Source organism: Flavobacterium filum DSM 17961 (assembly GCF_000425465.1).
In the GTDB taxonomy this organism is placed as follows: Bacteria; Bacteroidota; Bacteroidia; order Flavobacteriales; family Flavobacteriaceae; genus Flavobacterium; species Flavobacterium filum.
Genome location: NZ_KE384381.1, coordinates 1 through 57,671, shown reverse-complemented (window position 1 = coordinate 57,671; position 57,671 = coordinate 1). Strand labels below are relative to the sequence as shown.

At 33.9% G+C, this 57,671-nt stretch carries 44 protein-coding genes and 1 tRNA gene (1 of these 45 running past the window's edge); 23 read left to right on the top strand and 22 right to left on the bottom strand.

Features of this window, described 5'->3' with window-relative positions; translation table 11 throughout:
- The 4 genes in view from H601_RS0113200 to H601_RS0113185 are tightly spaced (at most 14 nt apart) and all read left to right on the top strand, a layout consistent with a single transcriptional unit that may run on beyond the window.
- Positions 1-1,723, top strand: partial view of a YbcC family protein gene (locus H601_RS0113200; RefSeq protein WP_026711926.1) — the 3' portion only. It extends 782 nt beyond the left edge of the window; the window shows 1,723 of its 2,505 coding nt (coding positions 783-2,505); its start codon lies off the left edge, out of view; the stop codon is at positions 1,721-1,723.
- On the top strand, positions 1,716-3,584 hold the full coding sequence (locus H601_RS0113195; protein ID WP_026711925.1) for a proton-conducting transporter transmembrane domain-containing protein: 1,869 nt from the start codon (positions 1,716-1,718) through the stop codon (positions 3,582-3,584). Before H601_RS0113200 ends, H601_RS0113195 begins: the two co-directional genes overlap by 8 nt.
- Before the next feature lie 14 nt (positions 3,585-3,598).
- Complete coding sequence (locus H601_RS0113190; protein ID WP_026711924.1) at positions 3,599-5,230, top strand: SulP family inorganic anion transporter; 1,632 nt, start codon at positions 3,599-3,601, stop codon at positions 5,228-5,230.
- On the top strand, positions 5,205-5,963 hold the full coding sequence (locus H601_RS0113185; protein WP_035656046.1) for a DUF2490 domain-containing protein: 759 nt from the start codon (positions 5,205-5,207) through the stop codon (positions 5,961-5,963). The genes H601_RS0113190 and H601_RS0113185 overlap by 26 nt, the downstream gene beginning before the upstream one ends.
- A gap of 109 nt (positions 5,964-6,072) precedes the next feature.
- Here H601_RS0113185 and groL read toward each other — a convergent pair whose 3' ends face one another.
- The 8 genes from groL to miaB all read right to left on the bottom strand — a co-directional run bounded on the left by groL (position 6,073) and on the right by miaB (position 13,354).
- Positions 6,073-7,704 (bottom strand): chaperonin GroEL, encoded by a 1,632-nt coding sequence (groL, locus tag H601_RS0113180; RefSeq protein ID WP_026711922.1) that lies wholly within the window; start codon positions 7,702-7,704, stop codon positions 6,073-6,075.
- A gap of 39 nt (positions 7,705-7,743) precedes the next feature.
- Positions 7,744-8,019: a co-chaperone GroES gene (locus H601_RS0113175; RefSeq protein WP_026711921.1), complete on the bottom strand. Its 276-nt coding sequence runs from the start codon at positions 8,017-8,019 to the stop codon at positions 7,744-7,746.
- Between the two features lie 138 nt (positions 8,020-8,157).
- Positions 8,158-8,514 (bottom strand): preprotein translocase subunit SecG, encoded by a 357-nt coding sequence (gene secG / locus H601_RS15850; protein WP_051220763.1) that lies wholly within the window; start codon positions 8,512-8,514, stop codon positions 8,158-8,160.
- Position 8,515: 1 nt separating this feature from the next.
- Positions 8,516-9,598, bottom strand: coding sequence for a tetratricopeptide repeat protein (locus tag H601_RS0113165; protein WP_026711920.1), 1,083 nt, complete (start codon positions 9,596-9,598; stop codon positions 8,516-8,518).
- 62 nt (positions 9,599-9,660) lie between these two features.
- A complete protein-coding gene (locus tag H601_RS0113160) occupies positions 9,661-10,167 on the bottom strand; it encodes an LptE family protein (protein ID WP_026711919.1) in 507 nt (168 codons plus the stop codon).
- A 3-nt stretch (positions 10,168-10,170) separates the two neighbouring features.
- Entirely contained in the window at positions 10,171-11,433 is a 1,263-nt protein-coding gene (locus H601_RS0113155; protein WP_026711918.1) for a sigma-54 interaction domain-containing protein, read from the bottom strand.
- Between the two features lie 41 nt (positions 11,434-11,474).
- Positions 11,475-11,846 carry a GxxExxY protein gene (locus tag H601_RS0113150; protein ID WP_026711917.1) on the bottom strand — a complete coding sequence of 124 codons (372 nt, stop codon included), beginning with the start codon at positions 11,844-11,846 and terminating at the stop codon, positions 11,475-11,477.
- Between the two features lie 59 nt (positions 11,847-11,905).
- Positions 11,906-13,354 carry a tRNA (N6-isopentenyl adenosine(37)-C2)-methylthiotransferase MiaB gene (gene miaB / locus H601_RS0113145; RefSeq protein WP_026711916.1) on the bottom strand — a complete coding sequence of 483 codons (1,449 nt, stop codon included), beginning with the start codon at positions 13,352-13,354 and terminating at the stop codon, positions 11,906-11,908.
- Between the two features lie 177 nt (positions 13,355-13,531).
- On the opposite strand from miaB, the gene topA reads away from it, so the two are divergent.
- The 7 genes from topA (at position 13,532) to H601_RS0113105 (ending at position 23,241) form a co-directional block, all read left to right on the top strand.
- Entirely contained in the window at positions 13,532-16,045 is a 2,514-nt protein-coding gene (gene topA, locus H601_RS0113135; RefSeq protein ID WP_026711915.1) for a type I DNA topoisomerase, read from the top strand.
- A 3-nt stretch (positions 16,046-16,048) separates the two neighbouring features.
- Positions 16,049-17,200: a formimidoylglutamase gene (locus H601_RS0113130; RefSeq protein ID WP_026711914.1), complete on the top strand. Its 1,152-nt coding sequence runs from the start codon at positions 16,049-16,051 to the stop codon at positions 17,198-17,200.
- A 205-nt stretch (positions 17,201-17,405) separates the two neighbouring features.
- A complete protein-coding gene (gene porK / locus H601_RS0113125) occupies positions 17,406-18,821 on the top strand; it encodes a T9SS ring complex lipoprotein PorK/GldK (protein ID WP_026711913.1) in 1,416 nt (471 codons plus the stop codon).
- A gap of 64 nt (positions 18,822-18,885) precedes the next feature.
- Positions 18,886-19,515, top strand: a complete 630-nt coding sequence (gene porL, locus H601_RS0113120) for a type IX secretion system motor protein PorL/GldL (RefSeq protein WP_156900413.1) — start codon at positions 18,886-18,888, stop codon at positions 19,513-19,515.
- Between the two features lie 45 nt (positions 19,516-19,560).
- Complete coding sequence (gene porM, locus H601_RS0113115) at positions 19,561-21,102, top strand: type IX secretion system motor protein PorM/GldM (RefSeq protein ID WP_026711911.1); 1,542 nt, start codon at positions 19,561-19,563, stop codon at positions 21,100-21,102.
- 52 nt (positions 21,103-21,154) lie between these two features.
- Positions 21,155-22,126 (top strand): type IX secretion system ring subunit PorN/GldN, encoded by a 972-nt coding sequence (gene porN / locus H601_RS0113110; protein WP_026711910.1) that lies wholly within the window; start codon positions 21,155-21,157, stop codon positions 22,124-22,126.
- A 62-nt stretch (positions 22,127-22,188) separates the two neighbouring features.
- Positions 22,189-23,241 carry an NAD(P)/FAD-dependent oxidoreductase gene (locus H601_RS0113105; protein WP_026711909.1) on the top strand — a complete coding sequence of 351 codons (1,053 nt, stop codon included), beginning with the start codon at positions 22,189-22,191 and terminating at the stop codon, positions 23,239-23,241.
- Here H601_RS0113105 and H601_RS0113100 read toward each other — a convergent pair.
- Positions 23,238-23,627: a DUF983 domain-containing protein gene (locus H601_RS0113100; protein ID WP_026711908.1), complete on the bottom strand. Its 390-nt coding sequence runs from the start codon at positions 23,625-23,627 to the stop codon at positions 23,238-23,240. The two genes, H601_RS0113105 and H601_RS0113100, sit on opposite strands and share 4 nt — an antisense overlap.
- A gap of 66 nt (positions 23,628-23,693) precedes the next feature.
- Between H601_RS0113100 and H601_RS0113095 the strand changes: the two genes are divergently transcribed.
- Both H601_RS0113095 and H601_RS0113090 read left to right on the top strand, forming a co-directional pair.
- Positions 23,694-25,601 carry an ABC-F family ATP-binding cassette domain-containing protein gene (locus H601_RS0113095; protein WP_026711907.1) on the top strand — a complete coding sequence of 636 codons (1,908 nt, stop codon included), beginning with the start codon at positions 23,694-23,696 and terminating at the stop codon, positions 25,599-25,601.
- Positions 25,602-25,612: 11 nt separating this feature from the next.
- Entirely contained in the window at positions 25,613-25,999 is a 387-nt protein-coding gene (locus tag H601_RS0113090) for a DUF4345 domain-containing protein (protein ID WP_026711906.1), read from the top strand.
- Here H601_RS0113090 and H601_RS0113085 read toward each other — a convergent pair.
- Entirely contained in the window at positions 25,992-27,140 is a 1,149-nt protein-coding gene (locus H601_RS0113085; protein ID WP_026711905.1) for a peptidogalycan biosysnthesis protein, read from the bottom strand. The genes H601_RS0113090 and H601_RS0113085 overlap by 8 nt on opposite strands.
- A gap of 89 nt (positions 27,141-27,229) precedes the next feature.
- On the opposite strand from H601_RS0113085, the gene H601_RS0113080 reads away from it, so the two are divergent.
- The gene (locus H601_RS0113080) at positions 27,230-27,508 is read left to right on the top strand and encodes a 4a-hydroxytetrahydrobiopterin dehydratase (RefSeq protein WP_026711904.1); all 279 of its coding nucleotides are present in this window, start codon (positions 27,230-27,232) and stop codon (positions 27,506-27,508) included.
- Here H601_RS0113080 and H601_RS0113075 read toward each other — a convergent pair.
- The 4 genes from H601_RS0113075 to H601_RS0113060 all read right to left on the bottom strand — a co-directional run bounded on the left by H601_RS0113075 (position 27,505) and on the right by H601_RS0113060 (position 33,517).
- Positions 27,505-27,984 carry a DUF1761 domain-containing protein gene (locus tag H601_RS0113075; RefSeq protein WP_342663362.1) on the bottom strand — a complete coding sequence of 160 codons (480 nt, stop codon included), beginning with the start codon at positions 27,982-27,984 and terminating at the stop codon, positions 27,505-27,507. The genes H601_RS0113080 and H601_RS0113075 overlap by 4 nt on opposite strands.
- A 67-nt stretch (positions 27,985-28,051) precedes the next feature.
- Complete coding sequence (locus tag H601_RS0113070; protein ID WP_026711902.1) at positions 28,052-29,356, bottom strand: TolC family protein; 1,305 nt, start codon at positions 29,354-29,356, stop codon at positions 28,052-28,054.
- 11 nt (positions 29,357-29,367) lie between these two features.
- Positions 29,368-32,439: an efflux RND transporter permease subunit gene (locus H601_RS0113065; protein WP_026711901.1), complete on the bottom strand. Its 3,072-nt coding sequence runs from the start codon at positions 32,437-32,439 to the stop codon at positions 29,368-29,370.
- Positions 32,440-32,449: 10 nt separating this feature from the next.
- Positions 32,450-33,517, bottom strand: coding sequence for an efflux RND transporter periplasmic adaptor subunit (locus tag H601_RS0113060; RefSeq protein ID WP_026711900.1), 1,068 nt, complete (start codon positions 33,515-33,517; stop codon positions 32,450-32,452).
- Between the two features lie 300 nt (positions 33,518-33,817).
- On the opposite strand from H601_RS0113060, the gene H601_RS15845 reads away from it, so the two are divergent.
- The gene (locus tag H601_RS15845) at positions 33,818-34,672 is read left to right on the top strand and encodes a leucine-rich repeat domain-containing protein (protein WP_051220761.1); all 855 of its coding nucleotides are present in this window, start codon (positions 33,818-33,820) and stop codon (positions 34,670-34,672) included.
- Between the two features lie 448 nt (positions 34,673-35,120).
- On the opposite strand, the gene H601_RS0113050 is transcribed toward H601_RS15845, so the two are convergent.
- From H601_RS0113050 to H601_RS0113020, 7 genes are all read right to left on the bottom strand, one after another.
- A complete protein-coding gene (locus tag H601_RS0113050) occupies positions 35,121-36,782 on the bottom strand; it encodes a sodium/sugar symporter (protein ID WP_026711899.1) in 1,662 nt (553 codons plus the stop codon).
- Between the two features lie 14 nt (positions 36,783-36,796).
- Complete coding sequence (locus H601_RS0113045) at positions 36,797-37,846, bottom strand: UDP-glucose--hexose-1-phosphate uridylyltransferase (RefSeq protein WP_026711898.1); 1,050 nt, start codon at positions 37,844-37,846, stop codon at positions 36,797-36,799.
- A 149-nt stretch (positions 37,847-37,995) separates the two neighbouring features.
- A complete protein-coding gene (galK, locus tag H601_RS0113040) occupies positions 37,996-39,177 on the bottom strand; it encodes a galactokinase (RefSeq protein ID WP_026711897.1) in 1,182 nt (393 codons plus the stop codon).
- Between the two features lie 10 nt (positions 39,178-39,187).
- A complete protein-coding gene (gene galA / locus H601_RS0113035) occupies positions 39,188-41,590 on the bottom strand; it encodes a beta-galactosidase GalA (RefSeq protein ID WP_026711896.1) in 2,403 nt (800 codons plus the stop codon).
- A gap of 5 nt (positions 41,591-41,595) precedes the next feature.
- Positions 41,596-42,600: a glycoside hydrolase family 53 protein gene (locus tag H601_RS15840; protein ID WP_084139989.1), complete on the bottom strand. Its 1,005-nt coding sequence runs from the start codon at positions 42,598-42,600 to the stop codon at positions 41,596-41,598.
- The gene (locus H601_RS0113025; protein ID WP_026711895.1) at positions 42,600-43,691 is read right to left on the bottom strand and encodes a glycoside hydrolase family 53 protein; all 1,092 of its coding nucleotides are present in this window, start codon (positions 43,689-43,691) and stop codon (positions 42,600-42,602) included. The genes H601_RS15840 and H601_RS0113025 overlap by 1 nt, the downstream gene beginning before the upstream one ends.
- 10 nt (positions 43,692-43,701) lie before the next feature.
- Positions 43,702-44,757, bottom strand: a complete 1,056-nt coding sequence (locus tag H601_RS0113020; RefSeq protein WP_051220760.1) for an aldose epimerase family protein — start codon at positions 44,755-44,757, stop codon at positions 43,702-43,704.
- Between the two features lie 103 nt (positions 44,758-44,860).
- Here H601_RS0113020 and H601_RS0113015 point away from each other — a divergent pair, with 103 nt between their 5' ends.
- The 8 genes from H601_RS0113015 to H601_RS0112980 all read left to right on the top strand — a co-directional run bounded on the left by H601_RS0113015 (position 44,861) and on the right by H601_RS0112980 (position 55,220).
- The gene (locus tag H601_RS0113015; protein ID WP_026711893.1) at positions 44,861-45,859 is read left to right on the top strand and encodes a GntR family transcriptional regulator; all 999 of its coding nucleotides are present in this window, start codon (positions 44,861-44,863) and stop codon (positions 45,857-45,859) included.
- Between the two features lie 158 nt (positions 45,860-46,017).
- Positions 46,018-47,784, top strand: coding sequence for a sensor histidine kinase (locus H601_RS0113010; RefSeq protein ID WP_026711892.1), 1,767 nt, complete (start codon positions 46,018-46,020; stop codon positions 47,782-47,784).
- Positions 47,785-47,787: 3 nt separating this feature from the next.
- Entirely contained in the window at positions 47,788-48,438 is a 651-nt protein-coding gene (locus H601_RS0113005; protein ID WP_026711891.1) for a response regulator, read from the top strand.
- A 342-nt stretch (positions 48,439-48,780) separates the two neighbouring features.
- Positions 48,781-48,853 (top strand) — tRNA-Met (locus H601_RS0113000).
- A 235-nt stretch (positions 48,854-49,088) separates the two neighbouring features.
- The gene (locus H601_RS0112995) at positions 49,089-50,294 is read left to right on the top strand and encodes a site-specific integrase (protein WP_026711890.1); all 1,206 of its coding nucleotides are present in this window, start codon (positions 49,089-49,091) and stop codon (positions 50,292-50,294) included.
- A 53-nt stretch (positions 50,295-50,347) separates the two neighbouring features.
- On the top strand, positions 50,348-52,849 hold the full coding sequence (locus H601_RS15835; protein WP_051220759.1) for a DEAD/DEAH box helicase family protein: 2,502 nt from the start codon (positions 50,348-50,350) through the stop codon (positions 52,847-52,849).
- Between the two features lie 177 nt (positions 52,850-53,026).
- Entirely contained in the window at positions 53,027-54,094 is a 1,068-nt protein-coding gene (locus tag H601_RS0112985) for an AAA family ATPase (RefSeq protein ID WP_342663361.1), read from the top strand.
- Complete coding sequence (locus H601_RS0112980) at positions 54,072-55,220, top strand: DUF3871 family protein (RefSeq protein WP_026711888.1); 1,149 nt, start codon at positions 54,072-54,074, stop codon at positions 55,218-55,220. Before H601_RS0112985 ends, H601_RS0112980 begins: the two co-directional genes overlap by 23 nt.
- 15 nt (positions 55,221-55,235) lie before the next feature.
- Here the strand turns inward: H601_RS0112980 and H601_RS0112975 are convergent, their stop codons facing one another.
- Positions 55,236-57,251: a hypothetical protein gene (locus H601_RS0112975; protein WP_026711887.1), complete on the bottom strand. Its 2,016-nt coding sequence runs from the start codon at positions 57,249-57,251 to the stop codon at positions 55,236-55,238.
- Between the last annotated feature and the right edge of the window lie 420 nt (positions 57,252-57,671).

Genomic DNA, 57,671 nt, shown 5'->3' with positions numbered 1-57,671 from the left:
TGATATTTGGGCTCCACTCGGATTTAAAGTTGAAAATCAATCGTTTACATTATTTGATAGGATTGCTTACAATGAATTGTTTGAGGTGTTATCTCTTTGGCAACAAGCTTTAGAATGGACCTTTTATGATTCGGTTTTAGCTAATTTAAAAGACGTTGAGGAAGAACTTACAACAGCAATATCAAGTTTTCAAGGTTTGTTTTGTATGGACGACAGAGAATGTTCTTTCCGAAGACACATTGAGCATTTGGATGCTAAAGCTGCAACTTTTGGAACGGCCGCTTTTTTTAATTTTGAGTTTTTTTACCAACCGGTCAATGGAAAATTTTATACCAAATTGTGTCCGGCTCCGGTAACTCCAAAATTTTTAGTAAAAGAAGAACATAGAAAGAAAAAGCAAGCCAAAGATTTGCATTATCACAAGCAATCGCACTCGTTGTTTTTTGGTTGGATTATCAGCCAAACTCTTGGGTTTTCTTCTGCATGGAAATTGTTTTTAAACATTTTTAAACCTTCCATGTCACCCGCCACTACGGCTTCTTTTAAACATCTACATAAAAAATCGAAGTTAGTGATTGAAAACACCGATACTTCTCACAAAGAAGGCGATTTACAAGTTGGTTTTACCATTGATGAAATGGCTAATCGAGTAGAAGGTCTTTTGAAAAGTATCGGTTTGGTTTCTAATTTTTCATCAATGGTTTATGTCGTGGGTCATGGTGCAACCAGTGTAAACAATACGCATTATGCGGGTTACGATTGTGGAGCTTGCTCGGGCAGACCTAGTTCTGTAAATGCAAAAGTGGCCAGTTTTGCGGCAAATCATCCCAAAGTGAGAGGCATTCTGAAAGATCGTGGAATTGATATTCCGGATGCAACACAATTTTTGCCGGCTCTGCATGATACTACTCGTGACGAAATTGCCTTTTATGATGAAGATACTCTCACAGAGGAAAATCAATCATTACATCAGCAAAATAAAATCACGTTTGCAAAAGCATTGCAGAACAATGCCAAAGAGCGTTCCAGACGATTTGATACCATTGATACCAATGCATCGCTAGAAAAAGTGCATGAAAAAGTAAAATTACGCTCGGTTTCCTTGTTTGAACCTCGTCCGGAGTTAAATCATGCTACAAATGCGATGTGCATTGTAGGGAGGAGAAATTTGTCAAAACAGCTTTTTTTAGACCGTCGTTCGTTTTTGAATTCTTATGATTATCAAGTCGATCCATCGGGGGATTATTTAGCCGTGATACTAGGTGCTGTTGCTCCGGTAGGAGGTGGCATCAATTTGGAATATTATTTTTCAAGGGTAGACAACCAAAAGTTAGGAGCTGGCTCTAAATTACCACATAATGTGATGGGATTAATTGGGGTTGCCAACGGAATTGATGGCGATTTACGTCCCGGTTTGCCCAGTCAAATGATTGAAGTGCATGACCCGTTGCGGTTATTAGTGATAGCCGAACATTTTCCGGAAAAAGTAATGTATGCTATTACCAAAAATCCGGCCACGTATGAGTGGTTTCAAAACGATTGGGTAAAATTGGTGGCAGTTCATCCGGAAACCAAAAAATCGTATGTGTTTATAAATGAAAAATTTGAGTTGTATGAACCCATTCAGCGACCCCATTTCATTGTTGACGAATTAAAACTGGCAGAATCCACCAAAGAAAATCTTCCGGTAAGTATCCTTTCTAATGTTTTGAGCCATGAATGAGTTTTTGCAATTTTTTATTTTATTTCCGTTTTTGGGTTTTATCATCAGTTTGTTTTTACCCGAAGCCAAAGAAAAAACCATCTCTTGGACCGCCTTTGGCACTGTTTTTTTACAGCTAATCGGAATTACCGCATTTATCATTTGGTGGTTGTTTGAGGGTGCTCCCGATTTGAATTTGGTTGAGCTTTCCGTTTTGAAAACAGCTCATTATGAGTTTTTTATCGATTTTTATTTTGATAAAGTTTCGGCCGTTTATTTGTTTATCGGAGCTTTACTAACTTCAATGATAACCACTTATAGTCGGTATTATTTGCATCGCGAAAAAGGTTACAAACGTTTTTTTAATACCGTTTTGTTTTTCTTTTTCGGTTATAATTTGGCGATATTATCCGGAAACTTTGAAACGTTATTCATAGGTTGGGAAATTATCGGAATTTCTTCCTTTTTATTAATCGCTTTTTATAGAGAACGTTATCTTCCGGTTAAAAACGCCTTTAAAGTATTTTCGATTTATCGGATTGGTGATGTAGGTTTGTTGCTGGCCATGTGGGCAAGTCACCATCTGTTTCATGAAAACATCACCTTCATGAAATTGAATAATTATGAAATGGTGAGCGAGCATTTGCAAAATCATTCCATCATTGGGATTTTTATTGCACTTTGTTTGGCTTGTGCTGCGGCTGCAAAATCGGCTCAAATCCCTTTTTCATCGTGGTTACCTCGAGCTATGGAAGGGCCAACGCCTTCGAGTGCCATTTTTTATGGTTCATTGTCTGTTCATTTAGGTGTTTTTCTCATGTTGCGAACATTTCCGTTTTGGGAACATCAAACAGCCATTCGAATAGCAATTGGTTTGATGGGCTTAACCACAAGTTTGATGGCTTCATTAATGGCTCGTGTTCAATCATCCGTAAAAAGTCAAGTAGCGTATAGTTCTATCGGACAAATCGGAATAATTTTTATTGAAATCGCTTTAGGTTTTGAAACATTAGCTTTGATTCACTTTGCCGGAAATGCATTTTTACGCACCTATCAATTATTGGTTTCTCCTTCTGTGGTAAGTTATTTGATTCGCGATCAGTTTTATCATTATAAACCTAAAGAAAAGGCTATTGAGGATTCGTATCCCAAAAAAATAGAATATACCTTATATATTTTGGCTTTGAAAGAATTCAATTTAGAAGGATTTTTGAACATGGTGCTTTGGCGACCATTGAAGATTATTGGCAAATCGTTAGATTTTTTAAATATCAAGCGTATCTATTTATTCTTTATTCCGCTTTATTTGATTGGATTTTTGACCTATAAATTCAGAGTGGAGTTACCTAGTCAAATAGCCAACATTTTACCGGAAGTATTTGCATTCATCGGATTGGTCTTTGTTTTCAAATCATTTTCCGAACGCAGAAGTCCATTTTTAGCTTGGATATTGATTGTGCTCAATCATTTTTGGATTGCTTTGGCCATCGTATTTAATGATAAAGTGAGTGTAAGCGAAATTGTTTATTATTTGGCGGGTGTTGTAGTTACCGGAATCATTGGATATGTAGCATTAATTCAACTAAGTAAATTAGAAAGAAGAATCTTGATAAGTCAATATTTGGGTCATGTGTATGAACATCCAAAATTTGCTTTTTTCTTTTTAGTAGCAACACTTGGCATTACCGGATTTCCAATTACATCCACATTTATAGGCGAAGATTTGATTTTTAGTCATATTGATAGCCATCAGCTTTTCTTAGCCTTTTTTGCCGCTTCTAGTTTCGTTGTTTCCGGTATTGCCGGCATCCGAATCTATGCTCGCTTATTCCTAGGCCCACACATAAAAACGTATCATGAATTACCTTATCGTTCCTCTTAAATTATTTTAAAAAAATGAAATCAACTCAAAATAAATATGTTCCTGCTGATGGATTGGCAGGATTTAAAGAAAATTTTAAAACCGACGCTATTTCCGGTTTTATTGTGTTTTTATTGGCTTTACCTTTAAGTTTAGGTATTGCTAAAGCTTCTGATTTTCCTCCTATAATGGGTTTAATTACAGCCATAATTGGTGGCATCGTTGTGTCTTTTTTTATGGGATCACGTTTGACTATCAAAGGTCCTGCAGCCGGTTTAATTGTAATTGTTGCCGGAGCTGTTGCCGAATTTGGTCAAGGAGACAGCCAACTAGGTTGGAAACTAGCTTTGGGTGCCATGGTGGTAGCCGGTGTAATTCAAATTTTATTCGGAATATTAAAATTGGGAAAACTAGCCGACTTTTTTCCGCTTTCAGCCATTCATGGTATGTTAGCAGCTATTGGAATTATCATTATTACCAAACAAATTCCGGTTTTACTGAATGATAATCCGGCTTTAGCAAAAGGATTAGGTCCAATTGAATTGTTGATGAATATTCCAAAATTTGTATTGAATCTTGATGCAAAAGCTTCTATCATTGGAGTAGTGAGTTTGGTAATTATGATGGGATGGCCATATATTAAAAACAAAACCATCAAAATGATTCCGGCACCATTGGTTGTACTTTTATTTGCCATTCCGTGTGAATTGTTTATGGATTTTGCTCATACCGAACCGCCTTATGCTTTAGTAAAAATTGGCAGTTTGGTTGATAGTTTAAATATTAATGCCAGTTTTGCCGGTTTTTCGCAAACCGGATTGTTTATAAAATATGTCATTATGTTTGCTTTGGTTGGTACATTGGAGTCTTTACTCACTGTAAAAGCAATAGATTTAATGGATCCATATAAACGAAAATCAAACATGAACAAAGATTTGATTGCTGTTGGAATTGGAAATACAATAGCTGCATTTCTTGGTGGTCTGCCAATGATTTCAGAAGTGGCACGTTCGTCATCCAATGTAAATAACGGAGCAAAAACCCGTTGGGCTAACTTTTTTCACGGTTTTTTCATCTTACTATTTGTTTTGTTGGCAACACCAATATTAGAAATGATTCCCAATGCAGCTTTGGCCGCCATGTTAATTACAGTTGGAATTAAATTAGCACATCCGAAAGAATTCATTCACACGTTTAAAATAGGAAAAGAACAATTAGCTATTTTCCTAGTGACCATTTTCTTTACCTTATTTGAAGATTTATTAGTAGGAATTGCTGCCGGTATGGCATTAAAAATTATTATTCACTTGATAAACGGAACGCCAATTTCATCCTTGTTTAAAGCTCCAACCATTGTTTCATTTGAAGGGGATAATTATTTGGTTGAAATAAATAAAGCCGCTATTTTTACTAACTTTTTGGGGGTAAAAAGCAAATTAGAAGCCATTCCGTATGGTTTTAATGTAACAATTGACCTTAAAAAGACTAAATTAGTAGATCATTCTGTGATGGAAAATTTAGAGCATTTCAAACATGATTATGAAGCGAATGGTGGAATGGTAGTAATTAAAGGATTAGATAATCACAAATCACTATCTAGTCATCCGTTGTCATCCAGAAAAAACAAAATGGTCATTCAGCATGAAACAGAGAAAATTAGTATTTAAGGGTATTTTGCTCCTTTTCGGATTTTTACACACAACAAGTTATGCACAAGTAAAAACATCCAATGAAAATGTATGGTTACATTATTTTGGGAAAAATAAGTTGTCTGAAAAATTATCCTTTTCATTTGAAGGAACCATGCGTTATGCCAATGGATTTTCTGAAAAGCAACAATATTTTATTCGCCCTTCTTTTGATTATCAAATTACGAAAAGCTTCTCCGGAAGTGTCGGGTATAGTCATTACAACACGTATGTATATGGAAATCCTTCGTTAAATAGAATAAATATACCAGAGGATCATTTTTGGATTCAAGGAACGTTTGTTCATCAAAACGGAAACCTTAAAATTACACATCGTTTACGTGATGAATTTCGCTATGTTGGCATTGCAAAACAACAAACGAATGGAGATTTTGAAATAGATCATTACGAATACCGCAACCGATTACGGTATATGCTTTTATTCAATTATCCATTAATAAAGAAAGCAAATGAAACCCAATTGTTTGGGATTTTAGGGGATGAGGTTTTTTTGAATTTAGGTTCAAATGCTGGTAAAACACTTTTAAATCAAAATCGAATTATAGCTGGTTTTGGGTATAATTTTGATAAAAATCATCAACTACAACTTTGCTATATTCAGCAGCATATTTGGAATTTTGCCAATACGCTTCAAGAAGATAATCCGACTGTTCGATTGAGTTATGTAACTAATTTTGATTGGCGAAAATAAATTCGTTTCCATTATTAAAAACAAAATCCGTCAAGAATTGCTTCAAGACGGATTTTTTATTTTGAGATTAGACTAATCACTAATTACTAGTAACTAATCACTAACTTAATTACATCATCCCCGGCATTCCACCACCCATTGGCATTCCACCTCCGGCATTTTCTTCTTTGATTTCAACCAAAGCACATTCTGTAGTTAAAATCATTCCGGCAACTGAAGCCGCGTTTTCCAAAGCAACACGGGTTACTTTTTTCGGGTCAATAATTCCTGCTTTTAGCATATCAACATATTCATCCGATTTGGCATTGTAACCAAAATCACCTTTACCTTCAGCAACTTTTGCAACAACAACAGATCCTTCTAATCCGGCATTTTCAACAATGGTTCGCAATGGAGCTTCAACCGCACGAGAAACAATTTGAATTCCGGTTGCCTCATCAGCATTATCAGCTTTTAAGTTGGCTAAAACGGCTTTTGCTCTTAGTAATGCTACACCACCACCGGCAACAATTCCTTCTTCAACAGCAGCTCTGGTTGCGTGTAAAGCATCATCCACACGGTCTTTTTTCTCTTTCATTTCTACTTCAGAAGCAGCACCTACATAGAGAACCGCAACACCTCCGGCTAATTTAGCCAAACGCTCTTGTAATTTTTCACGGTCATAATCTGACGTAGTGGTTTCCATTTGAGCTTTAATTTGGTTCACTCGATTTTTAATCAAATCACCATTTCCGGCTCCGTTTACGATGGTTGTATTGTCTTTATCGATAGCTACTTTTTCTGCTGTTCCCAACATTTGTAAAGTAGCATTTTCTAATGTATAACCACTCTCTTCTGCAATTACAGTTCCTCCGGTTAAGATGGCAATATCTTCTAACATCGCTTTTCTTCTGTCACCAAAACCAGGAGCTTTCACTGCAGCAATTTTTAAGGCTCCACGTAATTTGTTAACTACTAAAGTAGAAAGAGCTTCACCATCCACATCTTCAGCAATGATTAATAATGGCTTTCCGGATTGAGCTACCGGTTCTAAAACTGGTAATAACTCTTTTAAAGAAGAGACTTTTTTGTCATATAATAAAATGAATGGATTTTCTAATTCTACATTCATTTTTTCAGGATTGGTAACAAAGTAAGGGGATAAATACCCTCTGTCAAATTGCATTCCTTCTACCACATCTACGTATGTATCCGTTCCTTTTGCTTCTTCCACAGTGATTACACCTTCTTTACCAACTTTTCCGAAAGCTGTGGCAATTAATTCGCCAATCACTTCATCATTATTAGCAGAAATAGAAGCTACTTGTTTAATTTTTTCAGTAGAACTTCCTACTTCTTTGGCTTGTTTACCTAATTCAGCAACAATAGCTTCAACGGATTTATCGATTCCTCTTTTTAAATCCATTGGATTAGCACCGGCAGCAACGTTTTTCAAACCTTCTTTCACGATGGCTTGAGCTAAAACTGTTGCAGTTGTTGTTCCGTCTCCGGCTAAATCATTGGTTTTTGAAGCAACTTCTTTTACCATTTGAGCTCCCATATTTTCAAGAGCATCTTTCAATTCAACTTCTTTAGCAACTGTTACACCGTCTTTGGTCACAGTTGGTCCCCCAAATGATTTACTGATAGTTACATTACGACCTTTTGGTCCTAAGGTTACTTTTACTGCGTTCGCTAATGCATCAACTCCACGTTTTAAACCATCACGTGCTTCAATGTCGAATTTAATATCTTTTGCCATTTTTTTAAATTTTAAATAATTTGAATATTCAGTTAGTCATTATACGATAGCTAAAATATCGTCTTCTCTCATGATAAGGTAATCTTTGCCGTCTAATTTTAATTCGGTTCCGGCATATTTTCCGTATAAAACTGTGTCACCTACTTTTACGGTCATGGTGTGGTCTTTTTTTCCGTTACCAACGGCAACAACGGTTCCTCTTTGTGGTTTTTCTTTAGCCGTATCAGGGATAATGATTCCTGATGCTGTAGTAGTTTCGGCAGGAGCCGGCTCTACTAAAACGCGGTCTGAAAGGGGTTTAATGTTTACTGACATAATTATTTTGTTTTATTAAATTAAGTTTGACGTTTTCGATTAGTCAGAAATTATGCCAATCGAAAGAAACTGACATTTTTTCAGTTGAGTCAAAAAAAAAATCCCGATTGCTCGGGATTTCTTTTATAAAATGTATTATTATTTTTGTTCTTCTGTATTTGGAGCTGTTTCAGCTGGTTTTTCAGTAGCCGGAGCTTCCATTGCTGGAACCGTAACTTCTGTTTTTGCTGGAGCAGCATCACCTTTCTCGATGGTGATTGCTTCCGATTTTCCATTGAAAGCTAATGATGATAACATGATTAAAGCAATCAAAATGATCCCTAAAGTCCATGTACTTTTATCTAAAAAGTCTGTTGTTTTTTGCACGCCACCAATTTGTTGAGAGTTTCCAAACGTAGAAGATAAACCTCCACCTTTAGGGTTTTGAACCATGATTACGACGATAAGTAAAAAACAAACAATTGTTATTAATACTAAAAAAACTGAAAATCCCATGCTATTGATTATTTTGTTGTAAAATTTTAATGTCCTTAATTCGGTCTGCAAAGAAAATACTTTTTTCCGGATATTTCAAAATTAATATTTCATAAGCTTGAATTGCTTTACTATATTTTTTTTGTTCCAAATAAACTCTGGCTAAAGTTTCAGTCATTAAATGGGAAGTATCGCCTATTTCAAAGGGTTTTGAAGGGGTTTCAACAAGATCTTTAGCCGGTGTAATTTTTGGATTTGTCTCAATAAATTTATCAATAATGGCTAGTTTTTTTAATTTTTCTGGTGCCGCTTTGATTTCATTTTGAACTTTTTCAGTTGTAGTTTCAAAGTCATTTGTCTCTTCAATTCGATTAATCGGCTTAAAAGAAGTCAATTGTAACCATTCCTGAAACGAATGTTTTTCGTTAACCGCAAACGAAATGGGTTTTCCTATTTCAAGTTTTTCTTCAATTTCAACTTTAGTTTCTTCTTTTTCAATTTCAATTTGTTCAATAGGTTGTTCTACCTCAATTACTTCATTAACTTCAAGTTCATCACCTACATTTATTTTTTCAATGAGTTCTTCATTACTTATTGAAACGTCAAAGGATTCATTATACTCCGAAATTACTTCTTCTATGTTTGTAATTGGTTCAACTTCATTCGATGAAGTTGTTTCCTCTATGTCTTTTTCAATTTTTACAAAATCAACATCAATTGTTTCAAATTCTACAGTAGGTTTAACGGAAATAGCACAAATTTCTTCAATTTTTTCTGTTTTTTCACCTTCAACATGTTCCATTTCAATAACTTCCATTTCCAATAATTGAGCTAGTTTTTGTTCATAATGGTCTTTTTCCAAAACAACAAATTCAGAGGAAGTGATAAAATCAAACAACACGCTTCTGTCTGTTGTGAAAGCAGCGGTCTTTTTTAAAGCAAAATTGTATTTGTAGCTATCTTGGTTGTATAATCCTTTAAGATATAAAGCTCTAGCACTCTGAAAATAGGGAAAATTTTCAACTACTTTCTCCAATTCCTGAGCTTGCTTTTCGTTGAAAGCATTTGGATTGTTTAATAAGAAAGTATATTCGGATAGATTCAAAATGGTAATTGAATTGATTTATCAAATGTAATAAAAATAATAGTTATGAAAAAAGGTTTAAATTACCATTTAGCTAATGAAGCATTAAAAATATCTTGTGTAATTCGCTCAAAAATTTCCAATTTCGCTAAATTGAGTGTTTCTCCTACCAATTGACGGTCGGCCGGATAATCATAAAAAAATGAAAATGATTTTTCAAAATTGTCTTCTTCCTTTTTATTATTGATAAAACGAACATTTACGGTAAATGTCAATCGGTTTTGAGCTGTACGTTGATCTGCAGTTGCAGTCATTGGAGAAATTCGGAATCCGGTAATTTCGCCTTCATAAATCAAATCGCCACCAGAATTTGTTAGGTTTAGATTGGTTTGATTTTGAATTAAATCTTGAAGAGCTAACGTAAAATCACGTTCAATTCCGGGTTCTATTAATTCGGCATTATTCTGAAAATAATTCACCTGAAATGTTTTTGCATCAATTTTTCCGGTTCCGGTAAAATTATAGTATTTGCAACTATTTAAGAGAAATGTTGTTGCTAGAATTAAAGTAAATATTAAGATTCTCTTCATGGTTTACAAATCAAATTGTTTAATTTTTCGATATAATGTACGCTCCGAAATACCTAACTCATCGGCGGCAGCTTTTCGTTTTCCTTTGTTGCGTTCCAATGCTTTTTTGATGAGTTCAATTTCTTTGGCATCCAAACGCAAGGTTTCTTCTTCTTCCACTGTTTCCGCAAAAAGATAGTCTTGATCATCGTCATCATCTTCAAATTCTTCTTGATCCGGAATTGGTTGTACCGGAATGACGTTCATTCGAGGTTCCTCAAACGGAATTTCGGTTTCCTCTTTGCTGCCGTAAATTTTTTGAATTAAATTTTTGTTCGTCTCTTGTACTTTGGCACTTCCGTTTTGCATTAATTCTAATGTGAGTTTCTTCAAATCATTCAAATCACTTTTCATGTCAAAAAGCACTTTGTACAAGATTTCTCGTTCGTTACTAAAATCGCTTTCCGCTTTTTTATCTTTAATAACTGCCGGAAGATTCGAACCTTCTTGTGGCAAATAACTATATAAGGTTTGGTACGAAATGTTTCGATGCGTTTCTAAAACCGAAATTTGTTCGGCAATGTTTCGCAATTGACGAATATTTCCGCTCCAGCGATATTTCAGCAATAAATCCACCGCATTATCCTCTAATTTGATGGGCGGCATTTTGTATTTCTGACTAAAATCGGCGGCAAATTTTCTAAATAACAAATGAATATCCTCTTTACGGTCTCTTAATGGAGGAAGCGTAATCTCAACGGTACTCAATCGATAGTACAAATCTTCACGGAATTTTCCTTTTTCAATCGCATCAAACATATTTACGTTGGTAGCCGCCACAATACGAACATTCGTTTTTTGTACTTGCGATGAACCTACTTTAATAAATTCGCCATTTTCCAATACACGAAGTAAACGAACTTGAGTGGTTAAAGGTAATTCACCCACTTCATCCAAAAAAATAGTTCCGCCATCGGCTACTTCAAAATAACCATCACGAGCTCCGGTTGCACCTGTAAATGCTCCTTTTTCGTGACCAAACAGTTCACTGTCAATGGTTCCCTCAGGAATGGCTCCACAGTTTACAGCGATATATTTTCCGTGCTTTCGGTGTGAAAGCGAATGAATAATCTTTGGAATACTTTCTTTTCCCACACCACTTTCACCGGTTACCAAAACCGAAATGTCGGTAGGAGCAACCTGAATGGCTTTTTCTATCGCACGATTGAGTTTCGGATCATTTCCGATGATTTCAAATCGTTGTTTTATGTTTTGAACGCTTTCCATGTTTTACTTAGCCACGAATTTCACGAATTTCACGAATTTTTTTATGACACTAATCTTTTGTGTTGAAGTGATTTAATATTAAAATTTGCAATTATACCTAATCCGCTTTTAGTTATGTTCATATAATTTAAAGTTTGAGCAACATTTTCATCTACAATCATTTTTGATGCTTTGTTTTCAAGAATAATCTCATCATAAACAATAAAATCTGCAATAAATCTTTTTTTAAGTTTATGACCTTTGTAATCAATTATAAATTCTTTTTCTCTTTCGTATGGTATATTATGAATTTTTAATTCTATTTCAATTGCTTCTTTATATATAATTTCAAGCAATCCACCACCTAAAGTCCGATGAACTTCCATACAAATTCCAATAATTTTATAATATTCTTCCTGCTTATATAAATTCATTTTTTTGGCTTTTAATTACTATTTGAAAAATTCGTGAAATTCGTGAAATTCGTGGCGAATTATTGCATTATTTCTGAATAACCAACTGCTTCTCCAATTAATGTGGCAGCAGTACAATCGTTGATTTTTACCATCACAAAATCACCTACTTTGTAATTTTCTTTTGGGAAAACCACAACAGTGTTTTGCGAATTTCTTCCGCTCCAATGTTCGTTGGAACGTTTCGACTCTTTTTCAATTAAAACTTCAACTTCTTGTCCAACAAAACGTTTGGTTCTTTCTAAACCTAATTTTTGTTGCAAGTCGATAATCTCGTTTAAACGTCTTTTCTTTACTTCTTCCGGCACATCATCAACCATTTTTCGGGCAGCTAATGTTCCGGGACGCTCTGAATAGGCAAACATAAATCCGAAATCGTATTTCACATATTCCATCAAACTTAATGTGTCTTGATGGTCTTCTTCTGTTTCTGTAGGGAAACCTGAAATCATATCTTGTGAAAGTGAAATATCCGGAATAATTTCATAAATTTTGTCCACCAACGCCATATATTCTTCACGAGTGTGTTGACGGTTCATTTCTTTTAAAATTCGTGTGCTACCACTTTGAACCGGCAAGTGAATGTAGTTGCAAATGTTATGGTATTTGGCCATAATTTGAATTACTTCAACATGCATGTCTTGCGGATTGGAAGTAGAAAAACGAAAACGCATTTTCGGAAATTGCACCGCACACATTTCTAATAACTGAGCAAAATCTACTGCGGTTGCTTTTTGCATTTCGGTGGCTTTGTCAAAATCTTTTTTCAAACCTCCACCATACCATAAATAGCTATCTACGTTTTGACCTAAAAGTGTTACTTCTTTAAAACCTCTATCGTATAAATCTTTTATTTCTTCCAAAATACTTTGTGGCTCTCGACTTCTTTCGCGACCGCGTGTGAACGGAACTACGCAAAATGTACACATATTGTCGCAACCACGTGTGATGGAAACAAATGCATTCACACCATTGCTATTCAATCGAACCGGAGAAATATCGCCATAGGTTTCTTCTTTAGATAAAATAACGTTGATGGCATCTCTGCCTTCTTCCACCTCTTTTAAAAGGTTTGGAATATCTTTGTAGGCATCGGGACCAACCACCATATCCACAATTTTTTCTTCTTCCAAAAATTGACTTTTCAAACGCTCGGCCATACAGCCCAAAACGCCCACTTTCATTGATGGGTTAATTTTTTTAACCGCATTATATTTTTCCAAACGCTTGCGAACAGTTTGCTCGGCTTTGTCACGAATAGAACAAGTGTTCACCAAGACCAAATCGGCTTCCTCCAAGTTTTGTGTGGTGTTGTAACCTTGTTCATGCAAAATGGAAGCTACGATTTCACTGTCCGAAAAATTCATCTGACAGCCGTAACTTTCTATAAATAGCTTTTTTGTATTGCCTTCTTTTTGTTCTAAAACTAAGCTGGTTCCTTGCTTGTTTTCTTCTATTATCTTCTCCATAATCGATTTTATCTGAAATCAGTCTGCAAAGATAATACTAAAATTGAAAATATGACAAGATGGCAGTAGTTGTTTAACAAAATATTGATTCAAAACAATGCTTATTTTTTTGAATTTAGTTTCCAAAAATCAAAAATTAAAAAAAAACCATACTTTTGTTGCCAAACAAAAACTTACATGGCAAAGAATTTAGTTATCGTTGAGTCACCGGCAAAAGCAAAAACCATCGAAAAATTTTTAGGAAGCGATTATCAAGTAGAGTCCAGTTATGGACACATTGCCGACTTACCTTCCAAGGAAATAGGGGTGGATGTAGAAAGAGATTTTAAACCTAAATATGAAGTTTCTGCAGATAAAAAAGCTTTGGTGAGTAAACTTAAAACGTTATCTAAAAATGCCGAAACGGTTTGGTTAGCCAGTGATGAGGATCGTGAAGGGGAAGCTATTTCATGGCATTTGGCAGAAGAATTAAAATTAGATCCGAAAAAAACCAAGCGTATCGTTTTTCATGAAATCACTAAATCGGCCATTCAAAAAGCCATTGAAAATCCGCGAGGTATCGATTATAATTTAGTTAATGCACAACAAGCCCGAAGAGTTTTAGATCGTTTGGTGGGTTATGAATTGTCGCCCGTTTTGTGGAAAAAAGTCAAGGGCGGACTTTCAGCCGGACGTGTGCAATCGGTTTCTGTTCGATTGATTGTAGAAAGAGAACGCGAAATTCAGGATTTTAAAGCACAAGCTTCTTATTCGGTAACAGCAGAATTTTCAAATGAAGCCGGAAAAACATTCAAAGCTAAATTGCCAAAGAATTTTTCAACCCAAAAAGAAGCAGAAGATTTTCTGCAACAGAATATCGGTTCTATATATAAGGTAGCCGATTTAGAAACGAAACCAACCAAAAAATCGCCTGCCGCTCCGTTTACAACTTCAACTTTACAACAAGAGGCAGCTCGAAAATTATATCTTCCGGTAGGAATTACGATGCAAATTGCTCAGCGTTTGTATGAAGCCGGATATATTACTTATATGAGAACGGATAGCGTGAATCTTTCGCAAGAAGCCATGGCGGCTGCACAAGCCGAAATCACTCGTTCATATGGGAAAGAATTTAGTAAGCCCAGAACTTTTACCAGCAAAGCCAAAGGAGCACAAGAAGCTCACGAAGCCATACGCCCAACAGAAATGTCAAAGCATACCTTAAATATTGATAGAGATCAAGCTCGATTGTATGATTTAATTTGGAAAAGAACGTTGGCGTCGCAAATGAGTGATGCGGAATTAGAGCGAACCAATGTAAAAATTGAAGCCAACAATCACAAGGAATATTTTTCGGCAACCGGAGAAGTAATCAAATTTGAAGGTTTTCTCAAAGTTTACTTAGAAGGGAATGATGACGATGAAGAAGAACAAGAAGGAATGTTACCAGCCATGAAAGTAAACGAAAGATTGCTTAATAATTACATCACCGCAACTGAACGTTTCTCCAGACCGGCAAGTAGATATACCGAAGCTTCTTTAGTGAAGAAATTAGAAGAATTAGGTATCGGAAGACCTTCAACCTATGCTCCAACTATTTCAACTATTATCAACAGAAATTATGTTGAAAAAGGAAGTTTTGACGGACAAGAGCGAAAATACAATCAATTGACGTTAAAAGGAAATGATATTAAATCAGTTGTCTTGACTGAAAATGCCGGTTCTGATAAAGGAAAATTGGTACCAACTGATATCGGAATAATTGTAAATGACTTTTTGGTAAAAAACTTTTCTACCATTTTAGATTACAACTTTACAGCCAAGGTAGAACAAGACTTTGATGAAATTGCTGAAGGAAACGAAGATTGGACTAAAATGATGCGTGATTTTTACAATCATTTTCATCCGGTGGTAAAAAATGTGGAAGAGAATGCCGATAGAGAAAGTGGTGAACGTATTTTAGGAAAAGACCCTAAAACCGGGAAGCCGGTTTCAGTACGTTTAGGGAAATTTGGACCCATGGCTCAAATTGGGGATATTGATGATGACAATAAACAGTTTGCGAGTCTTGGAACCGATCAAAATATTGGGACCATAACTTTAGAAGAAGCACTAAACTTGTTTTTATTACCTAAAAATTTGGGTACCTATAAAGGAGAAGAAGTAGAAGTGAACAATGGCCGTTTTGGTCCGTATGTTCGTTATGGGAAAACTTTTATTTCGTTGCCAAAAGGTGAAGATCCGTTGGATGTTTCTATGGAAAGAGCTCAAGAATTGATTGATGAAAAAAACCAAGCCGATGCTCCTATCGGGACTTATGACGGATTGCCTATTCAAAAAGGAGTAGGGCGATTTGGTCCTTTTATCAAATGGAATGGCATGTTTATCAATGTAAGTAAGAAATATAACTTTGATAAACTTTCACAATCGGATTTAAATGAGTTGATTGAGGAAAAACAACAAAAAGAAATCGATAAAGTTATTCATGATTGGAAAGCAGAAGGCATTCGTGTAGAAAAAGCCAGATGGGGAAGAGCGGTTATTTTTAAAGGAAAGTTAAAGATTGAATTGAATAAAGATGTAGATGCTGAAAAATTAACTTTAGCTCAGGTACAAGAACTTATTGAGAAAAAAACTCCTGCAAAAAAAGCACCAGCAAAAAAAGCAACCACAAAATCAACAACCAGAAAAACACCTGCAAAAAAGAAATAAGCTATGGCATTTGATTTTTTAACTCCTGTTAGCGATGAGGTTATAGCATTTGTTGACCAACTTAACGTTCAAACGTTGGGAAAAAAAGTGGCTTTTCATTCACAAGTTGATTTTCCTGATTTAAATAAAATTACTATTGCAATTATTGGTGTTTTAGATTCAAGAGGAAATAAATATCTTCCCACTGAAGTTAGTTTAGATGAATTAAGAAAACAATTATATCAATTATTTCCGGGCAATTGGGTCTCAAGTATAGCTGACTTAGGTGATATAGAACAAGGAGCTACACAGGAAGATACTTACTATGCAGTATCAAAAATAAATGCTGAATTAATTAAAAAAGGAATTATTCCTATTATTATAGGTGGATCTCAAGATATAACGTATGCGATGTATAGAGCATATGATAAGCTTGATCAAATGGTTAATTTAGTTTCTGTTGATTATAAATTTGATTTTGGTAAAGATGAATCACAACATACAGTTGATTCTTATTTGTCTAAAATGATTATAAATGAACCCAATAATTTATTCAATTATAGTAATATTGGTTATCAAACGTATTTTAATTCGCAAGAAGAAATTGATTTAATAGAGAAATTATATTTTGATGCTTATCGATTGGGTGATATTTCTGCAGATATTTCTATATCTGAACCTGTTTTTAGAGATGCGGATATTGTTTCTGTAGATTTAGGTGCTGTAAAGTCATCGGATTCTAATTGTTTATTGCCTTTTATGCCTAATGGTTTTAATGGGAAAGAAATTTGTGCATTATCACGTTATTCCGGTATTAGTGATAAAGTTACTTCTTATGGTATTTTCAATCATTCCAATGAAAAAGGAGAATTTGTATTGATGGCTCAAATGATATGGTATTTTATCGAAGGTTTTAATTACAGGTCAAAAGAGTATCCTATAATTGATAAATCGGGATTCATGAAATATATTGTACCGGTTGATGATATTGAACTTTTATTTTATAAGAGTTCTATTTCCCAAAGATGGTGGGTAGAATTACCTTTTTTTAATAATGTTAATAATAAATTAATAAAAAATACGTTATTGCCATGTACGCATGAAGATTATTTACGAGCTTGCGACCAAGAAATACCAGAAAGATGGTGGAAGGCACAAAGAAAAGATATAGTATAATTGTTAAAAAAATCTTACAAAAATAAAAAAAATAAGCATTTCGTCGACAAAATGTGTATTTAATCGATGTTTTTCTTTTTTTGTATTTGTGTTTTGATTAGTTTTGACACAGAAAATAAATTTTACATCAAATAATTGCTTTTTTGAAAAATAATAAATAGGTTTACGGCCTTAAAAATTCGAGTACATGATAACCCAAATTTATATGAAGAAGTTTATCGCATTATCAACAATTTTAATCACTTTAGTTGGATGTGGATCCAGTGAGAAAGGTGAGCTTGTAGGTGTTCAAGGTAGAAAATGGCATCCTGAGAAGCCATATGGTATGACACTTATTCCTGGTGGAGCCTTTATTATGGGTAAATCAGACGATGATCCTGCTAATATGCAAGATGCTCCAACTAAAACAGTAACTGTTCGTTCGTTCTACATGGATGAAACGGAAATTACAAATAGTGAGTATAGACAATTTATCGAATGGGTAAAAGACTCGACTATGCGTATGCGTTTGGCTATCCTTGCTGATGAGTTAGGCCAGTCTGCCGGTACAGGTGGTGGAAGTGGTAAAAAAGGAGGTGGAAGTATAGGTGATTATGCTTTCAAAGATGCTGATCCTGAAAAAATGACTCCTTATGACAAATATATGTATGAGAACTATTACAGCATTGGAACAGAAGATGATCCGTTTGCAGGTAGAAGACTGAATAGAAAAGTAAAATTAATCACTGATACATCTAAATATCCAGACGAGCACTACGTTGAAGTTATGGATTCATTGTATCTTCCTGCTGCTGAATCGTTCAATGGTTTAAGAACTATTAATGTTGATAAATTAGAGTTCAGTTATACTTGGATGGATATTCAGGCAGCTGCTAAAGCAAAAACTGGAAAACGTTCTGATTTTATCAGAAAAGAAAAAGTAAAAGTGTATCCTGATACAACTTCTTGGATTAAAGATTTTGCTTATTCATACAATGAACCAATGCACAATGATTATTTTTGGCATCAAGCTTATAGTGACTATCCAGTTGTTGGGGTTTCTTGGAAACAAGCTAAAGCATTTTGTGCTTGGAGAACACTTAACAAAAATGCGTACATTAAATCTAAAAAGAAGAAAAGAGATTTAATCAATTCATTCCGTCTTCCAACGGAGGCTGAATGGGAATATGCTGCTCGCGGTGGTCTTGAATCTGCAACTTATCCATGGGGAAGTCATTATGCTAAAAACGACAGAGCATGTTATTTAGCAAACTTTAAACCAAATCGTGGAGATTATGCTGCTGATGGAGCTCTTTACACTGTAGAAGCAAAATCATATGAGCCTAACAATTATAACTTGTACAACATGGCTGGTAACGTTTCTGAGTGGACAGATTCTTCTTATGATGCAGCGGCTTACGAATATGTATCCACAATGAACCCAACTGTAGGAGATTTGAAAAACAAGCGTAAAGTGATACGTGGTGGTTCTTGGAAAGATGTTGCATATTTCTTGCAAGTAAGTACAAGAGACTATGAATATGCCGATTCTGCTAGAAGTTACATAGGTTTTAGAACAGTACAAGATTACATGGGTACTCAAGTAACCGGAAATGCAAACAGCAAAGGACGAGCAAAATAATTTTTAACATTGAAATTTTTAACCAACTTTATATTAATTAACTTAACTAACTAAAATTTTTATTATTATGGCACTACCAAAAAAAGTAATGAACATGGCCTACGGTCTTGGAGCAGCAGTTGTAATCATCGGAGCATTATTCAAATTGATGCACTGGCCAGGAGCAAGTGCGATGCTTATTGCAGGTTTAGGAACTGAAGCATTCATTTTTGCACTTTCTGCTTTTGAACCTGTTGATCACGAATTAGATTGGTCATTGGTTTATCCTGAATTAGCAGGTGGTCAAGCAAAAGAAAAGAAAAAAGAAGAACCTAAAGATGCTCAAGGTCTTTTATCTCAAAAATTAGACGCAATGCTTAAAGAAGCTAAAGTTGATGGAGAATTAATGGCTAGCTTAGGAAATAGTATCAAAAATTTCGAATCTGCAGCTAAAGGAATTGCTCCAACAGTTGATTCAATTGCAGGTCAGAAAAAATATAGCGAAGAATTATCTATGGCTGCCGCTCAAATGGAGTCGTTAAACAGCTTATACAAAGTTCAATTAGAAAGTGCTGCAAGAAATGCAGAAGCTAATAAAGAAATTGCGGATAACGCAGCTAAATTAAAAGAACAAATGCAAGCTATGACTTCTAACATCGCATCATTAAACAATGTTTACGGTGGTATGTTGTCTGCAATGGGAAATAGAGGATAATTAGTTTTATCAAATCATAAATCAATTTAAAAAAACTAATTAGAAATGGCAGGAGGAAAATTAACCCCTAGACAGAAGATGATTAACCTGATGTACTTGGTTTTCATCGCAATGTTGGCATTAAATATGTCAAAAGAAGTATTATCTGCATTTGGTATAATGAACGAACGATTTGAAGAATCAAATAAGACTGCCGTTCAATCCAATGCTCAAATGTTAGCTAGTTTAGACGCAAAAGCTGCTGAAGCAGGTGGAGAATTTGCTGATGCTGCTAAAACTGCACATGCTGTTGAAAAAATTACTAAAGGTTTTTATGAGTATGTTGGCAATCTTAAAGCTGATGTATTAAAAGGCACTGAGGTAGATGAATCAACTGGAAAATTACCTTATGAGTCAATGGACAAGGGTGATCAAATAGATGAGTTGTGGTTTCAAGGTGATAAATATACCCCAAAAGGAGATGATATCATTAAAACAATTGAAAAATATAAGGCAGATATGAAAGCTGCTTTAGGTAGCAATAAAAAGTATGCTTCTATTGTTAAAGAGATTGAACAAAAGTTTGATTTACAAGATGTAACTAACAAAGATGGTATAAAAATTAAATTTTTAGATTATCATTTTAAAGGTTTTCCTTCTATTTCTTCTTTAGCAAAATTATCAGCTTGGCAAAATGATGTTAAAAAGGCAGAAACAAATGTTTATAACGTTTCTTTAGGTAATGCTGCAGAAGCCACTGCTTCTTACAGCAAATACCAAGCAATTGTTGTGCTTGAAAAAAATGCTTACTTCCAAGGTGAAAATGTAAAAGGAAAAGTTGTATTGGGTCGTTATGATGAAAATACTACACCTTCTAAGTTTGTTGGCCCTGGTAAAATTGAAAACGGTCAAGCGGTAATTTCATTAACAGCAGGTGCTGTAGGTGAACAAAATATTAATGGACAATTTATTTTCCTAGAAGATGGAAAAGAAATACCATTGAAATTTGAAGGTAAATACGTAGTAGTTCCTCAACCAAAAGAAGCTACAATTTCAGCGGATAAAATGAATGTTGTTTATCGTGGTGTAGTTAACCCAATGACAATTTCTTTTGCTGGGGTTTCTGATTCAGATGTTACTGCTCAAGCTCCAGGTTTATCAAAGGGTACTGGTCCTGGTAAATATAATATGAGTCCTGGTCAAGGTACAGAAGTAGTAATTAATGTTAATGCAAAATTACCTGATGGTAAATCTGCTTCTTCTAAAAAAGTATTCCGTATCAAAGGTATTCCTGCTCCTGCTGGTGCAATTGGAGGAGAGATGTATTCTACAAAAGGTGCAAAATCAAGACTAGAAGTATCTCAAATTTCTGCTAAATTACCTGATTTTGATTTTGATTTAAAATTAAAAGTTACCGGTTTTACTTTAAAAGTTCCTGGTCAAGCTGCCGTTTTAGTTAGTGGTGATAGAGTGAACGATCAATGTAAAGCTGCTTTAGCAAGAGCTGGACGTGGTGACCAAGTAACTGTTTCTGATATTAAAGTTAAATTAGAAGGATCAGATATCATGTTACCAAGAACTGCTCCAGTAATTTATGAAATACAATAAGTAAGATATAATAACGTTATCTTCTTAGAAAATAACCTACAAATCGTTTAAGATGAAATTAAATTCAATAATAGCATGTTTTTCTACTCTATTTGTTATGCAAATTGGAGTAGCTCAGTCCAATCTTTTAAATGCTAAATCGCCAACTGAAATTGGTAAAAAAACAGCCGCTCAAATGGAATCAGACAATGATAAACCTTTGCAGTACGGTTATGTGCATGACAGAGATGTTTTAATGGGCAAAATGGTTTGGGAAATTGTTGATTTAGATGAAAGAGTTAATTTTCCTTTATATTTTCCAGTTGATACAGCAAACATAGGTAAAGAAAGACGTTCTTTATTTGATGTGTTAATTAAAGAAATTAAATCTGGAAGAATTACTGAAGTATATGCTGATGATTACTTTAACACAAAGAAATCATTAAAAGATATGAAATCATCTTTTACGTATATCGATACTACGGATGCTGGTAGAGAGGAAATCAATACTTATTATGATCAGTATTTTCCAAAAAAAGCAGCACCAAAGTACGATAAAAAAGGCAATTTAATTCCACAACCTGAAGTTGTTGCAAAGGTATTAGACCTTCAGTATATTGATAAAAGAGAGCTTGGTGCTATTGATGTATCCGGTTACAAAATCAAAGGATATTGGTATTTTGACAAAAGACAAGGTGAAATGAAGTATCGTTTACTTGGAATTTGTCCTGTAGCTCCTGAAGCTCGTGAAGTTGGAACTGATAATCCTGACGTAATTGAATTGTTTTGGGTTTATTTTCCTGCAACCAGAGATGTACTACATGAGTGGACAGCTTTTAATAATGTAAACTCGGCTATGCCTATTACATTTGATCATTTATTAAATTCGCGTCGTTTTAGTGGTGTGATTTACAAAGAAGAAAACGTGTATGGTGACCGTCAAATTCAAGATTATATGAAAGACAATGCTCTAAACCAATTATTAGAATCGGAAAGAGTAAAAGAAAAAATCAGAAATTTTGAACAAGATATGTGGAATTACTAATCACATAAAATTAAATACTAAAAACTCTTACCATCTCGGTAAGAGTTTTTTATTTTTGTAACATGATTGATTATTTAATTGTTGGTTCTGGATTGGCAGGTATTTGTTTTGCAGACGTAGCTCTCAAAAATAATAAAAGCATTAGGGTAATTGAAAATTATTCTCAGAATTCTTCCATCATAGCCGGTGGTTTATATAATCCGGTTATCTTAAAACGATTCAGTGAAGTTTGGCAAGCTCAAAAACAATTGACATTAGCAGTTGATGTATATGAATCTTTTGAGCAACAATTCAAAACTAAATTTGATTTTAAATTACCCATTTATAGAAAACTATTTTCTTTTGAGGAACAAAATAATTGGTTTGTTGCAGCAGATAAACCACTTTTAGCACCATTTCTTTCAACCCATCTTCAATATAGAAATTATCAAGGCGTTGATGCATCTTTTGGTTTTGGTGAAGTGCTTCAATCCGGATATGTTGATACTGCATCGTTAGTGAAAAATTTTCAAACTTTTTTAAAATCTAAAGAAGCTTTTATTTCTTCAACATTTGATTATCATAATTTAAAAATTGAAGACAATTTTCTTGAATACGATACGCTTCAATTCAAGAATATCATATTTGCAGAAGGCTTTGGATTGCTTGCAAATCCATTTTTTAATCAATTGCCACTGGATGGAACAAAAGGAGAATTGTTAATCATCAAGTGTCCTAATTTAAACTTGGATGTTATTATTAAATCTTCTGTTTTTATTCTTCCTTTAGGAAATGATTTGTACAAGGTTGGGGCAACGTATAATTGGGAGGATAAAACGGCTACACCGACTGAGGAAGGTAAACAAGAATTACTCAACAATCTTAAATCAATTTTACATCTTGATTTTGAAATAGTAGAACATTTAGCCGGTGTAAGACCAACAGTTAAAGATCGTCGTCCTATGGTTGGTACGCATCCAAAACACAAAAATCTTCATGTGCTTAATGGTTTAGGAACACGTGGCGTGATGTTAGCTCCTGCTATGGCAAAAGCTTTGTTTGAAAACATAGAACATCAAACTCCTTTGCCAAAAGAAATCGATATCAAACGGTTTAAAAAAATAACTTGGGATTAATGTTTTTGCTCTTTCCAATTTTTGTCATAATGCATAAACATATTGATCCAAATGTTTCGTGACAATCGCAAGATGATTGGGAAAGTGAAAATTAACGTTGCTACAATTGCTATAAAGGAATGAATTAATCCTAATCCAATAAATACATTCGAAATAATAAAAGCTGCAACTGCAAAAGCAATACTAACTCCATAACTCACATACATTGCTCCATAAAAAAAGGAAGGTTCCATTTGATATCGAGTCCCACAATGGCTACACGTTTCATGCATATCAAATACTTTTCCCATTTTGTAGGGATTTTTTTCTTTATACATGCTTTCTTCTTGGCATTTTGGACAACTTCCTGTTAAAATGCTATTCAGTTTGGATCCTTTTTTTAACATTTGCAAAAATTTTATACAAAGGTATCTTTTTCAAAGATTACACAATGTAACATAAGTCACAAAATTATGCTGAACATACACAATTTATCGGTTTCCTTTGGTGGTACGTATTTATTTGAAGAAGTTACTTTTCGTCTTGGAGCAGGTGATAGAGTAGGGTTGGTGGGAAAAAACGGTGCCGGTAAATCTACTATGCTCAAAATTTTGTCAGGTGATATGAAACCGGATTCAGGAAGTATTGCCACAGAAAAGGAAATTAAAATGGGTTTCCTTCGACAAGACATTGATTTTGAACAAGGTCGAACAGTTTTAGAAGAGGCTTATCAAGCGTTTGAAGAAATTAAACGTACCGAAAAAAGAATTGAACAAATCAATCATGAATTGGCCACTCGAACCGATTATGAAAGTCAGTCCTATTCAGAATTAATTGATGAATTAAGCGATGTTACCCATCATTATGAAGTGTTAGGTGGCTATAATTATGTAGGAGATACCGAAAAAATCTTATTAGGTTTGGGTTTCAAAAGAGAAGAATTCAATAATGCAACCGAAACCTTCTCAGGTGGTTGGAGAATGCGAATTGAATTGGCCAAATTACTCTTGCAATCCAATGATATTTTGTTACTCGATGAGCCTACTAACCACTTAGATATTGAAAGTATCATTTGGTTAGAAAGCTTCTTACGTAACTTTCCCGGAGTAGTGGTGATTGTATCTCACGATAAAATGTTTTTGGATAATGTAACCAATCGAACCATCGAAATTTCACTCGGAAAAGCTTACGATTTTAATAAACCGTATTCTCAATATTTGGTTTTGAGAGAAGAAATTCGCGAAAAGCAATTGGCGACTCAAAAAAATCAGCAAAAGAAAATTGAAGAAACGGAAAAATTAATCGAAAAATTTCGTGCCAAGGCTTCTAAAGCTTCCATGGCTCAATCCTTAATTAAAAAATTGGACAAAGTAGAGCGTATTGAAGTAGATGAAGACGATAATTCTGTGATGAATATTTCTTTTCCGGTTTCTCAAACCCCGGGAAGAGTCGTTATTGAAGCAGAACATGTTACTAAAGCTTATGGTGATAAAACCATTTTAAAAGACATTTCTTTATTGGTTGAACGAGGAAGTAAAATTGCATTTGTTGGTCAAAACGGTCAAGGAAAATCTACTTTTATCAAAGCCATCGTAAACGAATTCAAATATGATGGAACGATTAAACTCGGACACAACGTACAGTTGGGATATTTTGCTCAAAACCAAGCGGAATATCTGGATGGAGAAATTACGCTGTTAGACACTATGATAAATGCGGCTACTGATACGAATCGTTCTAAAGTTCGCGACATGCTTGGTGCTTTTTTATTCCGTGGAGATGACGTGGAGAAAAAAGTGAAAGTGCTTTCAGGAGGTGAAAGAAACCGCTTGGCCTTATGTAAATTGTTGTTACAACCCATCAATGTTTTGTTGATGGATGAGCCAACCAATCACTTGGATATTAAATCTAAGAATGTCTTAAAAGCTGCACTTCAAAAATATGAAGGAACCTTACTTTTAGTGTCACATGACCGTGATTTCTTGCAAGGAATGGCCAATGTGGTGTATGAATTTAAAGACCAAAAAATTAGAGAATATTTAGGCGATATTAATTTCTTCTTAGAGCAACGTAACGCAATGAACATGCGTGAAATTGAGAAAAAAGATGTTGTCACGACTTCTGCTTCAAAAGAAAATAAATCAGTTTCGTATGAAGACCAAAAGAAAGCTAAATCACTACAAAACCGTTTAAGCAAAATTGAAAGTCAAATCAAACAACTTGAGATTGATATTCAAAATGACGATAAAGCTTTGGCTTCTAATTACGACAAACACATTGAAGACGCCAATTTCTTTGTGGCGTATAACAAGAAAAAACAAGAACTTGACAAATTGTTAGAAGACTGGGAAACAGTTCAGCTTGAAATAGAATCTTTATAATCATCTTAAAAGTGAATCGAAAGAATGTACATTTAATAGTATCAGTAGCTATCGTAATACCTGCTGCCTTCATTTATGGCTCGAATCCGGAACAAATTTTGCCTTCTTTTTTTGATTTTGAAATAAAAACAGCGGATTTAAAAAGTGTATTTCGAGCAATAATGGGATTATATCTTTCGTTTAGCTTACTATGGATTTTAGGAATCGTAAAGCCAATTTTTTGGAAAGTTGCCACACTATCCAATGCTTTTTTTATGAGTGGAATTGCTTTAGGAAGATTGCTAAGTTTATTCCTAGATGGAAAATCTTCTGATTTATTTTTCTATGGTTTTTTTGGAGAAGCAATTCTTGGAATTTTTGCTTTTTATCAGTACCAAAAATATAACCAATCTATTTAAACGGATTCCGTTCTTGCCATTCTGTTTTAGGTTCTAAATAGCAAAATAATTTATCCATTTTGGAATTGATAATCGAATTGGAATGATGGATATACCCAAACATTTCCTCAGGTTTGGCACCAACTGAACTTTTGATTTCCAATGCGGTTCGAGCAAAAATGATTTCCTTAAAACCTTTGTTGATAGAATAGGCAATCATGTCATACAACATATTTAAATACAACATTTTTTCCCGCTGTATGGTTTCGTCGTAGCCTAAAAAGTAAGTATCCATTTGGTTGCCGTTTTTTATCAACGTATTGAAGCCAATCAGTTTACCATCTTCAAAATAACCATAAAATAAAAACAAATCTTTGAGATTTTTTTTCAATTCGCTAAAATGGTTTTTAGGCAAAAAGAAGGTGTTGAAAGGTGCATTTTGAGCCACATGATGATATAAAGCATAAATCGTTTCTTCGTAAGCTAAAATGTCGTCTAAATTCATTTTTTGTTTGTGAATGCCCTCTGCTTTTTTTCTGCAACGCTTATATTGATCTCGATATTTTTTGGAAAGTGCCGAAACATAATCATCAAAAGTATGCCAGTTTGGGTCGGCTTTAAAAATCATATTGGGTTGAGTAGAAAAACGATAATACGATTGAAATGCGGGAACAGAAAACTGAGTTGATTCTAGTTCATTAAAATCTTTAAAAGTAGTAATATGTACTTTTATTCCTTTTTTCTTGAGTGTTTTTTTAATTTCTTCTGCGGCTGCTTGCAAAAGTTCAACACCTTTTTTTGGGTCAAATGATGCATGAAATTGAAAAGCATTTTGACCCGTCAGCATATTGTTTCCGATGAATAAAACATGAGAACAAAAATTCCTGAAAACTACATTCCGAATTGATTTTTTAACGCATTTATCACGTTCTCCAAAAGACGAAAGTTTATTCAAATCTAAAAATTGAACGAGGGCAATTCCAACCAACCTATCATTTTCAAATAGGCTGATAAAATAACAAGTCATGTTTTGAGGAGCTGCATTTTCTAATATTTTCAAATAAGCTGTTTGTAAAAATATAGTGGATTGAGCCAATGTGTTCCAATCTTGGTTTAATTCGGAAGTGGAAGTTTGAATCTTAAAATGTAAAGAGCTCGTCAAAAGAATTTTTAAATTTTGAATTAAGGGAATAAAGTTAAAGTTTGTTTGCGAACTACAATTTTATTTAACTTTATATAAATAAAAAACCAATGAAAACCTATTTAGAAATTTCTGCAAAGCAAAAATTAGAAAGCTTGAAAGAATGGATATTTCAAGAAAATTGCATTTGTAAAACATTTGTTTTTACTAATTTTTCTGAGGCTTTGGCTTTTATGGTACAAGTTGGAATGGTAGCCGAAAAACAAAATCATCATCCGGATTGGACGAATGTATATAACAAAGTCTTTATTCGATTAACCACCCATGATTGTGGTGGAGTAACGGATAAAGACTTTGCTTTAGCTACTGAAATTGATGAGTTGTATTAAACCCAACCACAAACAATTGCTCCCATAATCGTCATGACAACGGTCCAGTAACCGGCATGAATGAAAATGTATTTCCAAGATTTACGTTCAAATAAACCGTTGACAGCTACCAATGGTAACGCCAAAAACAATCCCGACATAAAACCATGTAATGCTCCGTGTTTGTAAGTACGAAATGCATTACCATAATCTGCCATAAATGCAGCATAGGAAGGTTTGGCTGTCTCAATAAAATCAGGACCGCCAATTAGGCCTAATGGTCCAAATTGATGAATGCAAAGAACTTGCATAATCATAGCCAAAAAAAGAGAGAAGACAAATGTTAATCCGAAGATTTTAACCATGCTTCCCTTTTTTAATTCTTCTTCCGTAAATCCGGTTTCAGCCATCCAAGCTTTTCCAAATAACGGACCATACCATACAAATCCAACCAATAGGGTAGATATTGCTGCAACTAAAATTGCGTAAAAATTCATTTCCATTTGATATAAGTTATTGATTAGTATTTCAAAGTTACTCTTTTAATCAATATCTTTTTCAAAATTAAAATGTTAAGTTTCCGGCCAATTCTTTCAAACTAATTTCAGATTGTTTGCAATTCAATTCTGCATTCGTTAGTCGAATAACGGCATTGGCATAATTTTCTTGAGCTGTTCTAAATTCAATCGGTGCAACTGAACCAATTTTGAACTTTTCAAGTGTAATCTCTAAGTTTTGTTTTGCCAGATTTTCGTTTTTCTTTTCCAATTCAAAAAGGGAAACATTCGAAAGATACGTTTGATATAATGCCGTTAATTGCGATTGGACCATCTGTGATTGTCTTTCGATTTGAAATTGAGTGTTTTCCAATTGAATTTTGGCCACTTTTTCATTTCGATTTTGATTGAAACCATCAAAAATGTTTAAGGAAGCAGAAAATCCGTAAGTAAAGTTTCGTCCGGTTGATTCAGTAATAAACCCGAAAGGTGATTGTGAACGAACCAAATTATAACCACCTTGCACACTAACTGTTGGCAATCGATTGGCTTTAACTTGTTTTAATTCGTATTCCTGAATTTTTTTCTGAATAAATTGCAATTGCAATTGCGGATTTTGTTTTTCTGCCAAAGGAATTAAATCGGTCAACAAAAGAGTTTGATCTACACTAAAAGTAGAAATCACTTCAAAATCAGTATCTAAAGGTTGTGTAATTAATTCATTTAACGCAATTTTTTGTAATTTATATTGTTCTGTAAGCTGAATTTTTGCAGATGAATCGGTGTTCAAATCCACTTCTGCATTTAAAACTTCTAACTTCGATGCTTTGCCTATAGCAAATCGATTTTTGGCTGTTTTTACTCGAAATTCAGATACTGTTATAATACTGTCAAAAGCCTTCAATTGATGTTGTTGAGCTACCAAAGTAAAATAGGTTTGATACACCATGCTTACACGATTTAAAATGGCAATTTTTAATTCTGTAGCTCCTAAATTTTGAAGTTCTTTTAATTGGTTATGACGAGCAAACATTCTAAATCCGTCAAAAATGGTCCAATCAATTCCCACACCATAATTGATATTTATATTTCTGGCACCGTCAATTTCAATTTCATTTCCACTCGCCTGCGTTTGCGTTTGATTTAAAATCGTATTATTGTTTAAAACAGTTCCCGTTACTCGTGGAAGCATACCGGCATTACCGGCAGTTACATTTACTTCGTCAATTTTCAAATCGTTTTTAGCAATTCGAATGTCATAATTATTAGAAAGTGTTTTTGAAATTGCCTCTTCTAAAGTTAAAATTGGTTTGTTTTGACTCCAAACGGAAAAACAAAAAAAGGATACTATAAAGAATAGTGAATTTTTCATGGCTTAAAAGGTTATAAATTGTCAAATTCCGGACGGTGTTTTTTTTCTCTTGACCACATCAAATAAACAGCCGGAATGACATATAAAGTTAAGATTAATGAAAATATGGTTCCGCCAACAATAACTATTCCCATTCCCATTCTGCTTTGTGAGGCAGCACCTATGGATACTGCAATGGGCATCGCACCCAACGCCAACGTCAAACTCGTCATTAAAATCGGACGTAATCTGGATTCAGAAGCTTCCATAACAGCGTCGTATTTTGATTTTCCTTGTTCTCGTAATTGATTGGCAAATTCTACAATTAGAATTCCGTTCTTGGTTACTAATCCAATCAACATCACTGTTCCAATTTGACTAAAAATATTCCACGTTTGACCAAATAACCAAAGTGAAAATAAAGCTCCGGCAACTGCCATTGGTACGGTAAGAATAATGATAAAAGGATCTACGAAACTTTCAAATTGTCCGGCTAGAATGAGGAAAATTAATAATAAAGCCAATCCAAAAGCAAACATAGTATTCGAATTACTTTCTGCAAAATCTCTCGATTCTCCTCCTAAATCAGTCGTAAATGAATCGTCTAAGACTTTTTCTTTGATGCGTTCCATGGCTTCAATTCCATCGCCAATGCTTTTTCCGGGAGCTAAACCTGCAGATACGGTGGCAGACATATAACGATTGTTGTGAAACAATTGCGGTGGGCTACTTTGTTCTTCCATCGTAACTAAATTGTCTAATTGAATTAAATCACCACTTTTATTTCGAACAAATATTGAAGCTAAATCCAAAGGTTGATCTCGATCTTTTTTGTCAAATTGACCAATAACTTGATATTGTTTTCCATTCATTAAAAAATAGCCAAAACGTTGTCCGCTCAGCGAAAGTTGAATCGTTTGAGCTACATCCAAAACAGAAACACCTAAAGATTCTGCTTTTTCACGATTAATAGTGATATAAATTTCGGGTTTGTTGAATTTTAAATTGACATCCGTCATGGCAAATGTTGGATCTTTTGAGGCTTCTTCCATAAATTCCGGAATCTTTTTTTCCAGCATTTCAAAATTTTTCGCTTGAATGATAAATTGAACCGGTAAACCACCTCGTCGATTGACAGAAATAGTTGGCTGTTCTGAAACAGAAATTTTTATGTCGTTATATTTTTTACTATTTCCGGTGAGTTTTTGGGTAATGTCTTTTTGTGTTCGTTCTCTTTCGCTAGGATCAATCAACGAAATTCTGGCAAAACCTCGATTTACAGAACCGGCAATAAATCCGGGAGAAGTAACAATCAAACTCACTTTTTTCTCTGGCACAGAATCGGTTATCATTTGTGATAAATCTTGCATAAATCGATCCATATAGTCATAAGTAGCTCCTTCCGGTCCGGTTACATTCATCAGAATCATGCTTCGGTCATCATACGGAGCTGTTTCTTTTTGTAAAATGTTGTAAAACAATACCGAAAGTCCCAAACAAAGAATCAAAATCGGGAAACTTAACCATTTTCTTTTCATGAAATTTTCTAACGAACGAGCATATCCTTTGTTCAGGTTTTCATAAAAAGGTTCTGTCATTTCATAAAACTTGGAACGTTTTTGTTTTCCGCCTTTCATTAAATAAGCGTTCAACATAGGAGTTAAACTCAAAGAAACAAATGCCGAAATGAGTACCGCCGCACCAATGACAATTCCAAATTCTCGAAAAAGTCGCCCAACAAATCCTTCTAAAAAGATAATCGGAAGAAAAACAGCTGCCAACGTAATCGAAATGGAAATAACCGCAAAAAAGATTTCGTTTGAACCTTTAACGGCAGCCTCAATAGGTGTCATTCCTTCTTCTACTTTTTTGAATATATTTTCGGTAACAACGATTCCGTCATCCACCACTAATCCGGTGGCTAAAACAATCGCTAAAAGCGTCAGTACATTAATAGAAAATCCACAAATATACATGATGAAAAAGGTCGCAATCAAGGAAACAGGAATATCAATTAAGGGGCGAAACGCTATGGCCCAATCCCTAAAGAATAAATAAATAACCAACGTTACCAATAACAAAGCAATCAAAAGTGTTTCAGCTACTTCAAGAATTGCTTTTTTGATAAAAATGGTTGTATCGATGGCTACATTTAATTCAAATTCTTTTGGTAAATCTTTTTTAAGTAATTCATATTGTTTGTAGAATTCTTCAGAAATATCCAGATAATTAGTGCCCGGCTGTGGAGTGATAGCCAAACCAATCATAGTTTGACCGGAATCACTTAATCGGGTTTCTAAATTTTCTGCTTCTAAACTGGCTTTTGCTACATCTTGTAAACGAACAATTTTTTCTCCTTCTGACTTTACAATAATAGAGTTGAATTCTTCTTCAGTAGTTAAATTTCCAACTGTTTTTACACTTAATTCAGTGTTATCTCCCGTTAATTTTCCGGATGGTAGCTCAACGTTTTGTTTGTTCAAGGCATTTAATACATCTGATGCGGTGCAACCATACGCAGCTAATTTCACCGGATCAATCCATAACCGCATGGCATATTTTCGTTGTCCCCAAATTTGAACACTACTTACACCCGGAATGGTTTGTAAACGTTGTAAAATAACATTTTCGGCATAATCAGTAAGCTCTAACACATTTTTGTTGTCGCTTTTCATGGTCATGGTCAAAATAGGATCAGAGTTGGCATCTGCTTTTGAAACGACCGGTGGTGCGGTTAAATCTTGTGGTAAACTTCTAACCGCCTGCGAAACTTTATCTCTTACGTCATTGGCAGCTTCTTCTAAATTTTTATCTAAATTAAATTCAATATTGATGACACTCGAACCTTGTGCACTAGTGGAGGAAATATTCCGAATACCATCGATAGAATTTATGGCTTTTTCTAATGGTTCGGTAATTTGTGATTCAATAATATCGGCATTGGCTCCGGTATAACTGGTTTGAACTGTAATTTGTGCCGGATCAATCGACGGAAATTCTCTAACGCCTAAATAGGTGTAGCCGATTATTCCGAACAACACAATCATGAGGTTCATTACGATGGCTAAAACCGGTCGTTTGATGCTTATGGTTGATAAACTCATGTGATTCGATTTAGTTTTGAATGATATTGGGTTGAACTGGAGCATCCGGTTTCAAAGCCATAATTCCGGTAGTAATGAGCGTATCACCGGTTTTTAAACCGGAAGTTACCAATATACTTTTCTCGGTACGAACTGCGGTTTCGATGATAACTTCTTTTGCTTTTCCGTTGGCAACTACAAATACTTTTTTACCATTTTGAATCGGAATAATCGCTTCTGTCGGAATTAAAATAGCGTCTTTAATTTCTTCTAATGGCAAAGAAATATTGGCAAATGTTCCGGGTAATAATATTCCTTTCGAATTATCAGCAAGGGCTCTAACTTGTAATGTTCGTGTAGATTGTTCAACAGAAGGTTCAAGAGCATAAATTTTTGCACTAAATTTTTCAGTATTACCGGAAACGGTAAATTGTAACGTTCCGTCTTTTTTTATTGAACCGGCATATTTCTCCGGTATTGAAAAAGTGATTTTTACTTTGTCATTATTCACTAATTTTGCAATTAGCGTAGTAGGTGTAACATAGGCTCCGGGTGAAATAGAACGCAATCCGATTTTACCTGAAAAAGGAGCAACAATTGACGTTCTGGAAATTTGTGATTGAATAAATTGAGTTTGTGCTCTGGCAGAAGCTAATTCTGCAAACGTAATGTCGTATTCTTCTTGACTGATGGCTTCTTTTTGTAAAAGTAGTTTTGCTCTTCGTTCGTTTTCAGACGCTAAACTTTGTTTTGAATTGGCTTGAATCAATTGAGCTCTTAATTCAGCATCGTTCACTTTTATCAATAATTGACCTTTTGAAACGTTACCCCCTTCAATGAAATTTATCGATTGAATTACACCGGAAACCTCACTTCTCAATTCAATTTGTTCATTGGCGTCAATCGAACCTGAAACTTGTAAATCATTAGCAAAGAGCTGTGATTTTAAAATGATACCTTGAACGTTAACCGGTGGTTTAGGTCCACCCATCATTGGGTTATTTTTTTCAGCTTGTTCTTTATTGCTCAAAATTCTATAAATGATTAGTGCGAGCAATCCGCCAATAACGATAAATAAAAGTGTATTTTTTAACTTCATTGTAAAGAGTAGTAATATCAATGTTATGATTGACAAATTTAGTTGATTAATAATTGGTAGCTTTTTAGGTTAATTTTTATTTAACATTTAAATAAGAATTATAACAATTTTGCAAATAAAATTAGTTTTTTATCACATGTATTTCACTTCAAATAAATTCGAATCGCCCTTCTAAATACATTCTTTTTATGTAAGAATTGGATTTATTATCACATAAATAAATGCATTTCATCGATTTTATTTGCTTATTGTCGGTTTGTTGTATTATATTTACTCCATCAAACCCCAAATTTAATAAACATGAAAACTTTTACTTACTCCTTGTTGCTTTGCTTGGTATCTGTTTTTTCGTATGCTGAAATTTCATCAGTTGAAAAAGCTGCCTTGTTAAAGTTCCATGAAACTACAAATGGTAGTCAATGGAAAATCAAATGGGATTTAACCATCTCTCCATCAAAATGGTATGGTGTTCAAATTAAAAATGATAAAGTAGTTGGACTTTCTCTTCCTAACAATAATTTAAAAGGAACCATTCCTGCTGAACTAGGTCAATTAAAATCAATCGAAGTAATTGATTTATTCAAAAACGAATTAACTGGTAACATTCCAGCGTCATTTGGAGATTTACAAATGTTGCATACATTAAATATTTCTTTCAACAGATTAAGTGGTGCTATTCCTGTTTCGCTTTGTAATGCAAAATCATTAAAAGTTCTTGAATTATACATGAATTCGTTAACCGGAGCTTTACCGAAAGAAATTGGTAAATTATCTAGTTTAGAAAATTTATCGTTATTTAATAATCAATTATCAGGTGAATTACCTTCTACATTATACACACTTAAAAGTTTAAAAGTGTTGATGTTAAACAGCAATAATTTCACGGGTAAATTATCATACGAAGTTGAAAACTTAACATCATTACAAAACTTAAGTTTATTTGAAAATAATTTTATTGGCCAAGTTCCTTTTGAATTAGAAAAATTGAAAAACTTAAACGAGTTGAATATCTCTTACAATCAATTCAATGGATTAATATCTTATACATTAGCTAAAAAAGATACATTCCAAATGACTATGTTAAACGATAAAGGAGTGGCGGTTCGTTTACCGTTGCTTACTGACAATACTGGAGTAGTAGGTACTCCGGATTAATTTCCAATACAAATACCAACCCCAACAAAAAACTTGCCGCCCCAATCGACAAGTTTTTTTTATTTGTCAATTGGGCAATTTGTCAATTCGACAATTAAAATCTAACTTTCAAGTAATCAAGATGAATTGGAAGATGAATTCTTGAATAGAAATTGATACTCAGAATGGAATCTTTGTAAATCTATTTTCGCAAAGCGAATAAAATCTAATTAATCTATTTAATCCTTTAGATCCGTGTTCTGTTAGAGCGATGTGTCAATATGAAAATGTGTCAATTAGTCAATTATTTTCTAACTTTCAAGTATTAAAAGATGACTAACAATATTAATTCTTGAATAGAAATTGAAACTCAGAATGTAATTTGTGTAAATCTATTTTAGGACAAGACAAATTAATTTATTTAATCCTTTAGATCCGTGTTCTATTAGTGCGATGTGACAACTGAAAACTACCAAAAGAAGGCATATAAAAACGCCAATACAATCATTACCGCAAAAGCACTAATCGTAAAGGAAGAACTCGTTGAAAAAGTTTCTTTCTGTAATTCAAAACCTTTTTTATCGTCTTTCCCTTTGTTTTGATTCCAACTAATGGCGGCAATTATTCCCATCGTAATCAATGTTGTATAACCCATTTGATCTAAGAATGGCAAATTAGGAAATACATTTTCCAAAGCACCACCTGATGCCCAACCTTTCGGTCCCACTTTAAAAAACATGGCTATCGGTATGGATAATAACGCACCCCAAATGGCTGCTTTATTTGTAGTTTTTTTCCAAAATAAGCCTAAAATAAAAATGGCTAAAATTCCCGGACTCACCACTCCGGTATATTCTTGAATAAATTGAAACGCCTGATTGATTCCCCCCAAAAGTGGTGCTACAATTGCCCCAATGAGTAAAGCTATCGCAGAAGTAATTCTTCCAACCGCTACTGTTTTGCGGTCATTCGCATTTTTATCAATATATTGTTTGTAAATATCCATCGTAAAAATGGTAGAAGTAGAATTTAACATCGAAGCCAAAGAAGAAACTATCGCAGCTGTCAAAGCAACAAAGGCTAATCCTTTTAAACCTGCCGGTAAAAATTGAATTAACCACGGATAGGCTTTGTCTGCCGCACCATCACTCGGAATGTTTAGTAAACCTTCAGCCCCTAAACGAGACAACATTTCAGGGTCATTCACTATCACATATGCGGCAATTCCTGGTATTACCACAATAAACGGAATCAGTAATTTTAAAAATGCAGCTAATAAGATACCTTTTTGAGCTTCTTTTAATGACTTAGCCGCTAACGCCCGTTGAATGATATATTGATTGAATCCCCAATAATATAGATTCGCAACCCACATTCCGCCGAGTAAGACACCAATGCCGGGAAGATTCATGTATTCAGGGTTGGAATCATCCAAAATCATAGAAAACTTTTCCGGTGCTTTGTCATAAATAATACCTAAACCTTCCAAAAGACCTTGTCCTTCTGAAACCGTATTTAAAGCCAAATAGGTGGTAGCCAATCCACCAAAAATCAGGAAAACGACTTGTATAGCATCCGTCCAAGCAATGGACGCTAATCCACCATAAATGGAATAAGCAGCGGCAAATAAGGATAAACCGATTATCGCCCACATCATATCAACACCCATGATGGTATTCATTGCTAAAGCTCCTAAATAAAGTACTGAGGTAATGTTGACAAAAACATACAATCCCACCCAAAATACTGCTAATATGGTCTTTAAATTGGTAGAAAATCGCTTTTCTACAAACTCCGGAATAGTATAAATTCCTTTTTCGATAAAAATGGGTAGAAAAAATTTCCCCACAATGATTAGCGTAATGGCGGCCATCCATTCATAAGAAGATATGGCTAATCCTACCGCAAAACCGGAACCGGACATTCCTATGAATTGTTCAGCTGAAATATTGGCGGCAATTAAAGAAGTTCCAATGGCCCACCACGGCAAGGATTTACTCGCCAAAAAATAATCTTCTGCATTTTTTTGATGCCCTTTTTTGGTGCGTGACATCCATAAACCGACACCTAAAATCAATAGAGCATAGCCTATAAATACAATATAATCAATGAGTTCAAATCCGTTTTTCATAAGGTTTGGTTGGTTTAGTTTTCTAATTTATAATGCAAAGTAGATAAGTTTCTTAAAATTTCAGCACTTTTTTCCGGGGAAATATCTCGTTGAGCTTCTCCCATCATTTCATACCCTACCATGAATTTTTTTACGGTTGCACTTCGCAACAATGGCGGATAAAAGTGCATATGAAAATGCCATTCCGGATGAGCTAAACGGTCGGTTGGTGCCTGATGAATTCCCGAAGAATAAGGGAAAGAGGTTTCAAAAAGATTGTCGTATTTAACCGTAATTGTTTTGATACTATCTGCAAAAGCTAAGGTTTCTTCTTTACTCATAGCGATAATGGTTCCAAAATGACGTTTGCTGATAATCATGGTTTCATATGGCCATGTAGCCCAAAAAGGAACAACTACTGCAAAATGCTCATTTTCATATACTAGTCGTTCATTTGATTTCAATTCTTCATCCAAATAAGCCTTTAGAAGACTTACTTTATGTTGTTCAAAATATTTTTGAAGGTTTTTTTGCGTTTTTTCCACCTGAGTAGGCAACGAAGATTGAGCCCAAATTTGTCCGTGCGGATGCGGATTACTACAACCCATTACCGCTCCTTTGTTTTCAAAAATTTGAACGTAATTGATAAAATCATGATTGCCCAATTCAATGTATTGTGCTGCCCACGTTTGAATGACTTTTTCAATGGCACTAATTTCCATTTCCGGTAAAGTCAAATCGTGTTGCGGAGAAAAACAAACCACTTTATTAATTCCGCGTTCCGGTTTGAGTTTGAAAAGGGTAGAGGTTGAAGGTTCCATGACCACTTCCTCTTTCAATAAGGCTGAAAAGTCATTTTCAAAAACATAACAATCCGAATAGTCAGGATTTTTTGTGCCATTAGAACGTTCGTTGCCCGGACACAAATAACAAGTTGGGTCGTATTTTGGAAGCGAAGTTAAGGTAGAATTTTCTTTCTGCCCTTGCCATGGACGTTTGGTGCGATGGGGAGAAACCAAAATCCATTCATCTAAAAGCGGATTATATCGGCGGTGTGGATGTTCGTTACTATTGAATTGTTGCATATTTTTTCTTATAAAGAAGCAAATTAATTTTTTTCTATTGGGTAAACCTGACAGGTTTCAAAAACCTGTCAGGTTTAAACAGGATAACAATTATTAAATCTATCAGGTTTAATTTTCTGATTTGAAAATTTATTCTTACTCGTTTTACATTAATTTTTTATTTTCTTTTTCACTTTTGAAGTGCCTTTGGAAATCTTCACTTTGTAATACGATAATGTAATTCCAAATTGCTCTCGGTAAGCTTTCGAAATCGATTCAAAAAGGGCTTTTTCACTTCCTTTTTCTACCAAATTAATAGAGCAACCGCCAAAACCACCACCCATCATTCTGGAACCGATAACTTGTTTTTTGTTTTTTACAAATTCAACCAAAAAATCAACTTCGGCACAACTTACTTCGTATTCTTTCGATAAACCTTCGTGGGTTTCAAACATAAGATTACCTAATTGCTCAAATTGGTTTTGGTCTAAAGCTTTCACCGCTTCATTCACTCTGCGAATTTCTTGAATTACAAAATGGCAACGTTTGTACAATGTTTCACCTAATTCATTTCGTAAAGATTCTAATTGATTTTCAGTACAATCTCGAAAGGTTTGAACACTTGGATAATGAGTTTTAATAGTATTCAAACCTTGTTCAACTTCATTTCTTCGGTCGTTGTATCCAGAAGTTAAATGCGTGTGTTTAACATGACTGTCAAACAAAACTAACGTATAATTTTTAAAATCGGCAGTATGGTACTCGTGTTCTAATGAAGTACAATCCAATTTGATAACGTGATTTTTTTTACCAAAAACACTCGCAAATTGATCCATAATACCACATTTTACTCCAACAAAAGTGTGTTCAGATTGCTGTCCGATAAGAGCAATTTCCTCACGGGATAATCCTAATTTAAAAAGTTTATTGAGTGCATAACCGAATCCACATTCTAGTGCAGCAGACGAGGAAAGTCCGGCTCCCATAGGGATTGTACTGCTAAAAACTACATTGAGACCTGCAAACGAAAATCCTTTCATTTTCATTTGATGCAAAACCCCTAACATATAATTTACCCACATTTTATCAACGGGTTGAAGTGTTTCACTCCAATTAAAACGATACGTTTCATTCAAGTCTTGGGCCACCAAAGTAAATTCATCCGTTTGTGATGTTGAAATCGCAAAACAAATGTATTTGTTGATGGCAGCCGGTAACACAAACCCATCGTTATAATCTACATGTTCGCCAATCAAATTGATTCGTCCCGGTGATAGGAAAACCGATTCGGGTTCGTGCTGGAATACTGATTTAAAATGTGCAGTTGTAGCAGCAATTAACTTTTTCTTCATGATTGCACCCTTATTTTTTTTGATTTATTACCACTTTTGCTTTGGCTAAACCGTTTGATTTAACGGTTAAAACTAAGTTTTCTGTAGTCTTTCCGGCCTGTAAAATAACTTGGCATTTTCCGTTGAATGCACAACGTTGCCATGCACCATTTCTGCACTTATCGGGTTCGTGTGAACTAGGATCACCATTGCCAACTCCAATAATTTGTCCATCGCCTTCAAGTTCAAAAAAGACCATGTTGTTGGCATTGGGTACTTCTCTTCCCTTTTCATCCACAATTGAAACATTTACGATTACACCATCTTTACCATCGGCCAAAACGGTTGTTTTGTTTGCAACCGCAAGAACTTTGGTTGCAACACCTGTTGTTTCAACTTTTGAGGTAATTTTTTCTCCGTTTTTAAAGGTAATTGCTTCTAAAGTTCCCGGTTCATACACAACATTCCATTTTAAGTGACTGTTACGAGGCATGCTTTTTTTGCCTAAACTTTTTCCGTTCAAAAACAATTCAACTTCCTCGGCATTGCTATTGACCCAAACTTCAATGGGTTGACCAATTTTTTCTTCCCAATTCCAATGTGGAGAAATATGTAAAACGGGTGCATTGCTCCACCAACTTTTGTAATAATAATAAATGTTTTTTGGAAAGCCACATACATCTAAAATACCAAAGTGTGAACTGATATTTGGCCATTTATACGGAGTTGGCTCACCGCGATAATCAAATCCGGTCCATACAAATCCACCCAGCCAATAATCGTTTTCGGCGGCTAATTTCCACCAAGTTTCGGCTTTGCTAGCCCACCATGGATGTGTAATATCCTGATCGGGAACATAGGCTCTAATTTCATCTTTTTCATAAATTCCGCGTGTGGTAACGGTACTTCCCATTTCAGTTCCCAGTAAGGGTTGATTGGGATGATCACGATGATAATCGGCAACGGCATACTCTCGGTAATTGAATCCTCTAATCGGAATAACTTCGTTCACGCCTTTGTATTCGTTGGCCATGTCAGCGGCGTAGGTACTGGTTCGTGTTGGGTCTAATTCTTTTTGAATAGCCATTAAAGATAGGGCAATTCGTTTCCCGTATTCATTGCCTTGAATGTTTTGTTCTTCATTACCAATAGACCATAAAATTACGGAAGGATGATTACGGTCACGTTTGATTAATCGTTTGAGTTGATCAACATATTCCGGACTGCTGTTCAATAATCGATGTTCATCTACTACCAACATACCTAAACTGTCACATGCTTCCAAAAGCTCTTTGGTGGGAGCATTATGACTCGCTCGGTAAGCATTTGAACCCATTTCTTTGAGCAATTTTATTCGATAGTATTGCATGAAGTCAGGGAGAGCACTTCCGATTCCGGCATGATCTTGATGATTATTAGTTCCTTGTATTTTGAAGTTTTTTCCATTTAGAGAGAATCCTTTTTTAGCTTCAAAAGCAACTGTTCTAAATCCAAAATTCACTTTTTGTTGATCTACAATCCGGTTATTTTGTTTAACTACGGAATAGACTTTGTACAGATAAGGATTTTCAAGTGACCAAAGTGTAATGTTGGATAAATTTAGTTGTTGTTTCAAAGTAGTTTTTCCATTGACAGCGAGCACAACTTTTTGTTCAGGTGTTTTGGCAAGAAGTTTACCATTTCTATCTGTAATATACGAATATACAAAGGCAGTAGAACCGGTTAAGTTTTTGTTTTCTACCTCTGTTTCAATGGTTAGTTTTGCTTTTTTACCGTCAATAGTAGCATGAGCAAATATTCCGTCAGTTGGAATATGAGTAGAATTGCGAATTGTCAACCAAACATGGCGGTAAATGCCGGCACCTTCATAAAACCAACCCTCAAATTGTGTTGCATCTACTCGAACAACCAAAACATTATTGCCTTCAAAGTTAATATAGTCGGTTACATCATAGGTATTTCCTAAATAGCCACTAAAATTGGTACCCACATAAAATCCGTTAAGCCAGATAGAAGCGTTGCGATAAATTCCATCAAACTGAATTTCAAAGCGTTTCCCTTCGTCTTTTTTGGCTACAGAAAAATGTTTGCGGTACCATCCAATACTGGTTTCCGGATAGGTACCACCCACCGGTTTGTAACCATGACTATCCATTTCATGCGTAGTAGATTTCACAAAAGGAAGTTCAACCACCCAATCATGGGGAACATTTACAGTTGACCATGTAGTATCTATAAATTTTGGACTAAGAATGGTAGTTTCATATATATTCGATTTATGAAATAACAGTTTGTTACCATAGTCAAAATCTTTATCCGGATTGGCGGAATGTCCAAAATGAAACTTCCAGCCTTCATCTAAACTGATTTTTTGTTGAGCAATTATTGGACTTACACTCCAAAGCAGGAGAAATATGTAAAAGGTCTTTTTCATTTGATTTAATTTTTAAAAGCATCCAATGCCGGTGAAGGTTGTCCGTTGGGGAGCCAAGCACTCAAGCTATAACCGCTCCAGCTTTTCTCGCCTTGGGGTTCCCAATATAAAACACCTAAGCCTTTTTTGTTTGGTAATGCCCGAACAGCTTTGATAGTGGCTTCCAATAACGCTTTGGTGTTTTCAATTTTGTCGTATTCGCCACCGACTTCAACAACCATTACTTCTTTGTTGTAGCGAATGATGAGGTCTTTTAAGTTGGTTTCCAAATTGGCGATGGTTTCGGTGTAATCTTTTTTAACCCAAAACGGATAGTACGATAATCCAATAACATCATACCGCACTTTTTGTTCGGTAGCATTGTCATAGAACGTTCTGAATTTTTCAATATTATCGCCTTCGTCAACATGAACAATTACTTTTATAGTTTTATCTACTGCTTTAACGGCATCATATCCTTTGTTTAATAAAATGCCCAATTGCTTCCAATTGTCAGTACTGCCATCAGGCCATAACATACCGCCCGGAATTTCATTGCCTATTTGTACCCACTCGGTTTTTACTTTTGCTATTTTCAAAGCGGTCATTACATCAAAAGTGTGATCATAAAGAGCTTGTGCCAGTTTATCAAAAGGTAAATTTTTCCAAGCTTCCGGTTTGTTTTGTTTACCTGGGTCGGCCCATGAATCACTGTAATGAAAATCAATCATAATTCGGAAACCCATTTTTTGTGCTCTTACCGCAAAAGCTATGGTTTCTTCTTTGCTGCAATGGCCACTTCGTGGGTCATCAGACGGATTCACAAAAACACGCAAACGAACGGTGTTCATTCCTCGGTCTTTTAAAAGCTGTAAAGCATCTTTTTTGGTACCGTCAGCATCATAAAATTGATAACCGGTGGCTTCCATTTGTGGTAGCCAACTCACATCGGCACCTTTTGCAAATTCTTGGGCAGAAGACGTACAATACACCAATAATCCGAAAACGATTGGGAAGAGTTTATTTTTCATTATTCACTTTTATTAAATACCGTCATTACCGGTAATGCTTTGTTATTAAAATCCCATAGTGCTTGGTTTTCCCATGATGAACCATTGGTTGATTCATTTCCTCGAAAGGCTATCCATTCACTACCCCAATAGGCAAAACCTAAACCATATTCCGATTGTTGTACTAGATTTTTAATGGCTTGTAAGAAGTTTTTTTGACCTTCCGGTGTGGCAGGATAGGCAGGAATAAGTTGGTTTTCAAGTCCTACTATGTTGTTGGTCCAATCTTTCCAACCTAATGTAAAAGGATATGCTGTTTCTGCAATGATCACTTTTTTGTTATGGGTTTGACCAAGACTTTGAATGGTTGACTGTAAGTCGGAAAGATTTTTACCATGCCAAACCGGATAGTATGAAAGTCCGATGTAATCATAATTTACAGGGCTCATTTTATTGAAAAACCAAGTTGCTCCGGCACCAATTCCGGCATAATGCAACATGATTTTTGTGGTATTTGATTTGGCTCGAATAGCAGTGCTCGCCGCATTCAACAATTCTAAACATTGACTTTCATTATTGATTAGATGTCCGGATGGCCACAACAAACCACTGTTGATTTCATTGCCAATTTGAATAATATCCGGTTGTATTTCGGTCATGATGGTTTCGGTATAAGCTACCATTTCATTTTTTAAATTGGCAAACGATAATCCATTCCAAGTCTCCGGTGTGGTTTGATGTCCGGGGTCGGCCCAAGTATCTGAATAATGAACGGTTAACCACAATTTCATACCGGCTAGCTTTACGCGTTGAGCAAATGCTTTTACTTGCGTAAATCCGGATTGAGCATCAATAGGATCTTTCCACAAACGAATACGGATGGTATTGCAACCCGCGTTTTTTAAAGTTGTTAAGGCATTCTCCGGTTGGTTGTTGGCATTAAAATAAACAGTTCCTTCACTTTCAATTAGAGGCAAAAAGGACATGTCAGCCGCACGAATGTAGGTATCAACCGGAACGATTGGATTGTCATCGTCATTGGTTGGGTTAGAATCATCGGAACAATTCACCAGTAAAAACAGAAATGGCAATAGTAAGATTATCTTTTTCATAACATAAAAATTATAGCGTTTCAAAAACAAACAAGGTTTGATGCTCATATTGTTCCCCTTTTTTTAATAAAGTGGAAGGGAAATGAGCATGATTAGGACTGTCAGGAAAATGTTGTGTTTCAAAACAGATGCCGCTTTTGGAATGGTAAGAGACATCTTCTTTGCCGTGAAGTTGACCAAAACAGTTTCCACCTACATAAATGTGTACCGCAGGTTGATTGGTAAAAACACTCATTTTCAGTTGATTTTTCGGACTGTAAAGGGAAGCCGCAATTCTGTTTTTTTCTTGTAACACAAACGTGTTGTCAATCGATACCGGACATATTTTTTCTTCCGTAAAGTCAAAAGGGCAATTGGATACATTCATCAACAGACCAGTAGGAATGTTTTCCTTATCGATTTCCAGCATTTTAGTGGAATTAACAAAAAGCTTTTGATATTCAATGGTTTCAGCGTGACCATCCAGATTAAAATAGGAATGTTGTGTAAGGTTGACTATCGTATCTTCTGTAGTAAAAGCATTAAATTTAATTACTAGTTTATTGTATTCCGTTAGCAAGTAAGTGATTTCCGTAATCAAAACTCCCGGAAAATGTTCTTCTTTGTTAGGAGAAGCATATTCCAATGTGATGGAAGGTGAATCGCCTTTTTCTATTTTTTTTACACTCCAAAGTTGTTGGCCAAATCCTTTATTTCCACCATGTAGGTGATGGTTGCCATGATTTTTAGGTAGCGAAATTGTTTTTCCGTTGAGGTCAAAACAAGCATTTTTAATTCTTCCGGCAAAACGACCAACTACGCAACCAAAATATGGAGCACTCGGCAATTGATAAGAGGCCAAATAGTCTTCCGGTCGATCAAATCCTAATACTACGTCAACGAGTTGTTGATTGGCAATAGGAACTTTTAACGATACAATGGTGGCTCCATAGTCCATAACGGACAATTCCATACCGTTTTTATTGGTTAGTGTATGCAAGAAAATTTCTTCTCCACTAGACAAAAAACCGAACGATTTTGTTATTTCAGTGGTCGCAAAAGAAGAAATATGTTTTTTTTCAGACATTTTTTTATGAATCTTTCATCAAATGTAGAAAATATATTTTTCTGTCCATACCGGTACCTACCGGTTTTTGTGTATCTTCCCACCGGTTTTTAAAAATGCAAGCATGAAAATCATTCAAGTGGACAATCAATCGGGTTTGCCGAAATACAAACAAATTGTGCAATCAGTTGAATTGGCAATAGCTGAGAAGCGTCTTGTAAAAGGAGATCGTTTACCATCTGTTAATAAAGTCAGTTTAGAGTTTTCGCTTTCGCGTGATACGGTTTTATTAGCCTATGATGAATTAAAAAAGCGAGGAATTGTTTTTGCTATTTTAGGCAAAGGTTATTATGTGAAAAGTGTTGAATTTAGTTATGAACAGCGTTTTTTGGTGTTATTTGATGAATTAAATGCGTTTAAAGAAGATTTATATATGTCTTTTTTAGAAGCGGTAAATGACAAAGCTCAAATTGATATTTTCTTTCATCATTTTAATCTAAATATGTTTCGAAAATTAATCAATGAAAGTAATGGAAACTATTCCAAATACATCATAATGCCAACGAATTTGAGCGGAGCGGCAGAAAGTATAAAAACATTACCCGTTAATGATGTATATATTTTAGATCAAACCAATTCAGCATTAGTTAACTATCCATCGGTACATCAAAATTTTGTAAAGGATATTTTCAATGCCTTGGAAGAATCCAGACCGCGGTTAATGATTTACAATCAACTTATTTTGATCTTTCCGGGATTTAAAGAACCGTTGGGAATGGTAGAAGGGTTCACTCAATTTTGTCAACAGTATGCTTTTACACATAAAGTGATAACCGATTTTGACCATCAAAAAATTGAACTCGGGAGTGTGTATATTATTCCGAACGATCGTCACTTGGTGCAGGTTATTGAACAGTCTAAAGCACAACAATTTCAACTGGGACAAGATTTTGGCATCATTTCCTATAATGATACACCGCTTAAAAAGGTGGTTGAAAATGGGATCACCACTATTTCTACCGATTTTAAGATGATGGGTAAACAGCTGGGAGAGATGGTGTTAAAGAATCAGAAAATGCAAATTGAAAACCCAAGTCGGTTGATTTGGCGTAAATCACTATAGTTAATAAAGTGTAGTACAAATTCGACAAAAATAATACAGTTTGTACGACTTAACTTTGTCGTATTCTCTTTATTTTTGAAACGTTATTCTATTGATTTTGAAAGGGGTTTTTGAATCTGGAATAATTTTAATTGGACTTGTAAAATTGGGGTAATACAATGTCAGCATATCAAGAAAAGATTCGGAAGTTTTTAGACTTTTCCCGAAAGGATTTTATCACGACAAAAAACAGAAAAGTAATCCATTATTCGCTTTTGGGAGCGTTAATAGTGTTGCAATTCTTTTTAGGGCTCACACTTTATAACGAGTGGATTAATCAAAGCAAGGTTAATGATTTGCAAAAGGAAAGACGATTGGCGGATACGGTTCGGCAATTGTCTGATAAAACGCGTAGTGATTATTTAGATGCACAATGGCAACTGCAAAACTTTTTTTTAAAACGTGAACCCGCTTCGCTAGACCGTTATTTTGCTTTAATGGATGGCGTTTTATCACGTATGGATACTTTGCATGGCATGACTGCTGAGCAACAGCGTTGGAAGCAATTGATGCATGTAAAGCAACAAAAAGAACAAAATTTTCTTGCTTTAAAAAAGGAACTTGACGTTGTAATGAAACAGTATTTGTCAGATTCCACCTTTATAAAAAACAATGCGGAAGGTTTTCAACCTTTTCCTGCAGAAGAAGTGTTGGAAAATGTTGAAGTTGAAACCCGAATCAAAGCTGATCCGGCATCCAAAAAAGGATTGTTTTCCCGATTGATGGCTGCCTTTTCCGGTAAGGTAGAAATCCAAAAAGAGATTGTAGAAAATACCGTGAAAATGAAATACGGTAAAACGGCAACTTCCGGAACGGTTGAACAACAAATGAAACGTTTGTTGGATAAAGCAGCTGAACATTATAAAGAGCAATTCACGCAATTGCAACATCGTTTTTATGGTTTAAAAAAAGAAGATGCGGCTTTAATGGCTTTGAATGAGGCATTGGTCAATGAAAGTCATCAATTGTTGGAAGCATTCAATCGTATTTCCAATCAGCTGTATCGGGAAAGTGAAAGGGCAGAGGCGGAACAACTTGCAACCGTTCATTCTATTCGAGCGTTTTCTTTGTTTATGTTGATTTTTGGTTTGGTGTTACTCACTTTGTTTTTATGGATGGTTACGCGATTGGCCTTTCAAAAAGAGCACCACTTGACAGAAGCCAATTCAACCATTCAAAAGCATTTGGTTTTCAAGACAAAAATCATTGGCATGTTGAGTCATGAAGTTCGTTCGCCACTCAGTTTGATTGGGGTGTTTAGCAAACGATTAAGTCAACGGTTTTCGGACGAAGAAACGAAGGAAGTGTTTCATTCTTTGCAGTACACTACTCATTCTTTATTGGTTTTGGTCAATCAAGTATTGGACTTTTCCAAAAAGGAAAACCATCGGTTGAAGTTGAAAAAAACAAGTATTGATTTGAGTGAAGAGTTAACGATGTTGTTTTCCGCTTTGCGAAATTTAGTTCATGAAAGTGGAAATACCTTAGTGCTACCTGAAAACTTGCCTAATGGAGTGAAAGCTACTGCCGATATGGTGAAAATTCAACAATTGTTTTATAATTTGATTGGAAATGCCAATCGTTTTACCCAAAACGGAACAATTCGTATTGCGATGGCTATACAACCTCAAGGCGAACACTATTGGCGAATGATGGTGGAAATCAAAGATAATGGCAAAGGAGTTCCTCCTCAGGATTTGGAGATGATTATGGACGCAGTGGTAAGAGGAAAAGAGACGGTTCGTTTGGATGATGTCAGTACAGGACTTGGTTTGTTATTGTGTAGAGAAATCATTACCTTGTACCAAGGAAGTTTTTCCATTAGCAGTGAAGTAAACCAAGGAACAACAGTTGCTTTTTCGTTGGTTATCGATAAAGAAGTGTAGCCTATGAGTGATGTAATGCAACATCCTTATCAATTTGTATTAGCAGACGACCATTTAGTGGTGCGTCAAGGGATGGCTTTTTTGGTTCGGGAACTTTTTCCGAATGCTCAGATACGGCAAGCAGATACGTTTACAAAAGTGAGGCAGTTGCTACAAGAGCAGCACGTAGATGTATTGATTTTGGATGTGAGTTTCCCTGAAGGCAACAGTTTGATGTTGTTACCTGAAGTCAAAAAGGTGCAACCGGAATGTAAAGTGATGATATTTTCTGCGTTGGAAGAAGAGGTGCATGCCCTTCATTTTTATCATGCCGGAGCCAATGCCTATCTCAATAAACTCAGTGATGAAGAAATCATTCGCAAAGCGTTAACCGGTTTGGTAACGGAAGGACGTTATTTGAGTGATTTGGCCAAAGAACTTATTTTTACTTCTTATTTAAAAGGGAAACCCCTTAATCCGATCGACCATTTATCTGAACGTGAACTGGAAGTAGCCCGACTGATGGTGAAAGGGTTGGGTAATTTAGAAATCTCTAATGTTTTGCAACTGCAAAAAACGACAGTAAGCACGTATAAAAAACGCATTTACGAAAAGTTACAAATCGACCATTTAGCTGCGTTGATTGAAGTGTTTACGTACTACCACGCACATTAATTTTGTAGCATCATTTCTACATGGCTTCCAATGAAGTACTACATGCTACTTCAACGAAACGACTTATTTTTGTTCTCGATGAATGTGACACATTTATCCCCTTTTGCTCCATAGCAGTTAAAGTTGGTTGGTTTGAATTGTAATGAGTTTTCATCATATTACAAGTATTTAGTTGAATTTGGAAGACACCTTGGCACGTTACCAGGGTGTTTTGCGTTTATGTTATATTTGTTCTGTATCAACCCTCGAAGGGTTCGAAACCTATTGAGGGTTAAGAAAAATAAAAATATCTTGATTATACTTGCTTTTTAGAATAATCGTTGTATATTTGCACTCACAAATCGCGGGATAGAGCAGTAGGCAGCTCGTCGGGCTCATAACCCGAAGGTCACAGGTTCGAGTCCTGTTCCCGCTACTAAGCAACTCCAATTGAAAGATTGGAGTTTTTTTATGTCTATACTTTTCAGTAAAATCAATACTTCTCTTGAAATCAGCCATTCTAATAAATCTCATAAATTAATAAAGCGAGGCATACAATTAGGGTTGCAACTTTTTAAAATTGGGTTGCAAAAAGGCTAACATTTGGGTTGCATATCTAAATTCTATGGGTTGCATATCTAAAATTTCAATAATAACTAATAAACTATCTAATGACAACACAACCAATTAAAATATTGTTTGTGATTTCTGCTACAAGAAAAAACAAAAAAGGATTAGTTCCATTAGTTTGCAGAATCACATATCTAGGTAAAAGAAAGCCATTTGCAACAGGCATATTTGTTAATCCAGATAATTGGAACAACACATTACAAAAAGTAGTTCCTCCTGATGTAGAGAACACTCAAATAAACACTCAACTGAGCCTGATTAAACAAGAAATTAATCAGGCTTTTTTATTTCTACAAGTTCAGAATGATGATTTTGATGTAGATGATATTTACCTAAAGTATAAGGGTGAAGATGTAAAACCTGCAAAGTCTTTAATTGAAGTTTTTGAATTGCATAATTCAAGAATGGAAAAGTTGATAGGTAAAGAGTATTCAAAATCTACACATTCAAAATTTATTGAAGCCAAACAGCACACTGAGGATTTTCTGTATTACACAACTAAAAAGCGTAATATACAGCTAGAGGATATAAGTTTAAAGTTTTTACAGGATTTTGATTTTTATCTTAAAACACAAAAAAACTTCAAACAAATAACCATCAATAAAAGCATACAGAGAATATCTAAAATTATTAAACTTGCTTTAGCTGAGGGTTTTTTAGTAACAAATCCCTTTATTTTGTACAAGCCCAAAAAAGTAATCAATAACATTACTTATCTTACCCCTGAAGAATTATCTAGCTTAGAAAATTACAAGTTTTCACAAAAGAGATTAGAACAAGTGAGAGATATGTTTGTGTTTTGTTGTTATACAGGTTTACCCTATCAAGAAATGGCTAGTTTAAAAGCTAAGCATATTGTAAAGAAGTTTGATAATAAACTTTGGATTGATATGTACAGGCAAAAAACAAAGAAACAATTTGCTTTGCCATTACTCCCAAAAGCTTTAGAGATTCTTGATAAATACAAATCAGATAAAGAGCTGTTGCCAATAATTTCTAATCAAAAATTTAACTCTTACATTAAAGAAGTAGCTGAGATAATTGGTATTGAAAAGAAACTTACACACCATATAGCTCGTAAAACATTTGCAACAACAGTATTACTCTATAATGATGTGCCAATGGAAATTGTGAGTGAATTATTGGGGCATTCAAAGCTATCTACCACACAAGAGCATTATGCTAAAGTGGTTCAAAGAAAAGTTAGTGAACAAGTTGCAAACCTTTCTGATAGACTAAACAAATAGATTTGATAAATAATTGTGTTGTAGTATATTTACAGCACAATTATTTATTACTGATGGCTTTACCAAACACACACTTTCAAGATTTTCCAATAGAATTTAAAGAAATAAATCCTCAAGATTTTCCTTTATTTAATGTTGATGATAAAATAATTATTGAACCTAATAGATTAGGTTGGATTAATGAGCAATTGCAATCTAACATAATTCTAGATGAGAAAAATACTGTTGTTGTAAATGCAGCAGTAGGTCAAGGTAAAACCTATTCAATTATTGAGATTGCCAAAAGATATTATTTTGATAAAAATCAAGAATACCTAATCTTTATAGCTTCTCCATTTGTAAGTCTTGTTGAACAGTATTTTAATGATATTTCATGCGAACAAATTCCAGAAAATAAAATTTACAGATATGAGTATATTGGTCAAGAAAACAATATATCATATATTGATAAAAAAATACATATTATCACAGTAAATGGTTTGTTAGGTAATCCGGGAGAAGATGCTTTTATTAATTCCCAAGCTAAAAGAAAATACCTTAATGATTTAGCTAGGCATTGTAAAGCAAAAAACAAAAAGGTAGTTTTTATTTATGATGAAATTCATGATGCAATTCACAACTTTAAAGAAGAATTCATTTTCAATCTATGGAAATGGAAAGATGTAATACACAAGAATTTTATCATAAGTGCTACATTCAATGAAGCTTCAAAGATTGTAATAGAATATCTAGCTGAATTAACAGATAAAAATATACAAATCATTGAGTCAAAAAGAACAAGGATTCCAAAAAATCAAAGTGCCTTATACTTGCATTACAACCCTGCCAAATATTTTAAAAATGACAATGAGCAAATTGTAGCAGTTGTACAAGACGCATTGGAGAGAGGTAAAAAAGTTGATATTTTGTCATATTCAAAAAATCTAGCTGATGAAATGACCAATCCAAAAAATGATGGGGTTAGCAAAGAACTTTATAAATACAATACTAGAATTCAAAATTGTACTTCTGATTTAAACTCAAATCAAAGAATGGGTAAGTTAGAAGTAACAAATAGGTTTAGTAAGACAGATTGTAATGTTGGCACAAATTTCAAAACAGGCGTAAGTATAGAAAAAACCAATCATGCTTATATTATCATCATGCCTCACAAAGGAGAGGGAATGCCATTTAAAAATCTTAATGGAATTTTTAGTAATGGTATAATATCTGTAGTTCAAGCTTTAGCAAGACAAAGAAAAAGAGGTGGAGAAATACACATTATATTGCCTCCTCCAGAGAGTTTTGATTATTTAACATTACCATTTGATGATGAATTAAAACTTGAATTTGCCAAATTCTATGAAATTATAAAAGACCACTCAGCTACAAAAGAACTAGTAAAGTATGTCCCATTAAATACTCAAAATGAAATACTACGTAAATTTTATGAAGAGGAATACAGAGGGAATCTTCTTAATGAAATTGAAGAAGTAAAAAATTCAGAAAGAGATGAGCTAGTAAGATTAATCTTCCCTGAGTTTAAATTATTCCAACTAGAATACGGAGAGGATTATCTTGCTAACAATTTTAAGTTTTTTGGTAAAGATTTATCTGCATATATTACCTATTGTGCTATTACTAATCAGTTTATTAATTGCAATTTAAAGGGAGTTACCTACAAACCCCTCATAATATTTGAGGAAAATAAAATCCAAAACAGGTTACAACATTTCTATAAAATGTATATGGATTCAGAAACTTATCAAATGACATATAGAGATAGTTCTGATTTATGGTTTTATCATGAATTTAGAAACAACTTATTCAATAGCTATAGGTTAAAACTGAAAGTTAATGATGAAAGGTTTGATACAATAAAAGAGTATAAAAACAGAAAATTTGAAGTACAATTAATTGGTTTTATACAGAGGATTATTTATCCAAATGCTTATTTTTCTGCAATGAACTACACATCTTTAAGAGGATTTAGAGATTATGAATTTTCAAGAAAAGATTACTTTTCTTTTGGTATTGTACATGCAGAGAGATTAAATTTGAATGATTATATTTCAGATGAATTTACAACTAAAAGAATAAATGCTTTTAGAACACTTAATCATTTCAGAAATAAAATAATTCAAAGTATTCAAACAAGTTCTTCCTCAACTAGAGGAGATTACAGATATGTTTTAGCTACACCACCAAGAGGATTTGTTAATGAGCAAGAACAAGCTATATTTGAAAGTATGATTGACTATTTTGTTACTCAGGATAGATTTATAAGAAATAATATTTTTGAATTTAAACAGAGATTTAAACCTACACATACATTTAAACAAAAAGTAAAATCTTTTTATACTAAACTAATTGATGATTTTTTTGAAACTGAAAATTACAAAAAATCAACTCCACCTAGAAGGATTGTAAAAGTAATTAACTCTATCTATGAATTACCAAATTTTGAAGAGGTACTAGACTTCGTAAGTCCCGCAGATATTTCATTTTCTGATGAGTATTTGGACTATATTAATTATGAAATTGTAGATGGAAAATTAATACATACTCCAATATAATTTTAACTCGTCCAATTTTGATATTTACCTATATAGGATTGTGTCAAAAGTGGACGTAATTAAACTTTCCTAAAAACCTCAAATTCCAGCTAGACTTATAGAAATATCTCTATAGGTTTAGTTTCTATTTCACAACTAATAGGGTTTCTTTTTAATCTTCCCACCCTAGAAAAATCTTTGGATTTAACAACGCACGAACTTGGAGGAGGACTACTCTGTAGTAGGTTTGAGTATAGCACAAAGCTACTAAATTTCTACCACAATAGCAACCAAAAACACCCATTAAAAAACATTTTAAAGCTAATAGCCAAAAATTACTTTTGGCTATTTTTTTATATACAAATTAATCAACTTAAACATTTTATTACTATGCAATTAAAGCAATCAGAAAGAAAACAAGTTAAGCTTCGTTTAGGGATAAGTGGAGCTTCTGGCTTTGGTAAAACTAAGTCAGCATTATTATTAGCCTATGGTATGACTAATGATTGGAGCAAAATAGCAGTTATAGACACTGAAAACTCCTCTGCATCATTGTACTCAGATTTAGGAAATTTCTATGTTATAGATATTTCTGCTCCTTATACACCTGAAAGATATATTGAAGCAATTACATTATGTGAGAATTCAAATATTTCAGTTGTAATTGTGGATTCTATTACCCATGAATGGAATGGTTCAGGTGGATGTTTGGATATTCACGAAAAACTAGGTGGTAGATTCCAAGATTGGGCTATTGTAACACCAAGACATCAAGCCTTTATTGATAAAATTCTACAATCAAGTTGCCATATCATTACTACAGCTAGAAGAAAAATTGAGTATGACATTGACAAAGATGCTAATGGCAGATTGAAAGTACAAAAGTTTGGTACTAAAGAAATAACTAGAGAAGGTTTTGAATATGAGCTTACAGTCAATTTCGAGTTAATCAATGACAATCATTTAGCTAGAGCAAGTAAGGACAGAACAGGGCTATTTATGAATAAACCTGAGTTTGTTATTAATTCTGCAACAGGTAAAAGGATTTTAGAATGGTGTAATTCTGGTACTAACTTACAAGATGCTAGAGAGAAAATTAAAGCTACTAAAACAGTTGATGAATTGAAAGTTTTATACAATCAATACAGCTCGTGGCGTGAATTACTAGAGTACGATTTTAAAATTCAAAAAGACACCATCAATTCAAAAGAATTATTGTTAAACCCTAAATCCTTTTCAACAAATGGACACACAACTCATCACTGAAAATTCTACTACCATAATAGAGAATAATAGTAGTACTACAGAACCAACATTGGTATTACAAAGAGTAAATCCAAATGGCACTAAAACTATATTGAATTATCCTAAAAGTGAAAATATTGATATAGATAATGAAGTTATGCTACCTAGCAAGATTAATGAGATTATTGCTGTAGAAACTACTCCAAAACTTACAGAAACTAGCTTATTTGTACCTAAACCATTTATTGAAGCTAACACTTCAGAAATTAGTTTACACACCTTAAAAAGTGATTGTGTAATACCAGTATTTTCAAAAGATAATGAAAGGACTATTGCACATCAAGAGTTTGTTGAAATTGCACAAGATTGTGTTAGTAGAGTATTCCCTCATCATATATTTGATGAACCAGAAGTAAGAGTTTCACACCAAATTAAAGGCAGAACTCCTGATGCTATTAATAAACAAGCTAAAGATTTACTAGACCACGAAAGAACACAATACTTTGAAAGAATGGCATTCATTATTAGAATACCTAGTATTGTTGATACAATTAATGGTAATGAAATTGCTCTTTGTATTGGTGGAGTAAGAAGCTATAATTTAGAGAACCTATACAACAAAAAGACTATTGAAAAGTTCAAGTTTTTTATAGGTTTCCAAGTTAAAGTATGTTGTAACCTTGCTGTATCAAGTGATGGATTTGTGGAGGAAATGCGTGTAAGTTCGTATCAAGAATTACAAAGCAAGATTTTAGAAGTGTTGAACAATTTTAATGCAGAAAAGCAATTAGTACAAATGAAGCAACTTTCTGAACACTCACTTACAGAACATCAGTTTGCAACTCTTTTAGGCAGGACAAGGCTATATCAGCACTTGCCTAAAAAAGACAAGCTAAATATTCCTGTATTAAATTTCAATGATGGTCAGCTTAACACTATAGCAAAAGACTATTACGAAGACACTAGTTTTAGCAGAAATGAAAATGGAGATATCAACCTATGGAATGTATATAACCTCTTTACTCAAGCTAATAAATCAAGCTATATTGACACTTTCCTCTCAAGAGGAGTTAATGCCTTTGATTTCTCAAATGGCTTGTTAAAAACACTAAATGGTAGCTCTAACTATCATTGGTTTTTGAGTTGAGAAGAACCCAATCCCTTAATTGGGATTGGGTTCAATTATTCCTTTTTTAATAGCCAAGTCTTTAATTTGATTGTTAGGATGACTTAATAAATTATTTCTCAAAGCACTAATTAAACTAGCATTTTGTGAAACCATAACTTGATTTAAAAATTGTTCATTATAAAAATCTAAATTATCCAGAATTGATTGTAAAATTCTATTTTTATTCATGCCTTGAATTCTGTCAAAAAATGAAAATATTTCTGGTGAGAAAATATATACCTTGTTTCTACCAACTATTCTATTAAGGTTTGACTCAATAATTAACTTCAATTTTTCAGCATTGATATAGGATTTAATTTTAATTATTTGTTTATTAGAAATTTGTATAGGTAGATTGTTGTTAATTACTAAATTACCAAATGAATGAATAAAATTGTCTTCAAAAAATTCCTTTTTTATCTTGTCTAAATCTAAAAGTTTTTCAAAAAGCTTATATTCATTGGTAGTAGTATTTTGAAGAAAAGCCCTATTACTTTTAATGTGATTTAGAAGATAATCATTTGCTTTTTCAATTAATTCTGTATTTAAAAATTTACTTGATTTAATAATTAATTCAACATCAATATTTTCAATTACAATCTCATGATTTTTAGCATTTCTATTTAAGTAATCATAAAGATTGAAATCATTAATATTTAAAACTCTTGAATTTAAGCTTGTATAATTCTCTAAAATCCAATTAAAACTTTCATTGTTTAATTTAATAGTGTTTGACTTAAATAAATTTAATGCAAAATCTTTAATATTATTACTTTCATCAAAATGAATACATAAATCCAATACTTTGTACAACTTTTCATAAGTAGAATACTCTTTGACTTTTTTGGTCATATTTTGATAAGTAATACCACCAAATCTAGCTATAGCCTGATTAAATTCACTTGCAATATTATTTGTTTTTGCTTGATTATAATTAATAAAAATTAATAGAAATGCATTTGTCAAATCAATATTTTTATCTGCTTTTAGAATTAAATCAACTATGGATGAAAATGAAATATTTGAAATTTTATCAATATTAATATTACTGAAAATAGTATGATAAAATACTAATGCCTCAATTTCTTCTAAACTATTAAAAGTTCTATTTATCCAATTGGTGTTTACATTTTCTTCTATAAAATTTAGATTTTCTTCTTGACTTAAAAATGAAAGTTCATTTTTATATTGAATCAATTTTGTAGAGTTCAAATTTTCATCAAATGGTTCGTCAATAAGAAATGCTTTTAAATTTTCAATTGATAACTTAACTTTAATTTTTCTATAAAGTTCTTTATCATCACTTATTAAATTAATTATTAATTCAGCAAGTATTTCTTGTTCATTAATAGATAAATCTTTAAAACTAAAATTTTTATTTTGAGTTATAAAAGAGTCAACCTCCTTTAAAAAATTAATATATAAAATTTGATTTTCTTTTGGGAATCCATTTATCTCTTTTGAATTATCCCCAATTATACTGACTAATGATTTATTGATTAATTCAATTTTTGATTTTTTAGAGCAACTTTTACAAACACCAATTACAGTTTCATTGAAAATTGTAAATCTATTTTTTGCAATTTTCTTATAATAATACTCCCATAAATCTTTAAATATACTTTTCTTGTTTTCTTGAATAAAAAATGGCTCTAGATGGTTCAAAATATTTGTAACATCATCAAAATATTTGTCATTTGTAAATCCTTCCATTCCAGCACTATCAATAAACTTTTTAAAGTATTTGTGAAAGTAAGTATAAAAATATGGTAGACTCAAAATATCATTATCAAATTGATTGAAATTCTTAAGTCTTTCTTCAATTACATTATGTAACAATGATTCTTGAGCATCTATATCCTTATCAACTCCATAAATTACTTTAGCTAAGTTAAGTTCAAGATTTACATCTTCAGTAAAAAATGTGTCCAATTTTTCTAAATACTTACTTCTATTTATGATGTTTTCATTGATTACGCCATTGAAAAGTATGTCTTTTTTTAATATCACAATTGAAAAATATCTTAATTCAATTTTAGGGTTTTGAATGTAATATGTTGCAAGTTGATTAATAAAGTTTATTATTCTTCTCGGGGTTATTGGAAAAAACGGTCAAATTGACCACCTAATTCCGGAGCAAATTGACCATCGATTCCGATTCAAAATGACCACCTAATTTCGGGTCAAAATGACCACCACTTTCCGGTTGAAATTGACCACCGAAAAATACTACTTTTTTTCATGCTGTTAGCCACCTAAATTCGTTGAAAAACGAATTATGGCAAATAAAATAACAGACATGAGTAAGATAAGAAAAGTCATTAAATTTCATTGCAAGGGCAAGAGTAATTTATTTATCAGCAAGTACCTTTCACTTTCCAGAAACACGGTAAAGAAGTATATTTCTTTGTTCAAAGTATCGGGCTACAG

Coding starts and splice junctions, on each gene's coding strand:
- H601_RS0113195 (WP_026711925.1), top strand. CDS start 1,716: ATGAATGAGTTTTTGCAATTTTTTATTTTATTTCCGTTTTTGGGTTTT.
- H601_RS0113190 (WP_026711924.1), top strand. CDS start 3,599: ATGAAATCAACTCAAAATAAATATGTTCCTGCTGATGGATTGGCAGGA.
- H601_RS0113185 (WP_035656046.1), top strand. CDS start 5,205: ATGAAACAGAGAAAATTAGTATTTAAGGGTATTTTGCTCCTTTTCGGA.
- groL (WP_026711922.1), bottom strand. CDS start 7,704: ATGGCAAAAGATATTAAATTCGACATTGAAGCACGTGATGGTTTAAAA.
- H601_RS0113175 (WP_026711921.1), bottom strand. CDS start 8,019: ATGTCAGTAAACATTAAACCCCTTTCAGACCGCGTTTTAGTAGAGCCG.
- secG (WP_051220763.1), bottom strand. CDS start 8,514: ATGGGATTTTCAGTTTTTTTAGTATTAATAACAATTGTTTGTTTTTTA.
- H601_RS0113160 (WP_026711919.1), bottom strand. CDS start 10,167: ATGAAGAGAATCTTAATATTTACTTTAATTCTAGCAACAACATTTCTC.
- H601_RS0113155 (WP_026711918.1), bottom strand. CDS start 11,433: ATGGAAAGCGTTCAAAACATAAAACAACGATTTGAAATCATCGGAAAT.
- H601_RS0113150 (WP_026711917.1), bottom strand. CDS start 11,846: ATGAATTTATATAAGCAGGAAGAATATTATAAAATTATTGGAATTTGT.
- miaB (WP_026711916.1), bottom strand. CDS start 13,354: ATGGAGAAGATAATAGAAGAAAACAAGCAAGGAACCAGCTTAGTTTTA.
- topA (WP_026711915.1), top strand. CDS start 13,532: ATGGCAAAGAATTTAGTTATCGTTGAGTCACCGGCAAAAGCAAAAACC.
- H601_RS0113130 (WP_026711914.1), top strand. CDS start 16,049: ATGGCATTTGATTTTTTAACTCCTGTTAGCGATGAGGTTATAGCATTT.
- porK (WP_026711913.1), top strand. CDS start 17,406: ATGAAGAAGTTTATCGCATTATCAACAATTTTAATCACTTTAGTTGGA.
- porM (WP_026711911.1), top strand. CDS start 19,561: ATGGCAGGAGGAAAATTAACCCCTAGACAGAAGATGATTAACCTGATG.
- porN (WP_026711910.1), top strand. CDS start 21,155: ATGAAATTAAATTCAATAATAGCATGTTTTTCTACTCTATTTGTTATG.
- H601_RS0113105 (WP_026711909.1), top strand. CDS start 22,189: ATGATTGATTATTTAATTGTTGGTTCTGGATTGGCAGGTATTTGTTTT.
- H601_RS0113100 (WP_026711908.1), bottom strand. CDS start 23,627: ATGTTAAAAAAAGGATCCAAACTGAATAGCATTTTAACAGGAAGTTGT.
- H601_RS0113095 (WP_026711907.1), top strand. CDS start 23,694: ATGCTGAACATACACAATTTATCGGTTTCCTTTGGTGGTACGTATTTA.
- H601_RS0113080 (WP_026711904.1), top strand. CDS start 27,230: ATGAAAACCTATTTAGAAATTTCTGCAAAGCAAAAATTAGAAAGCTTG.
- H601_RS0113075 (WP_342663362.1), bottom strand. CDS start 27,984: ATGAATTTTTACGCAATTTTAGTTGCAGCAATATCTACCCTATTGGTT.
- H601_RS0113070 (WP_026711902.1), bottom strand. CDS start 29,356: ATGAAAAATTCACTATTCTTTATAGTATCCTTTTTTTGTTTTTCCGTT.
- H601_RS0113065 (WP_026711901.1), bottom strand. CDS start 32,439: ATGAGTTTATCAACCATAAGCATCAAACGACCGGTTTTAGCCATCGTA.
- H601_RS0113060 (WP_026711900.1), bottom strand. CDS start 33,517: ATGAAGTTAAAAAATACACTTTTATTTATCGTTATTGGCGGATTGCTC.
- H601_RS15845 (WP_051220761.1), top strand. CDS start 33,818: ATGAAAACTTTTACTTACTCCTTGTTGCTTTGCTTGGTATCTGTTTTT.
- H601_RS0113050 (WP_026711899.1), bottom strand. CDS start 36,782: ATGAAAAACGGATTTGAACTCATTGATTATATTGTATTTATAGGCTAT.
- H601_RS0113045 (WP_026711898.1), bottom strand. CDS start 37,846: ATGCAACAATTCAATAGTAACGAACATCCACACCGCCGATATAATCCG.
- galK (WP_026711897.1), bottom strand. CDS start 39,177: ATGAAGAAAAAGTTAATTGCTGCTACAACTGCACATTTTAAATCAGTA.
- galA (WP_026711896.1), bottom strand. CDS start 41,590: ATGAAAAAGACCTTTTACATATTTCTCCTGCTTTGGAGTGTAAGTCCA.
- H601_RS15840 (WP_084139989.1), bottom strand. CDS start 42,600: ATGAAAAATAAACTCTTCCCAATCGTTTTCGGATTATTGGTGTATTGT.
- H601_RS0113025 (WP_026711895.1), bottom strand. CDS start 43,691: ATGAAAAAGATAATCTTACTATTGCCATTTCTGTTTTTACTGGTGAAT.
- H601_RS0113020 (WP_051220760.1), bottom strand. CDS start 44,757: ATGTCTGAAAAAAAACATATTTCTTCTTTTGCGACCACTGAAATAACA.
- H601_RS0113015 (WP_026711893.1), top strand. CDS start 44,861: ATGAAAATCATTCAAGTGGACAATCAATCGGGTTTGCCGAAATACAAA.
- H601_RS0113010 (WP_026711892.1), top strand. CDS start 46,018: ATGTCAGCATATCAAGAAAAGATTCGGAAGTTTTTAGACTTTTCCCGA.
- H601_RS0113005 (WP_026711891.1), top strand. CDS start 47,788: ATGAGTGATGTAATGCAACATCCTTATCAATTTGTATTAGCAGACGAC.
- H601_RS0112995 (WP_026711890.1), top strand. CDS start 49,089: ATGACAACACAACCAATTAAAATATTGTTTGTGATTTCTGCTACAAGA.
- H601_RS15835 (WP_051220759.1), top strand. CDS start 50,348: ATGGCTTTACCAAACACACACTTTCAAGATTTTCCAATAGAATTTAAA.
- H601_RS0112980 (WP_026711888.1), top strand. CDS start 54,072: ATGGACACACAACTCATCACTGAAAATTCTACTACCATAATAGAGAAT.